The 57,671-nt window shown below is 42.5% G+C and carries 54 protein-coding genes (1 of these 54 running past the window's edge); 9 read left to right on the forward strand and 45 right to left on the reverse strand.

Annotated elements, in window-relative coordinates; all coding sequences use genetic code 11:
* The first annotated feature begins 528 nt into the window (after positions 1-528).
* The gene (locus tag ACFSJY_RS13635; RefSeq protein ID WP_386035228.1) at positions 529-1,272 is read left to right on the forward strand and encodes a hypothetical protein; all 744 of its coding nucleotides are present in this window, start codon (positions 529-531) and stop codon (positions 1,270-1,272) included.
* A gap of 81 nt (positions 1,273-1,353) precedes the next feature.
* Complete coding sequence (trmA, locus tag ACFSJY_RS13640; RefSeq protein ID WP_386035230.1) at positions 1,354-2,451, forward strand: tRNA (uridine(54)-C5)-methyltransferase TrmA; 1,098 nt, start codon at positions 1,354-1,356, stop codon at positions 2,449-2,451.
* On the opposite strand, the gene fabR is transcribed toward trmA, so the two are convergent.
* Complete coding sequence (fabR, locus tag ACFSJY_RS13645) at positions 2,429-3,070, reverse strand: HTH-type transcriptional repressor FabR (protein WP_386035232.1); 642 nt, start codon at positions 3,068-3,070, stop codon at positions 2,429-2,431. The genes trmA and fabR overlap by 23 nt on opposite strands.
* A 178-nt stretch (positions 3,071-3,248) precedes the next feature.
* Here fabR and ACFSJY_RS13650 point away from each other — a divergent pair, with 178 nt between their 5' ends.
* From ACFSJY_RS13650 to ACFSJY_RS13660, 3 genes are all read left to right on the forward strand, one after another.
* Positions 3,249-4,367, forward strand: a complete 1,119-nt coding sequence (locus ACFSJY_RS13650; RefSeq protein ID WP_386035234.1) for an acyl-CoA desaturase — start codon at positions 3,249-3,251, stop codon at positions 4,365-4,367.
* A gap of 75 nt (positions 4,368-4,442) precedes the next feature.
* Entirely contained in the window at positions 4,443-5,864 is a 1,422-nt protein-coding gene (gene sthA, locus ACFSJY_RS13655) for a Si-specific NAD(P)(+) transhydrogenase (RefSeq protein ID WP_386035236.1), read from the forward strand.
* Positions 5,864-6,361 carry a SixA phosphatase family protein gene (locus ACFSJY_RS13660; protein ID WP_386035238.1) on the forward strand — a complete coding sequence of 166 codons (498 nt, stop codon included), beginning with the start codon at positions 5,864-5,866 and terminating at the stop codon, positions 6,359-6,361. Before sthA ends, ACFSJY_RS13660 begins: the two co-directional genes overlap by 1 nt.
* A 7-nt stretch (positions 6,362-6,368) precedes the next feature.
* Here the strand turns inward: ACFSJY_RS13660 and ACFSJY_RS13665 are convergent, their stop codons facing one another.
* From ACFSJY_RS13665 to bioH, 4 genes are all read right to left on the reverse strand, one after another.
* The gene (locus tag ACFSJY_RS13665; RefSeq protein ID WP_386035240.1) at positions 6,369-6,722 is read right to left on the reverse strand and encodes a hypothetical protein; all 354 of its coding nucleotides are present in this window, start codon (positions 6,720-6,722) and stop codon (positions 6,369-6,371) included.
* A 21-nt stretch (positions 6,723-6,743) separates the two neighbouring features.
* The gene (locus tag ACFSJY_RS13670; RefSeq protein WP_386035242.1) at positions 6,744-7,709 is read right to left on the reverse strand and encodes a putative metalloprotease CJM1_0395 family protein; all 966 of its coding nucleotides are present in this window, start codon (positions 7,707-7,709) and stop codon (positions 6,744-6,746) included.
* A 7-nt stretch (positions 7,710-7,716) separates the two neighbouring features.
* Positions 7,717-8,013, reverse strand: a complete 297-nt coding sequence (locus ACFSJY_RS13675; protein WP_386035244.1) for a hypothetical protein — start codon at positions 8,011-8,013, stop codon at positions 7,717-7,719.
* A 180-nt stretch (positions 8,014-8,193) separates the two neighbouring features.
* A complete protein-coding gene (gene bioH / locus ACFSJY_RS13680; protein ID WP_386035246.1) occupies positions 8,194-8,976 on the reverse strand; it encodes a pimeloyl-ACP methyl ester esterase BioH in 783 nt (260 codons plus the stop codon).
* A 50-nt stretch (positions 8,977-9,026) separates the two neighbouring features.
* Between bioH and ACFSJY_RS13685 the strand changes: the two genes are divergently transcribed.
* Entirely contained in the window at positions 9,027-9,779 is a 753-nt protein-coding gene (locus ACFSJY_RS13685; protein ID WP_386035248.1) for a ComF family protein, read from the forward strand.
* On the opposite strand, the gene ACFSJY_RS13690 is transcribed toward ACFSJY_RS13685, so the two are convergent.
* Positions 9,776-12,319 carry a M14 family zinc carboxypeptidase gene (locus ACFSJY_RS13690; RefSeq protein ID WP_386035250.1) on the reverse strand — a complete coding sequence of 848 codons (2,544 nt, stop codon included), beginning with the start codon at positions 12,317-12,319 and terminating at the stop codon, positions 9,776-9,778. The two genes, ACFSJY_RS13685 and ACFSJY_RS13690, sit on opposite strands and share 4 nt — an antisense overlap.
* A gap of 192 nt (positions 12,320-12,511) precedes the next feature.
* Here ACFSJY_RS13690 and nfuA point away from each other — a divergent pair, with 192 nt between their 5' ends.
* Positions 12,512-13,090: a Fe-S biogenesis protein NfuA gene (gene nfuA / locus ACFSJY_RS13695; protein ID WP_386035252.1), complete on the forward strand. Its 579-nt coding sequence runs from the start codon at positions 12,512-12,514 to the stop codon at positions 13,088-13,090.
* A 36-nt stretch (positions 13,091-13,126) separates the two neighbouring features.
* On the opposite strand, the gene ACFSJY_RS13700 is transcribed toward nfuA, so the two are convergent.
* Positions 13,127-14,467, reverse strand: a complete 1,341-nt coding sequence (locus ACFSJY_RS13700) for an MATE family efflux transporter (protein WP_386035254.1) — start codon at positions 14,465-14,467, stop codon at positions 13,127-13,129.
* A gap of 90 nt (positions 14,468-14,557) precedes the next feature.
* Here ACFSJY_RS13700 and ACFSJY_RS13705 point away from each other — a divergent pair, with 90 nt between their 5' ends.
* Positions 14,558-15,607, forward strand: coding sequence for a polysaccharide deacetylase family protein (locus ACFSJY_RS13705; RefSeq protein WP_386035256.1), 1,050 nt, complete (start codon positions 14,558-14,560; stop codon positions 15,605-15,607).
* Here the strand turns inward: ACFSJY_RS13705 and ACFSJY_RS13710 are convergent.
* The 5 genes from ACFSJY_RS13710 to ACFSJY_RS13730 are packed head-to-tail and all read right to left on the reverse strand — an operon-like array spanning position 15,602 to position 19,486.
* Complete coding sequence (locus ACFSJY_RS13710; protein WP_386035258.1) at positions 15,602-16,234, reverse strand: SCO family protein; 633 nt, start codon at positions 16,232-16,234, stop codon at positions 15,602-15,604. The two genes, ACFSJY_RS13705 and ACFSJY_RS13710, sit on opposite strands and share 6 nt — an antisense overlap.
* Positions 16,234-17,148, reverse strand: a complete 915-nt coding sequence (gene cyoE / locus ACFSJY_RS13715; RefSeq protein ID WP_386035260.1) for a heme o synthase — start codon at positions 17,146-17,148, stop codon at positions 16,234-16,236. The genes ACFSJY_RS13710 and cyoE overlap by 1 nt, the downstream gene beginning before the upstream one ends.
* A 12-nt stretch (positions 17,149-17,160) precedes the next feature.
* Positions 17,161-18,144, reverse strand: a complete 984-nt coding sequence (locus ACFSJY_RS13720) for a COX15/CtaA family protein (RefSeq protein ID WP_386035262.1) — start codon at positions 18,142-18,144, stop codon at positions 17,161-17,163.
* Positions 18,145-18,156: 12 nt separating this feature from the next.
* Positions 18,157-18,753, reverse strand: coding sequence for a hypothetical protein (locus ACFSJY_RS13725; RefSeq protein WP_386035264.1), 597 nt, complete (start codon positions 18,751-18,753; stop codon positions 18,157-18,159).
* A gap of 1 nt (position 18,754) precedes the next feature.
* Complete coding sequence (locus ACFSJY_RS13730) at positions 18,755-19,486, reverse strand: SURF1 family protein (RefSeq protein WP_386035266.1); 732 nt, start codon at positions 19,484-19,486, stop codon at positions 18,755-18,757.
* A gap of 33 nt (positions 19,487-19,519) precedes the next feature.
* Here ACFSJY_RS13730 and ACFSJY_RS13735 point away from each other — a divergent pair, with 33 nt between their 5' ends.
* A complete protein-coding gene (locus ACFSJY_RS13735; RefSeq protein WP_386035268.1) occupies positions 19,520-19,726 on the forward strand; it encodes a DUF2909 domain-containing protein in 207 nt (68 codons plus the stop codon).
* A 54-nt stretch (positions 19,727-19,780) separates the two neighbouring features.
* Here the strand turns inward: ACFSJY_RS13735 and ACFSJY_RS13740 are convergent, their stop codons facing one another.
* The 33 genes from ACFSJY_RS13740 to ACFSJY_RS13900 all read right to left on the reverse strand — a co-directional run.
* The gene (locus tag ACFSJY_RS13740; RefSeq protein WP_386035270.1) at positions 19,781-20,665 is read right to left on the reverse strand and encodes a cytochrome c oxidase subunit 3; all 885 of its coding nucleotides are present in this window, start codon (positions 20,663-20,665) and stop codon (positions 19,781-19,783) included.
* Between the two features lie 28 nt (positions 20,666-20,693).
* A complete protein-coding gene (locus ACFSJY_RS13745) occupies positions 20,694-21,236 on the reverse strand; it encodes a cytochrome c oxidase assembly protein (protein WP_386035272.1) in 543 nt (180 codons plus the stop codon).
* 15 nt (positions 21,237-21,251) lie between these two features.
* Entirely contained in the window at positions 21,252-22,847 is a 1,596-nt protein-coding gene (gene ctaD / locus ACFSJY_RS13750; protein ID WP_386035274.1) for a cytochrome c oxidase subunit I, read from the reverse strand.
* Between the two features lie 13 nt (positions 22,848-22,860).
* Positions 22,861-24,369 carry a cytochrome c oxidase subunit II gene (gene coxB, locus ACFSJY_RS13755; protein ID WP_386035640.1) on the reverse strand — a complete coding sequence of 503 codons (1,509 nt, stop codon included), beginning with the start codon at positions 24,367-24,369 and terminating at the stop codon, positions 22,861-22,863.
* A 454-nt stretch (positions 24,370-24,823) separates the two neighbouring features.
* On the reverse strand, positions 24,824-25,438 hold the full coding sequence (lexA, locus tag ACFSJY_RS13760; RefSeq protein WP_386035276.1) for a transcriptional repressor LexA: 615 nt from the start codon (positions 25,436-25,438) through the stop codon (positions 24,824-24,826).
* A 77-nt stretch (positions 25,439-25,515) separates the two neighbouring features.
* The gene (locus ACFSJY_RS13765; protein ID WP_386035278.1) at positions 25,516-26,538 is read right to left on the reverse strand and encodes an NAD-dependent epimerase/dehydratase family protein; all 1,023 of its coding nucleotides are present in this window, start codon (positions 26,536-26,538) and stop codon (positions 25,516-25,518) included.
* A 14-nt stretch (positions 26,539-26,552) separates the two neighbouring features.
* Positions 26,553-27,830: a Vi polysaccharide biosynthesis UDP-N-acetylglucosamine C-6 dehydrogenase TviB gene (gene tviB, locus ACFSJY_RS13770; RefSeq protein WP_386035279.1), complete on the reverse strand. Its 1,278-nt coding sequence runs from the start codon at positions 27,828-27,830 to the stop codon at positions 26,553-26,555.
* A 90-nt stretch (positions 27,831-27,920) separates the two neighbouring features.
* Complete coding sequence (locus tag ACFSJY_RS13775; RefSeq protein WP_386035281.1) at positions 27,921-31,178, reverse strand: VanZ family protein; 3,258 nt, start codon at positions 31,176-31,178, stop codon at positions 27,921-27,923.
* Positions 31,179-31,222: 44 nt separating this feature from the next.
* A complete protein-coding gene (locus ACFSJY_RS13780) occupies positions 31,223-32,053 on the reverse strand; it encodes a hydrolase 1, exosortase A system-associated (RefSeq protein ID WP_386035283.1) in 831 nt (276 codons plus the stop codon).
* 7 nt (positions 32,054-32,060) lie between these two features.
* Positions 32,061-32,864: an alpha/beta hydrolase family protein gene (locus tag ACFSJY_RS13785; protein WP_386035285.1), complete on the reverse strand. Its 804-nt coding sequence runs from the start codon at positions 32,862-32,864 to the stop codon at positions 32,061-32,063.
* Between the two features lie 2 nt (positions 32,865-32,866).
* The gene (locus tag ACFSJY_RS13790; RefSeq protein ID WP_386035287.1) at positions 32,867-33,112 is read right to left on the reverse strand and encodes an acyl carrier protein; all 246 of its coding nucleotides are present in this window, start codon (positions 33,110-33,112) and stop codon (positions 32,867-32,869) included.
* Positions 33,113-33,185: 73 nt separating this feature from the next.
* On the reverse strand, positions 33,186-34,196 hold the full coding sequence (locus ACFSJY_RS13795; RefSeq protein WP_386035289.1) for a GNAT family N-acetyltransferase: 1,011 nt from the start codon (positions 34,194-34,196) through the stop codon (positions 33,186-33,188).
* A gap of 1 nt (position 34,197) precedes the next feature.
* A complete protein-coding gene (locus ACFSJY_RS13800) occupies positions 34,198-35,232 on the reverse strand; it encodes a GNAT family N-acetyltransferase (RefSeq protein ID WP_386035291.1) in 1,035 nt (344 codons plus the stop codon).
* Positions 35,229-36,272 (reverse strand): PLP-dependent aminotransferase family protein, encoded by a 1,044-nt coding sequence (locus tag ACFSJY_RS13805; RefSeq protein WP_386035293.1) that lies wholly within the window; start codon positions 36,270-36,272, stop codon positions 35,229-35,231. The genes ACFSJY_RS13800 and ACFSJY_RS13805 overlap by 4 nt, the downstream gene beginning before the upstream one ends.
* A 2-nt stretch (positions 36,273-36,274) precedes the next feature.
* Positions 36,275-37,225 (reverse strand): polysaccharide deacetylase family protein, encoded by a 951-nt coding sequence (locus tag ACFSJY_RS13810; RefSeq protein WP_386035295.1) that lies wholly within the window; start codon positions 37,223-37,225, stop codon positions 36,275-36,277.
* Between the two features lie 7 nt (positions 37,226-37,232).
* A complete protein-coding gene (locus ACFSJY_RS13815) occupies positions 37,233-38,924 on the reverse strand; it encodes an asparagine synthetase B family protein (RefSeq protein WP_386035297.1) in 1,692 nt (563 codons plus the stop codon).
* 14 nt (positions 38,925-38,938) lie between these two features.
* Positions 38,939-39,748 (reverse strand): Stf0 family sulfotransferase, encoded by an 810-nt coding sequence (locus tag ACFSJY_RS13820; protein ID WP_386035299.1) that lies wholly within the window; start codon positions 39,746-39,748, stop codon positions 38,939-38,941.
* Positions 39,749-39,780: 32 nt separating this feature from the next.
* Positions 39,781-40,710 (reverse strand): glycosyltransferase family 2 protein, encoded by a 930-nt coding sequence (locus ACFSJY_RS13825; protein ID WP_386035301.1) that lies wholly within the window; start codon positions 40,708-40,710, stop codon positions 39,781-39,783.
* Between the two features lie 4 nt (positions 40,711-40,714).
* Complete coding sequence (locus ACFSJY_RS13830) at positions 40,715-41,542, reverse strand: polysaccharide pyruvyl transferase family protein (RefSeq protein ID WP_386035303.1); 828 nt, start codon at positions 41,540-41,542, stop codon at positions 40,715-40,717.
* A gap of 24 nt (positions 41,543-41,566) precedes the next feature.
* On the reverse strand, positions 41,567-42,997 hold the full coding sequence (locus ACFSJY_RS13835; RefSeq protein WP_386035305.1) for a lipopolysaccharide biosynthesis protein: 1,431 nt from the start codon (positions 42,995-42,997) through the stop codon (positions 41,567-41,569).
* 3 nt (positions 42,998-43,000) lie between these two features.
* Positions 43,001-43,924, reverse strand: a complete 924-nt coding sequence (locus ACFSJY_RS13840; RefSeq protein ID WP_386035307.1) for a glycosyltransferase family 2 protein — start codon at positions 43,922-43,924, stop codon at positions 43,001-43,003.
* Between the two features lies 1 nt (position 43,925).
* Positions 43,926-44,807, reverse strand: coding sequence for a hypothetical protein (locus tag ACFSJY_RS13845; RefSeq protein ID WP_386035309.1), 882 nt, complete (start codon positions 44,805-44,807; stop codon positions 43,926-43,928).
* 2 nt (positions 44,808-44,809) lie between these two features.
* Positions 44,810-45,784, reverse strand: coding sequence for a glycosyltransferase family 2 protein (locus tag ACFSJY_RS13850; protein ID WP_386035311.1), 975 nt, complete (start codon positions 45,782-45,784; stop codon positions 44,810-44,812).
* 2 nt (positions 45,785-45,786) lie between these two features.
* On the reverse strand, positions 45,787-46,932 hold the full coding sequence (locus ACFSJY_RS13855; RefSeq protein ID WP_386035313.1) for a glycosyltransferase family 2 protein: 1,146 nt from the start codon (positions 46,930-46,932) through the stop codon (positions 45,787-45,789).
* Positions 46,932-47,594 carry a hypothetical protein gene (locus ACFSJY_RS13860; protein WP_386035315.1) on the reverse strand — a complete coding sequence of 221 codons (663 nt, stop codon included), beginning with the start codon at positions 47,592-47,594 and terminating at the stop codon, positions 46,932-46,934. The genes ACFSJY_RS13855 and ACFSJY_RS13860 overlap by 1 nt, the downstream gene beginning before the upstream one ends.
* Entirely contained in the window at positions 47,581-48,888 is a 1,308-nt protein-coding gene (locus ACFSJY_RS13865) for a putative O-glycosylation ligase, exosortase A system-associated (protein WP_386035317.1), read from the reverse strand. Before ACFSJY_RS13865 ends, ACFSJY_RS13860 begins: the two co-directional genes overlap by 14 nt.
* An 85-nt stretch (positions 48,889-48,973) precedes the next feature.
* Positions 48,974-50,329: a phenylacetate--CoA ligase family protein gene (locus tag ACFSJY_RS13870; protein ID WP_386035319.1), complete on the reverse strand. Its 1,356-nt coding sequence runs from the start codon at positions 50,327-50,329 to the stop codon at positions 48,974-48,976.
* Positions 50,322-51,407 carry a glycosyltransferase family 4 protein gene (locus ACFSJY_RS13875; protein ID WP_386035321.1) on the reverse strand — a complete coding sequence of 362 codons (1,086 nt, stop codon included), beginning with the start codon at positions 51,405-51,407 and terminating at the stop codon, positions 50,322-50,324. The genes ACFSJY_RS13870 and ACFSJY_RS13875 overlap by 8 nt, the downstream gene beginning before the upstream one ends.
* Positions 51,400-52,620: a TIGR04063 family PEP-CTERM/XrtA system glycosyltransferase gene (locus ACFSJY_RS13880; protein WP_386035323.1), complete on the reverse strand. Its 1,221-nt coding sequence runs from the start codon at positions 52,618-52,620 to the stop codon at positions 51,400-51,402. Before ACFSJY_RS13880 ends, ACFSJY_RS13875 begins: the two co-directional genes overlap by 8 nt.
* Before the next feature lie 3 nt (positions 52,621-52,623).
* Positions 52,624-54,555, reverse strand: a complete 1,932-nt coding sequence (locus ACFSJY_RS13885) for an XrtA/PEP-CTERM system amidotransferase (RefSeq protein ID WP_386035325.1) — start codon at positions 54,553-54,555, stop codon at positions 52,624-52,626.
* Positions 54,556-54,559: 4 nt separating this feature from the next.
* Positions 54,560-55,738 carry a TIGR03088 family PEP-CTERM/XrtA system glycosyltransferase gene (locus ACFSJY_RS13890; RefSeq protein WP_386035327.1) on the reverse strand — a complete coding sequence of 393 codons (1,179 nt, stop codon included), beginning with the start codon at positions 55,736-55,738 and terminating at the stop codon, positions 54,560-54,562.
* Between the two features lie 17 nt (positions 55,739-55,755).
* On the reverse strand, positions 55,756-57,192 hold the full coding sequence (gene xrtA, locus ACFSJY_RS13895) for an exosortase A (RefSeq protein ID WP_386035329.1): 1,437 nt from the start codon (positions 57,190-57,192) through the stop codon (positions 55,756-55,758).
* Positions 57,176-57,671, reverse strand: partial view of a TIGR03087 family PEP-CTERM/XrtA system glycosyltransferase gene (locus tag ACFSJY_RS13900; protein WP_386035333.1) — the 3' portion only. Its footprint extends 758 nt past the window's final position; only the last 496 of its 1,254 coding nucleotides appear in the window; its start codon lies beyond the right edge, outside the window — the gene reads right to left on this strand; its stop codon occupies positions 57,176-57,178. Before ACFSJY_RS13900 ends, xrtA begins: the two co-directional genes overlap by 17 nt.

Here is a 57,671-nt window from a genome sequence, read left to right on the forward strand (position 1 = left end):
AATTTTTTTGACCCGAAGGTCTGTGTAAAATCAACTGCATGTGAATGTCCACACAAATTGCATGATAACTAATTGTTAAAGAACTGAATCTTGCGATTCCAGTCAACATCGCACTCGTGTTAACTGATTGCTCTCTCGTTGAGAGCGGATGCGCATTTTACGCTTCCCTGTTTTAATGTCAACAACTTTTTGAAAAAAACTTTAATTTATTTTTCTAAGTTATCTGACCCGTTTAGTGGCTTTATAAAGTAACTAAACTTATCAAAACAGCTTCTTGGCTTGTCCCCGAGAAGTGGATGCGCATTTTAGGGATTTTTCTGAAACGATCAAGCATTAATTTCAACTTTTTTACCGTTCGCTTAAATATTGAACTATACCGCTGATTATATGGTCTATTAAGTATGATCCTAACAGGATCCTATGGATAAATTTACAGGAGCGTTTTCATTTTGTTTATTTTATAGTCTAAGCGGTATGAGCAGTAAATATATTGTAGTAAAAGCAAATAAAACACAGAGAATAATAATAATGCGCGGTTTTACTTTATTAGTTGGCGTTTTGCTAACTGTAGGTTCGGTACATGCAACTAACTTTCAGTCTGAACAACAAACTAAACACATCAGTAACTTTATTAAGCAACAAACAAAAGCCAACATTAGTATAAGTAGAAGTATTAGTACGATACTCAGTCGTTATCCTGAAAAAGTTGATGTTGTTATCCCGGCAGCGCTAGAACTTTACCCTGACGCATACGAACAAATCATCAAAGGGGCTATTCATGCTGAGTCTGCCCTTGCATGTGACGTTGTTGTGGCGGCTATCAATACCAATATTATTAATAGTAGTGAAATTGTTCGTATCGCGATTGAGGCTGATCCCGCTTACGCTACAGAAATAGTCAATAGCGCAGGCCATGCAGATAAAGCAGCACTTCAAAACATAGTAAGGGTTGCCGTCCGAACCAGTGAGATTGATAACAATAAGCTTATCAATGAAACCATGACCTCTTTTCCACAACAATTAGTAGATGTATTGAGTGGTGCAATTAGTGCGCTACCAGAGCAAGTAGTTGATATCGTGAATTCGGCATTATCATTATTTCCGGGTGAAGCTGAATCGGTCGTACAAACGGCGGTTAGTGAAAGCCCGGCAATTAATAATAGAGCTATAGTTGACGCCGCAGTTAAACGAGGCATGAAAGAATCTAACGCAATAGAAGCGGCCCTTGCCGGTGGTGCAGCGCCGGAACAATTAGCAAACAACGACCTTTAACGCTCTTCAAAATCTCCATTTATACTAGACATATGCGCAGGTATGTATAAAATCTGCGCTCCTTCAATTTGAGGTAGCATTATGTTTAGTCATATCCATCCAGATAATTATCAAAGCCAACTAGAAGAAAAGCTCACTACTATAAAAGCTGATTTTGCTGCTTTTGATCTTGGTGACATCCAAGTCTTCGAATCAGAGCCTTTGCATTACCGTTTACGTGCAGAGTTTCGTGTTTGGCATGATGGTGATGATCTCAACTACATTATGTTTAACCAAGAAACGAAGGCGAAATTTAACGTTACTCAGTTTCCAGCAGCGAGCGAGATCATTAATCGCGCAATGCCAGCTATCACAGACTATATAAAAGATAAGCCCTTACTTCGCCAAAAACTGTTTCAAGTAGACTTCTTATCAACTTTAAGTGGACAACTATTGGTGAGCTTTCTTTATCACAAGCAGCTTAGCGAAGAATGGAAGGAAGCTGCACTTGCATTAAAGCAACATTTATCAAGCATAGCGCCAACCGACATTATTGGCCGCGCACGCAAACAAAAAGAAGTGCTAGATAAAGATTATGTGATTGAGCAATTAAACGTAGATGGTAAGACATACATCTACCAACAAATTGAAAATAGCTTTACGCAACCAAATGGTGTTGTTAATCAACACATGCTTTCTTGGGCTAAAGCAGCAACAAAAAACCGTGGTGGTGACCTAATTGAACTTTATTGTGGCAATGGTAACTTTAGCTTAGCGTTGGCAGATAACTTTGAACGTGTACTCGGTACCGAAATATCTAAGACATCTGTTCATTCTGCACAGTTTAACATTGAACAGAATGGTATCGATAATGTGTCTATTATTCGTATGTCCAGTGAAGAGTTTACCCAGGCAATGAATGGCGAGAGAACCTTTCGTCGTTTAGAAGGTTTCGACTTAACCAGCTATAAGTTTGATACCGTGCTCGTTGATCCGCCTCGTGCCGGACTTGACCCAGATAGTGTGGAGCTTGCCAGACGTTTTGACTTAATTATCTATATATCATGTAACCCGGAGACACTAAAAGATAATTTAGCGTCGTTAACCACGACTCACGATATAGAACAATTCGCATTGTTTGACCAATTCCCTTATACACACCACGTTGAATCGGGCGTTATTCTTCGCCGGAAGGCTTAACCCCTTCTACTTTGCGACGGGCGCTAAATTCCATTGCGCCCCGTGCAATGAGCCGTAATTGCTGTATAGTGCGGTTCGCCAATTCTTCTCGCTCTTTCTTGTTTCCGTCTAACGCTTCTGCGCCTGCACTAAACACCAAAGTTACTGCAGCGTGAGCTTGTAGATAAGCGATATCGTTTTCCAGTTTATTGGCCTTTTCAATGTAATCGCATAGCTCCATGGTGAAATAACGAATCTCTCGATTAACCGCGGCTCGGAATTCGGCAGAAATTCCTGAACGTTCACGAAGTAACAGTCTAAAAATATTGCCGTTGCTTTCGATGAACTCCATAAAGGTATGGACCGAGATTTGGATAACTGAACCGCCCTTTTCAATGCGTTGACGTGCTTGACGCATCAGTTGACGCAAGGTTAAACCGGCCTCATCGACAAGAGTAAGCCCCAGTTCGTCCATATCAGAAAAATGACGATAGAAAGAGGTTGGTGCTAAACCGGCTTCTTTTGCTACTTCTCGTAAGCTCAAGCTAGAGAAGCTTTTATCTGCACTTAGTTGACCTAGAGCCGCTTCAATAAGCTGTCGTCTCGTTTTTTCTTTCTGTTGCGCGCGAATACCAGTCATTTGTCATAAAACTCCAATACAGTCTCGGCAATAATACTCAATCTTCACTACAATGTCAGTGAGTGAGCTTTTATCTGCAGTCATTCGTCGTATTTCGTCAGTTCTTTCTTGACTCGATTTACGTGTTAGCTAAAATAGCGAACAGTTGTACGCTGAAATTTTTTATGTTGGAATTTTCATGAACAAACCACCAATTATTTGGTTGAATGTAGCGGTATTTGCCATCACGTTTTTATTCGCCGCAATCGCCGTCCCTTACCGTGCTATTACTCACGGATTTGATGGTGCCGAAATCACAATGGCAGTGATATGTTTTATATACTGCGGTATGTCAATTACTGCTGGTTATCACCGATTATGGTCTCATAAAACATATGAAGCGCATTGGAGTTTACGTTTCATTTTTGCTTTAGGAGGTGCTTTTGCGCTGCAAAACAGTATTCTTCACTGGTCTTCAGATCACCGTATTCATCACAAACATGTTGATAACAACGATGTAGATCCATACTCAGCAAAGCGCGGATTTTGGTATTCACATATTGGTTGGATGCTTCGCGAATATCAGTCGCATCGTTATAGCGACTATGACAATGTGCGTGACTTGCAAAAAGACAAAATTGTCATGTGGCAGCACAAGCATTACCTCGCGCTAACATTACTAATGAACTTTGGCGTGCCACTGGCGTTTGGTTTATGGCACGGCGACGTGATCAGTGCTTTACTTTTAATTGGTTTCCTTCGCTTAGTGCTAAGTCACCACACGACGTTCTTCATTAACTCTTTAGCGCACATCTGGGGTAAGCAAACATACACCGATAAGAATACCGCTCGTGATAACGGTGTATTGGCATTTTTCACCTTTGGTGAAGGCTATCACAACTATCATCACATCTTTGAAAATGACTACCGCAACGGTATTCGTTGGTACCAGTTTGATCCAACAAAATGGTTAATAAAAGGTTGCAACTACCTCGGTTTAACATATAAGTTACGCACTAGCCCCGAAGATAAGGTAGAGAAAGCAAAACTGGCCATGGCATTAAAACGTAGCCAACAACGTTTAGTTTCTCATCCGCAAGCAGAAGAAATGAAGTTAAAATTACAAGCGGAATACGACGAGCTTGTAGCAAAAATTAACGAATTCTATGAGCTGAAAAAGCAATTGCTGGTCAACAAAAAAGATAAGATTTTATCTGATGTTGAAAACTCAGAACTCATGAAGCAGTTTGCTGAGCTAAAAGAGACACTTGCAGAGCAGCGCAAGAGCTGGAACTTACTCACCGCAAAACTAGCTTAAAAACAATAAACTAGTTACCTACCCTCTAAATCCTGCTACTATTTTTGGCAAATCAGGATTTAGAGGACGGTTCCCTTGGCCAAAGCAAAAGCAACTCCCCAACAACACTTCGATTTTGACGCAATCATCATAGGTACAGGCCCTGGTGGTGAAGGTGCTGCAATGAATCTTGCTAAGCAGGATAAAAAAGTTGCGGTAATAGAGCGTTATAAAGATGTTGGAGGTGGCTGCACGCATTGGGGCACTATCCCTTCAAAAGCACTACGACAATCTGTTAGTCGTCTAATAGAATACAACTCTAACCCATTATTTAGTGGCACTGAAAAGGCAAAACACCTGACGTTCCCTGATATATTAAGCCACGCTTCATCGGTTATCGGTAAACAAGTAAAACTGCGCAGTGGCTTTTATGAACGTAACCGTGTTGAGCACTTTGTAGGCGAAGCATCATTCGTAGACGCTAACACTATCTGTGTATTAAGAGCGGATGGGTCTATTGAAACCATCACCGCAAATCAGATTGTTATCGCTACTGGCTCGCGTCCATATCACCCGGATGATATCGACTTTTCTCATCCACGCGTCTACGACTCAGACAGTATACTTTCGCTGCAACATGACCCACGTCACATCATTATTTATGGCGCAGGTGTTATTGGCTCGGAGTACGCCTCTATTTTCCGAGGCTTAGGTGTAAAAGTAGACCTTATCAATACACGAGATCGCTTACTCTCATTCCTTGACGACGAGATGTCTGATTCACTTAGCTATCATCTGTGGAACAACGGTGTTGTTATTCGTCATGGCGAACAAATTTCTCGTGTAGAAGCGACAGACGATGCCGTTGTCGTCCATTTGGAATCAGGTAAAAAAATGAAAGCCGATTGTTTGCTATGGGCAAACGGACGCACAGGTAACACTGCTGATCTTAAATTAGAAAATGCTGGTTTAGAAGCAGATGGCCGTGGCCAGCTGCGTGTTAACAACCATTACCAAACGGATGTTGATAATATATACGCAGTTGGCGATGTTATCGGCTATCCAAGCCTAGCAAGCGCAGCATTTGACCAAGGTCGACTAGCAGCGAGCGCTATGCTCAACAATGAAAGCACTGCCAAACTTATCGTTGATATCCCAACCGGTATTTATACTATCCCCGAAATCAGCTCTGTCGGTAAAACGGAACAGGAGCTCACCGAGGCAAAAATCCCATATGAAGTAGGTCGAGCACAGTTTAAACATCTTGCTCGCGCTCAAATTGCTAATAGCCTAGTGGGTTCATTAAAGATTCTTTTTCACCGAGAAACCAAAGAAATTTTGGGAATCCACTGTTTTGGAGAAAATGCTGCCGAAATTATCCATATCGGCCAAGCCATCATGCAACAAACCAATGGTGGCAACACCATTGAATACTTTGTTCACACAACCTTTAATTACCCTACTATGGCTGAAGCATTCCGCGTTGCAGCATTAAACGGGTTGAACCGGCTGTTCTAATGAAAATACTGCTTGTTGCTCTCGTTGCTCTCAGTCTTTTGCTATCAAACACCGTGATAGCAAAAGACTATACACTTTATTTAGTGAGGCATGCAGAGAAGCAAGCATCAGAAGATGGTGATCCTAATTTAACCGCTTGTGGTCAACAACGCGCCAGCGAACTAGCCCGAATACTCGCACAAACTAACCTAAAAAACGTGTACAGTACGAGTTATAAACGAACTCTACAAACGGCTAACTATACCGCCCAAAAGCATAGTGTAGCGTTAACACAATACGCTCCAAACGGCTTAACTCAACTCGCTAGGGTATTGAAACAGAAAAAAGAGACGGCACTTATAGTCGGTCACAGCAACACCACGCCAGAGTTACTCAGGTTGCTAACAGGTGAGAGAGTTACGATGAGTGAAGACGAATTTAATCTACTCATTCAGGTGACATTTTTCGAGCAAAATACAGTGGTTACCTATTTACAGCAACCACTTATATGCAGGTAAAAACGATTTAAAACGTATTACCGCCTGCGCCATCGCCTTTTTCAATCAGTTTAATTTCTTTTATTTGATATAGCGTACCCCACTGGCGTGTCGTCATCATATCTTTAACAGGCTTACCTTTGAATTTTACCTTGGCGTTTACAGAGCGCATTTCTTTGGGCCAGTTCATAGGTAGCACTTTTTCACCGTTTTCAGCAATAACACCATAAAAGCCACCTTCAAAGTCATTGTAAACAACTTTACCCACTCTCCATCCTTCTAACTTTTGCGTCTTATCATCCATATTTTTGGGCTCTTCAGGTTGCGCTGTGCATGCAGCAGCAGAAAATACGGCTAATGCCATAAACATTGGTTTTAACATGGGTGTAACCCTTTGGGTAATTTATGCTTGTAATTCGAATTGATAACGAGGCGGACGCTCGTATGCTTGTGTAATTTCTGAATAAGCGCTCTCGATAACTTCTGCTCGTCGGTCAATTTCTAAATCTCGTGACGGCGCTATTTGCTCTTGAGCCGCAATGGTTGCTTCGATCGCTTGGTCAAATTCGGCAGAGCTTAGCGTTTCACCACTAGAGACTTGCCCGAATGCAGAGCGTTGTACATTACTTAAATTATTTGATGCCTGTACTGGTGGCTCTTCGCCTTCTACAGGTTCAACTTGTCTCGCTAATTGCGCTTGTGCATCTGCGATCGCATTTTTTGCACTCGCAGCGACCTTCCTATCCTGCGGAGAAGGCTCTGCTGGTGCCAGCGCAGCGCGATACACCTGGCGCATTTTAGAAATAGTTTCTTCTGGCGAGCCTTCAAGCGATAAATCTACAGAAACAGAACCACCTACCGCATAACGGTTTCCGTCAGGTCCTGTTTCATATTCGTAGACAGGCGAGCCAGTGTAAGGGCCTCCCACTGATGCATGGGCTAGTTCGTGCGCACGAACTTCTATATCACGCGCTCTGAGCTCTTTAACTTCAGCACGATCGTTGGCCGCAATCTGCTCTTCTCGTGCTTTTTGTGCTTCATCAGAGCCATCATCTTCGCTCTGCGCTTGCTGATCCTCTGATGAGTTTGCTTCGTCACCTTGACCTCGAGACTGACGCTCATTGACCGTGTTGTTTTCTTGCTCTGCCTGCTCTTGCAGAGCCGCAAAATCGATGCCTTCTTCGACGTTCTGATTCGGCGTACGCGCTCGCTCACGCTCGCCCGCAACACCTTTCTCTGCAGCTGAAGGATTAGTTGCTGCAGGTTGTGTGATGACCTCTCGCTGAACATTGTCACGACGCAAGTTATCAGTGGACGGGTTGACCACTGTTGCTAACGGCAAATTATTAACTTGGGTGACTATGTTCATCTTTGTGCTACGCGGTTACATCCAAAAGAGTGCCCAAACTTTCATCTGCCGTTTGAATAACTTCTGCAGATGCTTTCGCTTGATACTCGGCAACTCGTAAATTTACAATTTCTTGGTTCAGGTCTGATAGATCTCCAGAGGACGAATTCTCTGAGACAATATCTTGATTAACTTGTTGCCCTTGACTTGGGTTATCTGCGCTGTAAACGGTTTGGCTAGCAATACTAGCCGCAGCTTCATTAGCTGTTTGTTGCGCATTTTGGAAACCTTGTAATCCAGAGGCAAACGCTGATTGTACTTCCATCAATATCTCCTTCATCGCGACTAAGCAGTGATGATGTGACTAACGCTTCAATACGTATTTAAGTCATCTGCTTAAATAGTATGACCGTTTTCATATCGAAAAGTTACATATACTCTGTTTAATTATCGAACAAAAAACACACAGAGTCAATAAAACCAAGGGTTGTGGCGAAAGCTAGTGTTACAACACGCTACTTTTTAGCCACCGTCCAAGATCTTGGATAAACATATGAAAATTCGAGATAAAAGGTGCGTGGGAAGCTTTTTCAAAAACGATAACGTCGCTACGTGGCGCTATGTTATTAATCATAGGAATAACTTTTTTAGGTACCAATCCATCCATTTTTCCGTAAATACGTAAAAATGGCCCTCCAATATCGGCTAACTCTCGCCTTAAATCTGCACAGGCTAAAATATCTAAACCTGCATCGAGAGCCCTTTTGTTCGGTAGGGGCTGAGACATGACAAGCTCTTGAATAAGCCTTATATCATCCTTTACGTGAGGGCTTCCCATTGCCTGAAGCTTCAAAAAGCCTTGCAGTGTCTGCTCAATGTTATCCGCAATTTGGCGGTGAAATCGATTTAAAAACATAGGTTTAATACCAGGCCAATCTTGTGTTTCAGCGAAAAGTGGTGAGCTGGCAATGGTCACTAACGCTTTCACTTTTGTTGGGTGATTCAAGGCAATTTTCGTGGCAACTAAACCACCAAGTGACCATCCAATAACTATCGAATCGCTCGGCAATGTATCTGCCACGAGTTCAGCAACACTGTTTAGGTCATATGGTTCCGGCACTACATGCTGGTTTTGTCCATAGCCAGGTAGGTCAATCAATTGAACTTGATAAGACGCAGATAAGGCGTCAGCTAATGGCTTGAATACATGGCTATTAAGTCCCCAGCCATGTAACAAAGCAACGGTTTGTCCTTGCCCTAAAGTCGAAAATTTTAAGTTTTGTGCCATGCTAAACGTGGTAGATAAAAAACGCAGAGTGTAACGAGAAACAATATAAGATGGAATTTATTAAAGCGCAGGATGCGCTAAAACACTGGCAAGAAAGGATTCTACTAGCAGGCAAAGCGATAAAATCAATAGCTTTCCAACAATCATGCTGTCCCTTGTGCGATTTGCCTACCGAATCAACCCAAGTCATCTGTCGGTATTGTCTGACCACTGTGCCTATGTTCGATATGAAGAAGTTAGGCGGAGATTTGCTCAATCGACCTGAAATACACAAGCTATACCAGGGTGCACACTTTTCACACTTAATCAGCGTTATGCCCTACCAATATCCGGTGAAACAGTGGTTGGGAAAATATAAATATCACCGACAGCTTTATTATCAGTACGCACTGAGTGAGTTACTACTTACTCAGCTCAAAAATATTAAACAGCTTAACTTTATGGTTAAACCAGACGTTGTTATTCCAGTCCCCTCCCATATTCGAAAGTGGCGCAAACGGGGGTTCAATCAGACAATAGCGTTTGGCGAATCAGTTGCTCGCTTTTTCAATGCTCCTATGCGAGTTGATGTCGTTAAACGCGTAAAACTAAGCAAGGACCAAGTCAATCAATCCGGTCGAGAACGCAGAAAGCAGCTAAAAAATGCTTTTCAAGTTTGCCAAGGCATCGACTTATCCAGTCAAACTATTTGGCTGATAGATGACGTTATTACCACAGGTACCACAGCCAATGAGATCAGCCGCCAACTCAGGGCGGCTGGTGCACAAAGTATTATCCTGTGTACGCTGGCTATCAGTGTTTAGGGAGATGTAGGCGTGCTAAACGCTTTTGCGAAGAAAATACTGTTAGCTAGTAATTTTGCTGTGCCATGCCAATAACCTCTGAAGGCTAAATTATCCGCACTGGCAATAACGCGGCCTTTACCAACATTATGAGCAACCAGCGACGCACTATGCGACAATCGGTTTACCAAGTTTTTATCGGTATAGCCGCTAAGTAAGCTGTCTTCTTGGTATTGAACGACCGTAGCAAAAGGTACCTTAGGTTTATCCATGATCACAGTACTGTTTTTAAAAATTGGTAGATCAGAACTTTGATAGCCAAATGCCAGCGGATGACTAGTATCAATATTCGTAGCGAATATGGCTCCTGCAATGCGCTTACGCCCAGCAAGCTTTTCTTTATCGCGATAATTTAACGCATCTGCATCGAATAATTGGTTCAACTGCGATTTGCTCGCAAAAGATGCTTTGAGAATTTCTCTATCAGCCAGCCATTTCGCCGCTCTTTTCTGACCGAAAATAACGCCTCCTTTCCTCAACCAATTCAGTAATTTGCTCACTAACGATTTAGGAAGGTCTTTATAACTACCATCAACCATAACGATATGGGTGTAATCGGCAAAGTCTATTTTGGATAGTCTCGCCTGTTCTATAATCGTGACAGGCACATGTAAATGTTCATCGAGGTAGTAACGTACTTCTCCCGCTTCATACTGAGACACGCCTTTGCCACCAATCATCAATATTTTGGGGGCTTCGATGACTTTAAAGGAGTTACTGCCAACATCAATGCCTGACGGGGTTAAACCCGTAGACACTGGATATACGACGATACCGGTTTGTTGGCTTGCTTGTTTCAGCACTTCAAGCCAATTTGTATTGTCTTGTATGCCACTGGCGATCATCAATGTACCTGGTGCTAAACGTTTTTCTTTACCATTGATGAGTGTACTAAATGGTTTAGTCGCGACTTTCACTCTTAAGTTGTTTTGCAGTAACTGCTGCAAAAATTTAGGAGCTAGATAACTATTCCATTCGACCGCATAAGCATAACTATTGCCAATTTTGGGTAACTCTACTTGCTCAGGCTGCCACGCTTGGTTTGCCAGTTTAAGGCCCCAACGACGCTCGACTTTCGTGGTTTCAATGTTCATCGCCAAAGGTAATGTCCAACCAGACACATCATAGAAAGTATTGTCTTGGAAATTTGTTTGCTGATTAAACAAAGCTTTAATTAAGCGATATTGACGCTGTTTAAGCGGGATGAAGTAGCTGTGCTTGGCTTTATAAATCGTATCATTGACTCTTAGGTCACTATCTAAAGCATAAGCATTTATTTGATGACGACGCAGTTTATCGAGAAACATTGACATGCGTTGATGATCTTCCGTTTCTTGCACTAAATAGCCGGTAAATTTCTCTTTCTTCGCTTCTTTCTCTGCACTGATAAAAAATTCGTTGCGATAGCTATTGAGCCCTTTTTTATTGGCAAGGGAGCCCGACAGCGTGGATAGTGAAGTTAAAAACTGGTTTCGAATACCTTGCTCAAAGGTTAACAAGCCATTCACTGTCTCTTGCTGCATCCCTCGACTGCTGGCTTGTTCAAATAGGATACCGATGGCGCCATTTACATCTGGATAGGTACTCCCCTTGCCGTAATAAAAATCATCAAAATTTTCTTCGGTGTAGTAAATTTCGGCAATACTATCGAGTGCTTTGGCATGATGTTCAGCAATTTTACTCGTCATCGTAACATTGAGTTGTGGCGTAATAGGGTGCTTACGCGATGGAATACCTGGCTGGAAAAAATAGCTGCTATTTGCACCCATTTCATGGAAATCACCCAACACATTGGGTGAGAATCGATGGTAATGCGTCAATCGATTAACACTCTCCTTTTGCGATAACAGTAGCCAGTCACGATTCAAGTCAAACCAATAGTGATTTGTGCGACCTGTTGGCCAGCCTTGGTGATGCTCAATGTGGTTTGGATCGCTGTTATCAGCATTGGATCGGAATGTACTCACCCAGTTGGTAAAACGGTCCATACCATCAGGGTTTATGCTCGGCTCCATAACGATAATAATATCATTAAGTAGTTGTTTAACGCTTTCTTCTTCACTTGCAGCTAGATGATATGCAACCAACATAGCGGCATTAGCGCCACTTATTTCATCGCCATGGACGCTGTAACCAAGCCACACGATAAGGGGATCTGACTCATCAGTTTCGAGACGTTGTCGCTTCGCTAGAATTTGGTCGAGGTTTTGAAGGTTTTCAGGCGAGGAAATAGTCATCAACAGCTGCTTACGTTGCTGATAGGTCCGGCCAATGTCTTCCAGTTTTATGCGTAGAGACTGCTCTGATACTACCGTCATGTAATCAACAAGCTGATCATGACGGATATGACGTTCCCCAACATTAAAACCTAATACTGTTGAGGGCTTAGTAATTTTATCACTGTATTGGTGTTCGGCCGGTAAATAATAAGACAGTTCAGCAGCTTGCACACTCAGTGCAAAAGAGACCGCACAAATTAACAGAATACGTTGAAAAAACATGTAACTACCCTCACATAGATTAAACAGTAAAGTATCAAACTCATGCGATTGGCTCTAGTATTATCCGTAGCATTGTCGTCAGATGACATAAAAAATACGGCAAACACTGGTCTAAAGCTCAGCGCAAGAGTAAAATGCGCATACTTGACTAAATCAGTCGGGTATATCCCATGTTATTTAAGTGAGTTAATCATGATCAGTATTTCAGAATCAGCACAGTCACATTTCGCTAAACTTTTGTCTCAACAAGCAGAAGGCACGAGCATTCGTGTATTTGTTGTGAATCCAGGTACAGCAAAAGCAGAGTGCGGCGTATCTTACTGTCCGCCAGAAGCAGTGGAAGACACTGATTTAGAAATACCATTTGAAGGCTTTTCAGCATACATTGATGCCGAGAGCAAACCGTTCTTAGAAGAAGCTGAGATTGATTTTGTTACCGATCAAATGGGCTCTCAACTGACCCTTAAGGCACCTAACGCAAAGCTGAGAAAAGTAGCCGATGATGCGCCATTATTCGACCGTGTAGATTACTTCATCAAAGCTGAAGTAAACCCACAACTGGCAGGGCACGGCGGCGAGTGTAACCTAATGGAGATTACCGATGAGGGTATCGCTGTATTGCAATTTGGAGGAGGCTGTAACGGCTGTAGCCAAATTGATGTTACCGTTAAAGATGGTATTGAAAGACAGCTACTGGAAATTATGGGTGATGAAATTAAAGGTGTTCGTGACATGACAGAACACGAGCGTGGCGAACATTCTTATTACTAATTCGCCAATATACTTAGTCAATTTACAAGGCGGTAGTTAAACAGCTATCGCCTTACCCGCACCTCGGCAGTAATAATACCAACCTAATGTCAGCCCTCTCGATAACATAAAACCTGAAAACGCCAACCAAAGGCCGTGGTTGCCAAACGTGCTGAATATCCACCACAAAGGGAAGAAAATACCAAACGTTGATAACACCATGCTATTGCGCATAATATCTGCCCGAGTAAGACCAATATAAATGCCATCATACAGATAACACCAGCAGCTGATTAGTGGTAGCAGGTATATCCAAGGCAAAAACTGCTGTGCAACGTTAACGACCTCGTCAATAGATGACATCAAGCCAACAAAGCTATTGCCCAATAAGGTGAACAATAAGCTATAGCCTGCTGCAAAGACTACAGTCCACAGCAAAGAGCGACGCACAATCTGTTGCACATGAAGAGTGTCTTTCTTGCCATGCGCTTTGCCAACTAAAGCCTCTGCCGCATTTGCAATACCGTCCAACCCGAAAGAGATAAGCAGTAAAAAATTCAACAAAATAGCGTTCGCCGCTACCACGTTGTCACCTAATCTCGCACCCTGAAAGGTAATAAAGACAAAGCAAATTTCAAGGCACAGTGTGCGAATTAGAATGTCGCGATTAAGTTTAAAATATTGACCTAATCCGGCTAAGTCTTTAGCTAACGACATTAGTGAGCTCACGGTAAGTGAATGACTCGCGCGGCGAATGATATGACTGACCACAACTAAACCCACGATTAAGCTACTGTATTCTGCAATCAACGTTGCCCAAGCAACACCTGCAACTTTCCAGTCAAAAACTAATACGAAAACGAGATCAAGAATAAGGTTCACGCTGTTAGTGAAAATAAGTAACCACATAACAGCCTTGGCCTTGTGTTGGCCGAGTAACCAACCAAGCAAGACTATATTCGCGAGTGCTGCCGGTAAGCCCCACACTCGAATTTCTGCGTATTGGCGCGCATAGTGCTGAACTTGATCGCTGCCACCCGCCAAATATAGTGCTATATCAAGGTAAGGCGCTTGCAACAAAATAAGCGTTACACCAATAGCGAATGCTACCAGCAACCCTCGAACTAACACTTGTAATGCTTTATCTGTGTCTTCACTACCCAATGCCTGAGCAGAGAGGCCTGTCGTCGACATCCTTAGAAAGCCGCATAACCATGTGATAAAAGTGATAATCATGGCACCTACGCTACTGCCGCCAAGATAGTATGCATGCGATAAGTGCCCGATAACCGCGGTATCCACCAATCCTAATAACGGTACGGTAATATTCGACAAGATCATGGGGATAGCGAGCGCAAAAATTAACTTGTCGGTTGATTTCAAAGGAAGATTGATCATTTTTATAAAATTGCCGTCAGTTTACTTGTAGTTTTGACAAAAAACACGCTAATTTATAACTACCTGATTTATTAAACTTAACCTTCAAAAATGCGTTTAATAGTTTGTTTTGTCTTGTTTATTGTATCTATTCCCCATGCGCTTTCTGCGGTGATTTTGCAATACCATCACGTGAGTACGTCGACACCTGCAAGTACCAGTATTTCGCCTGCGCAGTTTGAAGTACATATGCAATACCTCAAAGACAATGGCTTTACCGTTGTCCCTCTATCGGACATTGTTGATGCGATTAAGAATAAACAAACGATTAGCGACAAAACCGTTGCAATTACCTTCGACGATGCGTATCTCAATATTCTAGAAAATGGTACGCCGATTCTGGACAAGTTTAACTACCCATACACTATTTTTGTCAACCCATCCGTTGTAGAACGTAAGCAAGCTCAATTTATGACATGGGAGCAGCTCAAAACACTTGCAGACAAAAATGTAATCATCGCCAATCATGGATGGGAGCACGATTCTTTGACACGCATCCCGGATGGGTTAACGCAAGATAAATGGCTAGCGCAATACGAGAGTGACCTTAAACGCTCAGAGACGTTGATAGAAGTTAATGTAGGGCAAAGCTATCGCTATTTCGCTTATCCATATGGCGAGTACTCACCTGAAATACAACAATGGCTAACTGACAACAAGTATGTAGGGTTTTCGCAACAGTCTGGTGCTGTTGGTATTCACACCGACTTAAGTGCCATCCCAAGGTTTCCGGCGTCACAACCTTACGACAAAATCCCAGGACTTAGAGATAAACTTAATAGCTTGCCATTTAACATTACCCTTGAAGGCGACAATGCCAAGACGATGTTTAAGCAAGGGGAAGTCTCGAGCGTTACATTCAATGTCGAAGTGGAAGATTTCCACGCCAGTCAAATTAACTGCTATATATCTGGCTTAGGCAGACAAAAAATAAAGTGGCTTGATGATGATACCTTTACCATTACCTTCAACAAGCCTTTGCCGGTTGGACGAGTAAGGTGTAACTGCACCGCACCAAGTATAGAAAAACCAGGCAGATACTACTGGTTTTCTAAGCCTTGGTTCATTTTAAACAGCGATGGCGCTTGGTATCCGTTATAGACCCGAAAGCGTCACAACTCTGCCAAAGTCTGCGACCAATTCGTCCTCATCTATGGTGGGGACTTCGCCTAAAACTTCTTTCGGCTTAAATATCGCTGCGATTTCACCATTAGGATTTGTTAATACAATCGATGCACTGTGATCAACCAAGTAGTATTCCTGCTCTACATCATCTGCTATCGCGTACATTAGTCCTAAATTACGTGCAAATGGGTATAACACATCATGTCCCGCACTCAGTGCAAAGAACTCAGTATTAAAGTAGTTAATGTACTGGTTAAGTTTTTCTGTTGTATCCCTATTCGGGTCAACACTCACCAAGAGCACTTGTGTGTTTGGCGAAACCGCCTTTAATTCATCGTAGACAAAATTCAGTTTCTGCAATGTCGTCGGACACACATCCGGACAAGACGTATAGCCAAAGAAAATCCAAGACCATTTCCCTTGAAGTTCGGCATTCGAAAATGCATTTCCGGTATGCGCAATTAATTCAAAAGGCTTTACCGCTCTGGGCGTTTCGTAGTACAGCGCAGTTTTAGGCAGCTCCGGCTGCGAGAGTTGATGAAATACTAAAGCGCCGCAACCAAGCGCTACAGCAGCAACAATGACATAAAGCAGTTTGTTCATTAGGCAACCGGAATTAAGTAATGATCAAGTAATAATACAATGAATAATACCATCAAATGCACGATGGAATATTTAAAGGTTGCCATCGCTGTGCCTTGCTCCGGATTAAACTTAAGTTTCCAAGCGTAGACAAAAAAGCCTAAATTCAACGCGACTGCACCAATGAGATATAACCAGCCACTCATACCGACGAGATAAGGCAAAAGGCCAACGACGAACAACAGTACGGTATAAAGCAATATTTGAGTTTTAGTGAATTCAATACCGTGGGTCACTGGGAGCATGGGAATATTGACCTTGGCATAGTCGTTACGACGATGAATCGCCAGAGCCCAAAAGTGTGGCGGTGTCCAAGTAAAGATCAACAACACGAGCAGTAAGGCATATGGGTGGACTTCATTTGTCATTGCCGTCCACCCCAATAATGGTGGAATAGCGCCAGCTAAGCCACCAATGGTGATGTTTTGAGGCGTGGCTCGCTTTAAATACATAGTATAAACAAATCCGTAGCCAACTAATCCAGCTAGCGTTAACCACGCAGTTAACGGATTAACTAAACCGTATAACATAGCAAAGCCAATAAGCGCCAATCCAGCAGCGAATACTACAGCACCAGTTTGCGAAATACGGCCGTTTGGCAATGGACGGTTATGTGTTCGTCCCATTTCACTATCAATCCGTTGATCAACAATGTGATTGATAGCTGCTGCTGCAGAAGACAACATGCCGATGCCTAACATCGCAGGAATTAATAGCTGCCATGGCACTATGCTAGGCGTCGCCAAACACATGCCAACGAGTGCAGTAAGTACCAACAGTGCCACTACGCGAGGCTTGGTAATCTCGTAATAATCTCTCCATGTTGCAGACTGTATGTTAGACACAGAAGGGGAAATTGTCGCTGATTTAGCCATGTCTGCTCTCCTTTATATTTTTCGTTTTAAACTGTAGGTCAGTGTGATCAATACAAGCATCAAAAATGCCGCTACGATGTTGTGACTAACCGCTACTGCCAGTGGCAGTGAGAACACAATATTACTGACTCCTAACCCAACTTGAGCAAAGAGTACCGCTAACAGAATAATTGGGACTTTTTGGAAAAATCCAGTCTGCGCTCGCCTCATTACGGCGAAAGCTAACCAAACAAGATAAGCGAAAGTGACAATCGCACCAATTCGATGCATCGCATGGATAGTTACCCGCTCGTGATGGTCTAGGTGACCAAACTCATAGGTATCTCGTTCTGGCGGAATTAAATCGAATGAATCTTCAAAGGTAAGGTTTTCTAGCCAACCGTCTTGGCATATTGGTAACTCAGTGCAATGCAGAGCTGCATAATTAGATGATGTCCAGCCACCAAGTCCAATTTGGGCGGTCAGTATAAAAATGCCAACAACACCATATTTAGCATATTTTTTAATAGACCAGTCGCCGCCTGGAATGCGATACGGGGTTAACCGTAAATAGAGTAAAAAGAGTAAACAAAGGGTGGTAAACCCGCCTAACAAATGAGCCATCACGACCATCGGCATCAACTTCATTGTTACGGTCCACATACCAAGCGCGGCTTGAAAGGTGACAATGGCTAATATCAACAACGGCAGGAACATTGGCGTTCCTTGATGTCTGTTCCTGACAGCCATGACCGCAATGGCTAAAATTAACAAGCCAAGTGCACCTGCAAAATAGCGATGGATCATCTCGTTCCACGCCTTTTGAATTTCAACGGGTCTCTCTGGAAACGCAGCTTCTGCTTTGGCGATTTGCTCTGAGGTTTCTGGCACATCAATAAGGCCATAACAGCCAGGCCAATCTGGACAACCCAGCCCAGCGTGGGTTAATCGTGTATACGCACCCAACGTCACTACAACAATGGCTAACAAAATACTGACTAATACTAAACGTCGCATACTATTCATCGCCTAACCTATCCTTGAATACTTCAATAACTTTTTCATATCTGCCACGATGGCTTTGCCAAACTGAGGTAGATCATCCACTGAATTTGGTGCCTGATGGGTGAGAACGACATTGCCATGAGGATCAACAACAAACAAAACACGTTCTTCAAGCACAGGGTGCGCCGCATCAGATTTAGCGCTAAGTTGCCAACGAATAGCTGGCTTTTCCTGCGAGAAAACATCTTGTTGATTAGAAAGTGCTACAGACTGCACACGAGGCATTTCTTTACCCAAGGCAGTATACGTATTAGAGAGTAAATTAATGGTTTGGCGACAGAATTTCTGACAATCTGCTGGCAAGTTGTACACTAATAGCCATTTTTCAGGTACTTGAATACGCTCTAGTGATAATTCTGATAGGTTAACGGGCTTATCAAGCAACTGTCCTTGATTGGTGACACCATAGTTAAACCATTGCTGGGTCAAAGCAAGCTTAGCTAAGACAACAGGGAGAACAAAAGCTACGCACAATAAAACAAAGCTTTTACGCCCGCTTATGATTTTTCCTGTAGACATTGAGTCAGTGCGCACAGCATTGTGATCTGTTTGGTTCGACATACTACTCGGCCTTTTTCTTGTTATGTTTATAAGCTGCCCACACCATTAAGCACATCCATGCCGTTGCTAGGCTAAACCATTGGAAAGCATAACCTCGGTGTTTTTCTGGCGGCATGACTATCGGTTGCCAGTATTTTTTATAACCAATAGCTTCATTTTTATCCAAGTAAATCGCAAAGGGCAAGAGCGGTTTACCAATTAACGTCGATAATTTTTCCGGTTCCACTTGCTGTATGCGATAGGGCATTGTTAAGGTTGAATATTCTTGTTGCGCCAAAACAATGCCTTTTTCAATAACGCGAATATTCCCCTTTAATTGATGAAACCCTTGAATCGGCTCAACATCAGGTAACGTTTTTCGATCTCTACTTGCCGGCACCCAGCCTAAATTAACTAATACTCTGTACTCATTGCTCTCTAATATCTGAAAGACACGGTTACCGTATTGGCCATTGTCCATTTGGTTATCAAGTAGAAACAGCACGTCAGGTACAAAGCTTCCACTTATTGACACAGGCCAATCATTTTGTTCGACGCTCATCAGTTTCTTAGACAATAGATTCTCAAGTCGAACATGCTGCTGCCCTGAGAACTCTGACATTTTCTCGAGTCGGACTTCTTTTTCTTCAGCGCGTCCGAGTTGCCATAAGCCCAACTTGATTAATACCGCAAAAACCAGCAAGGTAAATAAAAGCCATGGCCAAGATACCGCACCAATTGTTTGTCTAAGCATTGGCGTTAACACACAGGCCTCCAAGGAGATAACATGCTGGTAAAAATAATCATTGTTGGGCTATTGGGCTTTATGATTTACAACCTTTTTAAAGCACTGATGATCATGAACAAGAATGATCCTGACCAACCTAAAATGTCGACATTTATAGGTCGTCGCGTGATGACGTCAGTCGTCATCGTGTTGATTTTACTGGTAGGTATTTTGACTGGTGTAATAACACCAAATCCTCACCCGTAACTACAAAATTTCAATAATGTTCAAGCAGGCCCTATTGAGCCTGCTTGTATGTGCCTAAAGAATATAAACAAAGACAAATAGAATTACCCAAACCACATCAACGAAATGCCAATACCAACTTGCCGCTTGGAAAGCAAAGTGGTTTTTCGGTGTAAAGTGTCCTTTCATAATTCGAACAAACACCGCTATTAGCATTATTGTGCCCAGGGTTACATGCATGCCATGGAACCCAGTTAGCATGTAGAAGGTGTTACCATAGATACCACTATCTAGATAAAGCCTCATTTCATCTGAATAAGCATGGGCATACTCTAGAACCTGCAGGGACAAGAATACGAGGCCTAACAAAATCGTTAATCCTAACCACATTTTTAATTGTGGTCGCTTGTCTTGCTCGAGAGATACATGAGCAAAGTGAGCAGTAACCGAAGAGGTCAGTAATAAAATGGTATTGATTAGCGGCAAACCATACCAACCCATTGCCGTCGTTTCAGTGCCATCTGGTGCCTTAATTAATGGCCAAGTGGCTGTAAACTCTGGCCATAACACTTCTCCTGTCATGAAGTTGTTACCAGCACCGTCTAACCAAGGTACAGAGAATACACGTGCGTATAAAAGTGCACCGAAGAATGCGGCGAAAAACATGACTTCAGAGAAAATGAACCAGCTCATCCCTTGCTTGAAGGAATTGTCCATTTGGGTACTGTATTTACCGGCCATAGATTCATGCACAACGTTGCTGAACCAACCCCAAACCATGTAAATCACCATACATATGCCAGCAATCAGGACATAACCGCCCCAACTGCCTTCTTCATTGTTCATCGTGGAAACGTATTGGCCTGCACCTATAGCAACCAAAAATAACGCCACAGCACCCACAATAGGCCAATGGCTTTGTGCGGGTACGTAATAAGTTTCATATTCTTTTGTTGTCATCGCTTTTCCCCTTTAACGTGCAAGCACGCTATGAATCGGCGTTTGCTGTGATGTCGTACAAGGTATAAGACAAAGTCAGTGTACTAATATCGGCTGGCAGCTCAGGGTCTACGTAGAACTGCAATGCCATCTCAATATCTTCATTCGCTTTGAGTGGCTGATGATTGAAGCAGAAGCATTCAATTTTATTGAAATATAATGCTGCTTGACCCGGCGATACAGAAGGTACCGCTTGACCGATAATGCCTTGGTTAGATTCGTTCTTAGCGTAGAACTTCACCACTTTGGTTTCACCAGGGTGCACCTGTATTTCTCGAACCATAGGTTCGAATTGCCAAGGAATCCCTTTAGCAAGGTGACTTATAAACTGCACTGTCACCATACGACTCTCATCAATTCCTTGGTCGTTTACTTCAGCGGCAGTATCGGCAGTTTTACCGTTTAACCCTGTGATATCACAAAACACGTCATACAAAGGCACCATCGCAAAACCAAAACCGAACATGGCAAAGACTACCAAGACCAATTTTTTCACGGTTTTTTGCACGTTTTGTTCTGATGCCTGACTCATAATTATTCTCTTCGATTAGTCGACTTTCGGTGGTTTTTCAAACGTGTGGTAAGGCGCTGGGCTTGCCACTGTCCATTCCAAACCTTCGGCACCTTCCCATGTCCGCGCCTCAGACTTCTCACCACCGCGGATACACTTAATCACGACCGCTAAGAAAATGAGCTGTGAGAGACCAAAGGCGAAGCCACCAATACTGACAATCTTGTTAAAGTCAGCAAACTGCAATGCGTAATCTGGAATACGGCGTGGCATACCTGCCAACCCTAAGAAATGCATTGGGAAGAAAAGTACATTCACTGAGATTAATGAACACCAAAAGTGCCATTTACTCAAGGCATCGTCGTACATGTAGCCCGTCCATTTCGGTAACCAGTAATAGGCACCTGCGTAGATAGAGAACAATGCGCCTGTTACAAGTACATAGTGGAAATGAGCAACGACGAAGTAAGTATCATGATATTGGAAGTCTACAGGCGTCATCGCTAGCATCAATCCAGAGAAGCCACCGATTGTAAATAAGATAACGAATGCGATGGAGAACAGCATTGGCGTTTCAAAACTAATGGCACCACGCCACATTGTTGCCACCCAGTTAAACACTTTAACCCCAGTTGGCACCGCAATTAGCATCGTACAATACATGAAGAAAAGTTCACCAAAGAGCGGCATACCCGTCGTAAACATGTGATGCGCCCATACGATAAACGACAAGAATGCTATTGACGCAGTCGCATAGACCATTGAGCTGTAACCGAATAAAGGCTTCCTTGAAAATGCCGGAATAGTTGTCGAAACAATACCAAATGCTGGCAGTATCATGATGTACACTTCCGGGTGTCCAAAGAACCAGAATATGTGCTGGAACATAACAGGGTCACCGCCACCGGCAGCATCAAAGAAGCTAGTACCAAAGTAGGTATCTGTTAATACCATTGTTACGACACCTGCAAGAACAGGCATTACAGCAATAAGTAAGTACGCGGTAATAAAGAACGTCCAAACAAATAGTGGCATTTTCATGTAGGTCATGCCTGGCGCGCGCATGTTCATGATAGTTACAACGATGTTAATTGCGCCCATGATGGAAGAAATACCCATAATGTGGACAGCAAACACAAAGAATGCGGTACTACCATTACTGTATGTCGTTGACAGTGGTGCGTAGAAAGTCCAACCGAAGTTAGGCGCACCGCCACCAATAAAAAATGACATCAGTAAAATACTGAATGCGAATGGTAATATCCAAAAGCTCCAGTTATTCAAGCGCGGTAATGCCATATCTGGCGCACCAATCATCATTGGAATCATCCAGTTAGCCAGGCCTGTGAAGGCTGGCATGATGGCACCAAACACCATAATAAGACCATGAACGGTGGTCATTTGGTTAAAGAAATCAGGCTCTATTAATTGTAGACCTGGCTGGAATAGTTCGGCACGAATGACCATCGCCATTGCACCGCCCACCAAAAACATAATGAATGAGAACCACAAGTACATTGAACCAATATCTTTGTGGTTTGTTGTCAATAACCAACGCTTAATGCCCGTCATCTTGTGGTCGTGATGGTCATCATGGTGATGGTCTTGATCGTGAATTGCATCTGTCGTCATGATAATCCCTCCCTTACTTCATCGCTGCAGCAACGTCAGCTGGTTGCACAATATCGCCCGAGCTATTGCCCCAGGCATTTCTCTCGTAAGTCACCACCGCAGCAATATCAGTTGCTGACAATTGGCCTTTGAATGCAGCCATTGCTGGGTTTTTCTTACTTCCATTAACAACCATGTCGATATGGGCTGCCACGTCGCCTTTGATGATTGGGCTACCTATCAAAGAAGGAAATGCTGGAGGCATCCCTGCGCCTGATGCTTGATGACACGCCACACAGGCAGTCATATAAACTTGCTCACCTTTGGCCATCAATTCGTCCATGGTATAAACCTTGGAAACATCTTCTGTCGCCGCAGGTACGGCTTGCTCAGGTTGCTCTGCGGCTTGCGGTGCGGCTTCATCAGCTTGAGAACCTGCCCCTGCACCACCTTTAACATCTGACGCTTGCACTACATCACCGGTGTTATTACCCCAAGCGTTACGCTCGTAGGTTACAACTGCGGCAACTTCTTTTAGCGAAAGTTGCTTTCCAAACGCTGGCATTGCAGCCTTACCATTAAGAACGATATCAATATGCTCGCCAATCTTAGAAGCGTCGGTAGCGATTACGCTGCCCTTAAGCGCTGGGAATGCTGGCGGTAATCCTAAACCTGAAGGTTGATGACACGCAGCACAGTATGCAGTGTAAGTGGTTTCACCAAGCTGCATAAGCTCATCCATTGATGCAGTTGCGTTAAGCGATGCAGCTTCCGCGGCTTTCGCCTCTGCAATTAAGCGCTTTTGGTCTTCAATCCAAAGTGCGTAATCCGCTTCACTTTTCACTTCGACAACAATCGGCATGTAACCATGGTCTTTACCACATAACTCAGCACACTGACCGCGGTAAGTACCTGGCTCATCAACAATAGTCCAAGCCTCATTGATAAATCCTGGGTTAGCATCTTGTTTGACTGCAAACGCTGGAACCCACCAAGAATGGATAACATCATCTGATGTCACTAAGAAGCGTACTTTTTTATTGGTAGGAATAACGAGCGGTTTATCAACTTCTAGTAAGTAGTTTTCACCTTTCGTTTGATTTTTGCCATCGCGGTTATCAAACTGTTCGCGCGGCGTAGAGAGCACGGAATAGAATTCGATGTCTTGATCGAAATATTTATAGTGCCACTTCCATTGTGAACCTGTGACTAAGATGGTGATATCTGAATTAGAGTTATCTTCCATTTCAATCAGGGTACTAGTCGCCGGTACCGCCATCCCAATCAGTATCAATATTGGAATAGCTGTCCACAAAATTTCCACTTTCGTGCTTTCGTGGAAGGTGGCCGGTTTTACACCTTTTGATTTTCGATGAAAGATCATTGACCAAAACATCGCACCAAACACGACAACGCCAATGACTGTACAGATATAAAGAATCAGCATATGAAGGTCATACACCTCATTACTGATCTTTGTGACCCCTTTGGTCAAGTTCAGTTCCATTTCGGCCCAAGCTGAACTGGAAAGCAATGTCCCCATTAACAGCCAACCTAGGTTACGTCTTTTCACTCGACATCTCCTCTACCCTGCTGAATAACAAAGACAGAAATAGCGTCACAGCGTACCGCATCCATCACTGAGGTTTATTTCTGGTTTGTTGTAAATTTGACGTCTCGAAGTGTTAGCGCACGAGCGTCTTATTATTGTATTATTATTATTTTTGTATGTTTACTACTCTAGAATTACTTAATTTTTAGACAATATCTAGTAGTTTTTTGATGAGTGTTTTAGGTTTTTTCTTTTATTTTCAGTAGAGTATAGGCTCTAAACCACAAGCCAATGAATTGTTTATATTTTGTTCAAGGCCTTAAAGTGAAAGGCGTAGATAAAATTAGGATGGTTGAAATTTATTCACTTATGCACAAAAAAAACCGGCAATAATTACCGGCTTTTTCTTTCATTAAGAGATACTGTTTGATTGTTTTTTGTACAACTACATCCAGTCAGCGTTTCGAATAACACCCACTGCAATACCTTCAACATTGAAGTGCTGCGATGTTAGGTCTACCTTGATCGGCTCAAATGCTTCATTCTCAGCATGTAGATAGACAATATTGCCTTCACGCTTGAAACGCTTAACAGTCACATCTTCCTCAACACGCGCCACAATAACTTGGCCATTGTGTACATCTGTAGTTTGATGAACAGCAAGTAAGTCGCCATCCATGATGCCGATGTCTTTCATACTCTCGCCATTTACTCGCAATAAGTAATCCGCTGCAGGGTTAAACAAATTTCCATCAAGCTTATAGCGATCTTCAACATGCTCTTGCGCAAGAATAGGCTCACCAGCAGCAACACGCCCAATCAGCGGTAATCCATCTTCTTCAATAAACTCTTCAGCAAGGCGAATACCACGTGAGGTACCTGGCAGCATTTCAATGTAGCCTTTTTTTGCTAGTGCTTTTAAATGCTCTTCCGCGGCATTTGCTGATTTAAAACCAAAAAACTCGGCTATTTCAGCACGCGTAGGTGGCATGCCTGTTTCAGCGATTTTTTCTTTGATTAGGTCGAAGATTTGAGATTGACGCGCGGTTAACGGCTTCATAATGCCCCTGATATCCATACAGTATTACTGTGAGTATATACAGACTGTATGGATATGCAAGGTTATTTTAGACAGTGCTATTTAACGTTTTTGAGATACCAAGGCATGGCTTCTAAGATACCTTGCCCTACATGATACTTGGGCGCGTACTGAAGCTTTGATTTAGCTTTTGAAATATCTGCCTGTGAGTGACGTACATCGCCGGCACGAAATTCACGATAAACCGGCTCTTTTTCGATGTTTACACCATTATCGATTAAGGCCGTTTTAATCGCTGCATATAAGTCGTTAAGTGTTGTACGATCACCTACAGCAACGTTGTATACCTCATTCTTAGCTTCTTCAGTTCCAGTAGCTGCTAGAATATTCATTTGTACGGTGTTTTCGATGTAGCAGAAATCTCGACTAGTCTCACCATCGCCATTTACAAATACATCATCGCCTTTGATCATCGCCGCCGTCCACTTAGGGATAACAGCAGCATAAGCACCATCAGGATCTTGTCTACGACCAAACACATTAAAGTAACGAAGACCAATACAGTTAAAATCATACGCACGTGCATAGACGTTGGCATATAGCTCATTCACATACTTAGTGACAGCATATGGCGAAAGTGGGTTGCCAATATTCTCTTCTACTTTTGGTAATGCTGGATGATCACCATAAGTTGAGCTGCTGGCAGCGTAAACAAAGCTCGTCACTTTCGCTTGCTTTGAAGCTTCAAGCATATTCAAAAAGCCTGTTACATTTGCTGCGTTAGAGGTAATTGGGTCTGCTAAAGAACGAGGAACGGAGCCAAGAGCAGCCTGGTGTAACACGTAATCAACGCCATCAGTCACTTGTTGGCATGTATCAAAATCACGAATATCACCTTCAACAAAGGTAAAGTTTTGCCATTGCTCGTCAGATACTAAACCTTTAACTTCATCTAAGTTCTTTTGGTAACCCGTTGCGAAGTTATCAAGACCAACGACAGTTTGGTTTAGTTTCAATAGCGCTTCTAATAAGTTAGAGCCAATAAAGCCAGCAACACCTGTTACCAACCACTTTTTTGGCGACTCATTAAGTTCTGCATTTACTTGTTCAAATGTACGCATTTTTATTTTCTCAATTACAAACGCATATCGACAGCGTCTTTAGGTAATACACATTTTAGGTCGTAAAGTACGTGTGTATCTTTGCCTAATGCCTTAATTGCATCGACGCCCATTGCTTTATATTCTTCGTGCGCTACAGCAAGAATAATTGCGTCGTATTGACCTTGTTTTGGCGCTTCGGCTAACGAAATCCCATATTCAGCTTCCGCCTCTTCTGAAGCACACAGCGGATCTACAACATCTACATTGACATTGTATTCTTTAAGTTCTTCAACAATATCAATGATTTTCGTATTACGTAAATCTGGGCAGTTTTCTTTAAACGTAAGTCCCATAACAAGTACATTTGCCTGCTCTACTTGAATACGCTTTTTCAACATTCCTTTGACAAGCTGTGAAACAACATAATGACCCATACCATCATTTAAGCGACGGCCCGCCAAAATCATCTCGGGATGATAGCCTACAGATTGCGCTTTATGCGTTAAGTAGTATGGATCTACACCGATACAGTGGCCACCGACAAGTCCTGGACGGAACGGTAAGAAGTTCCACTTAGTGCCAGCTGCTTCCAGTACTTCTAACGTATCTATGTTGAGCTTATTAAAGATGATAGAAAGTTCATTGATAAGTGCGATATTGACATCTCGCTGGGTGTTTTCAATAACTTTTGCAGCTTCAGCAACCTTGATAGAGGACGCTTTGTAGGTACCAGCGGTAATAATTGATGCATATAAGGCATCTACCTTGTCAGCAATTTCAGGCGTTGAACCAGATGTTACTTTTAGAATAGTTGGGAGACGGTGAGTCTTGTCGCCTGGATTGATACGCTCTGGAGAATAACCAACGAAGAAATCTTTGTTTACCGTCATTCCCGATACTTGTTCTAAGATAGGCACACAGTCTTCTTCTGTAGCGCCCGGGTATACCGTAGATTCGTATATAACGATAGAGTCTTTACCAATCACATCACCAAGCATTTCGGAGGCTTTACGCAGAGGCGTTAAATCAGGTTGGCGATGCTTATCAATAGGTGTAGGTACGGTGACAATATAAAAATCACACCCTTTGATCACTTCTTTGTCTGTCGTACAAGTGAGGTGAGTAGCCTCTTTCAGCTCTTCACCTTCCACTTCTTGCGTGCGGTCGACCCCCTGATTAAGCTCTTCAACTCGGCCCTGGTTGATATCAAAGCCTATTGTCTTAAACTTTTTCCCGAACTCTACCGCTAATGGTAAACCAACGTAACCTAGCCCGATTACTGCAATTTTATTGACGGACAACTGCGTCATATCGTCTTCCCTAAACTGTTATAAGGTTTATTGAAAAATAATCGCCGTATTTTGACACAGATATATGACAAACTGAATCTGATAATTCTATTAACGCGGCATTTCTGGAATATGAGGCGCGGGTTTTATACCCAGCTCTTCCCTACTTTTGAAAAAGGTATTGAACTCTTCTGGTACCCCTTTTAAGTCACCAACCACCAAATTGTCAGTAACGTCAATGCTATCAGGGTTTCCTTTGACGGCCATCAGACGAGCATACGGCTTATCAACTATGAGTACGTTATTCTTAATCGCAACATGACCACTTTCATGCGCCACACCTTCGACGCCCCAGCTAAATAAGTCATGGTTCTCACTGTAAGCACCCTCTATCAACATATTCTGTTCGATCAGTACATCACCACCATTCGGAATATCAATCAGACGGCTGTCTCGTGTAGCGTTACTACCGACAATAGATTGCGTGATTTCAGTGTAATAAGAGCGCGATTTAATTTCGTGGCCGCCATTCTGGGTATTTAGAAACGTCGAATTTCGAACAATCAACCTTGTTGGCTGCATTGTATAAATTCCGTGGAAAAAACTCCCCTGCCCCATAAACTCAAAGCGACTGTTTTGAATAACGATATCTCCGCCCTTGGGAGAGCCCAATAAGCCACCTTGGGCATGATGAAAATAAACGTTGTTTAAGGTGACACCGCTCCCTTCAAGACGGACACAAACGCCGTTGTTCGAAGGCACTGAAATTGAATGGCACTCTAGTCCATCAATAATCAAATTATTTCCCTTCGCGACAATCGCGCCCTTGCCTTGCGCTGCAGAACCAAAAATAACAGCACCAGGCTCTGCGATTATTTTAACGTTATTCGCGGTTATAACGCCTGATGCTCTATAAAGACCTTTGGTCATTTTTATTTCGCTAAAGTGCTTAGCTACACGAAGTGCCGTTTGGAAATTTTTAACAACTTTACCGTCCACAGTAATCACGCCAGGATCATGCGTTAATCTACTCAAATCAACACTTTTAGCCACTGTTGTCGCAACCTGAGGAGGAGAAAACATGGTGTTAATTGTTTGAATATGGAAAGGTTCACCGAATAACCGATAAAGCAAATACACGCAAACGCCACTTGCTGCACCACCATAAACCAACGACTTTTTGGGCAAAACAACAAGGTTAAATTGCCATTTAGCAGACAATAAAGCGCGACCCGCCGCACAACTAAAGCAAGTAACAGCGACAAAACCTAGCACTAATCCTGCCCACCGCATCAAGAGCGCCGATTGAGTTAGCTGATGTTCTCTGTCGGGGCCTAGCAGAAAATCGAGTGCCGAGAATGTTTGACCATACTTTACAATTACAGGCTCTAGACCATATCCAAGTATGTACCATGATCCAGCAACGGCAATGATTAAAATTAACGGTATCCAGGCTAAGTGAATTCGCTTGCTACTTGAAGAAATCATATAGATTAAGCTGGCAAACACCGAGAGGAAAACAAACAAGGTTGCAATAGCTAAGGGGCTTGCAATCAGTTCCGTTAGATTATCGGTTGACGCATTGATAAACACAGTAACGTAGCTAAACACCATTGCGAAAATGGTAATAGCGGTCACCTTAAGCTTGTGAGCAAGACTTTGCTGCGAGTTCCAAGTGAACACTAACAACAGTGAAAAATAAGCGAAGCCAACCAAAGCAGCAAAACGAATGAAATATTCGATATACCTGGCTATGGTCGCCATCGTCGATAAACTCAGTATTTTAAAAATAGAAGCAACCCAGTTTGATTCACCGCGCATTGCCATAATCTCTCTCGCGTAAACCGAGGCACCGAGAATATCTTGTAAGCTCTCATCTGACACCGACAATGCGAGAGCCATAAACGCTAACACGAGAAGTGTGCCCTGTGTTTTTAGCAACTCTGGGAGTGTCGATTCTCTATTAACCGACGAACGGTATGCTGCCCAGTAGGCTCCACCAAAGAGCAGTAACAAAAACAGATAGAAAAATAGAACATCTAACAGTGAGCCGTTATTCTCAAATAGCTCTCTGACGTTATAGGGGATCCCAGGCAACGATAGAACAATACTGATAACGACATATAACAGTATAAAGCCACTCGACAGAATGGAAATGACAGGCTTCACATTGCGATTTTCACGCACTGCAGGGTCTGTTAACTTTGCTGCAGTTACCGGTTGCTTCACTGCCTTATCTTCGCTTGGGTTGCCGATAATATCCGCAAGTAGGTCACCGACATGTCGAACAAGCAAAAACGCTAGACCAACTAACACAACATCACCAACGTCAAATGTTCTGCTCGGGTTCAATAGCTGGCTTAACTCCGACAACATAACTAGGCCAGCAAGCATCAGTGCTTGGTACTTCAATCTGTATCCAAGCTCTAGTGATAGCCACAAGACACCACTAAAGAGAGAAAGTTTCAGTAATACCGTGGATACGCCAGCGTATATTTGACCACTAAGATAACTATGAAATGGAAGTAAACTAAATGCACTATTTACCGCTTCGCCTGTACTAATAAAACCCGAACACAAAATTGCGATCAGAAACATCATATACAGGCGTTTTAAATTGCCTTCATGATGCCAATCTCTTATCCGATAGGCGACGTAACCGACAATCGGCGCAATAATAATCGCCCACGATAGTGTATTTTGGTAGACGACTACTTTTGCCACCAATAACGACACGTAACCCACAACAAATAAACCAATCGGTAATTGTCGCCAAAAGCCAAGTAGTCTGAACATCACAAGCCAGGTAACGATATCAATGGCGATAAAAGCCATTTCATTCAGTTCAGGCAGAATCAACAGCGGTTTTATACTGTTCTTGAATGCTTGGAAGTCAATACTCGGCACAAAAGGGACAAGTTGCGCCAACAGAAACCCTATGACGATGGCAACAGGCAATGCTGCCAGTGGGTTAGACAAAGTGAACTTCACCCGATCGAACATACTTATCGCTATATAGCCCAGTAGTAAACCGACTCCATTGAATACAACGTCAACAATGTTCTGATCTCGTTCAGCTATGCCCACTTGCAGTACTTGCAAAATGAACGCGAACAATAGCGCAGAAGCCATCGGTTTAATTGATGTACGAACTTGAGTGAGTGGCAGCCCTTGTTTGAGCGCATTAAGTCGAAAAACGAAGCCAAGCGGCATGAATAGCAAAATATTACCAAGAACATCACCGATACTTGGCATATCAGCACGAAGCCACGTAGAGGCACTCTCTGAAAATTCCTGAATAGAGAATGACAAAGGATAAAGCGAGCCGTAGGCAATAATGATATATAAGGCCGCTATTAATTTATTCATTTTCAGTCAACCACGTTTATTCGCGACCAAGTATCTGTAGGTAGTTAGAAAGATTGCAGAAATTTCAGAGTATACTGCTCGACTTCTCGTTTCCACTTTTTTGTTGAAAATGTATGATCAGACTCAGGTAAGCGTTGAAGTGCACAAGACGATGACTTTATCTTTTTCCATGCTTTTTCTGCAAACGCTTGCTGCTCAAACTCCTTAGCCGTTAAGTCATTACCGCTAAGAATGAGAAGCAATTTACCATCAAAGTTTTGCAAGCCTTCAGCCATTCTCTGTTGATAGCTTTTGCCAGAACTGTCACGCTGACCGCCAGTATTAACACTATCTGCTGCAAAACCTTTAACGTCTTGCACGCTTGCTTTTACGTTGACCTTACCAGCAAAAAACTTTGCCCAAAAATCTTTCGATAACAGACGCTGAACGTAATAAAACTTCAGCATCGCTTTTCCCATGGCTTGGTCACTTCTGAGCCAAGGATTTAGAATAACCATACCACTGACGCGGCGGTCCTGATGCGCGTACATAAGTGCAGCAGAAGCAGCGTCACACAATCCCCAAATCACTATGTTCTTAAGTTGCGGTTGCTGTTCCATAAAACCATCAATCGCTGACTTAATATCGCCATCAATAGCATCAAACTCTGCCTTGTCTCCTGATGAGTCTCCCATGCCTGTATAATCAAAGCGCATGGTGGTATGGCCAGCATCGGCTAAACTTCTTGCTAATTGGACGAATTGGCGGTGACTGCCTACCCGATACTGAGGCCCTCCAACAACAATCAATACACCCGTTTCATTATTGTTGTCTCCTGGGTGAACAATTGAGAGCAATTGCTGATTATTGGATGAGAAAGTAAAAGCGTATTCCATAATCTACCTAACAGTGTTCACCTAACAAGTTTTCAGTGATAGTTAAACCCAGTGCAGACAGTTCTGGTAGATCAAATACTTCAGGCACTTGCCAAAAAGTAGGTGTCTGTAATGTTTGCACCGTAATGGCGTCACTGGCTTCAACAAATTTTCGTGTTGCTGGTGTCACTTTCTCCGTTGCTAGCTCTAACCATTTGACCGGACTTTGCCAATGAAGATCGGCCTGAACAACTAACGCCTCCATGGCATCGACAAACTGCTTAGTTAACGTATAGCCTGCAACTTCGGTGTCGTTGCCAGCGAGTATTTCATTGCGCCAATTCACCTTTTCAGCGCTATTATTCATCATCTGATTTGCTTGTTTAATACGAATCAACTGACTGACGAAAACCTTGCCGTTAGTGACTGGTTTCCAATAGATCTGACCAATAATTGGAAGTTGCTTGTGCAATTTATCTTGGTTGGCAGCGAGTAACAAAGCACCCACTCTGACACCAAGCACAATAAGTTTTTTGTAACCTAGACTTTGCAGCCATTTTCCAGCAGCGATAATGTCTTCAAACCAATTATCTGGTGAGCTCTCTTCAAACTCACCTTCGCTATCACCCGTGCCAAAGTAATCCAGAATAAAGCTATCTATGCCTTGTTGCGCAAAAGCTTGGCATTGTTTTGCTAATACAGCTCGCGACAGATTGAGCTCTTCTGCTATTGATGGAGCACACAAGACCGCTACATCACCGCTAGTGTTGCCAAACTGCGAAACAAAAATGCGCCCAATAGAGGACGCAATAAAATGCCCTTTAATTGACATAGTTAGCCGATTTTTTCTGATAAGAATGTCGTTAAGCTGCCTAGTGTCTCGAATACGTCAGCACTGACTTCATCATCTTCAATAACAATACCGTAGTTTTCTTCAGCAAGCGTAAGCACTGTCACAATAGCCATAGAATCAAATTCAGGAATCGCCCCCAAAATCTCAGTATCAGCATCCCAGTCTGCAACCTCATCTAATTGCAAACTTTCCTGGATTAATTCTTTTATCTCTACTTCTAGTGACATGGTCATTCCTTAATAAAAATTTGGCGATTATTTTACCCGCCATTATTGCCTTCGTACATAAAAAACAATGTGCTTATGTTTGATCTCTATCGAGACGACTTCTGCATGCGCCAAGCAGGCCAACGAGGTGCGAGGTATTAAAAGCACTAAGTGTATATAACGGCCTAGACTTCGACATCCAGTCTTTTTTATAGGGATCATCGCCTGTTAGAAAGTCAACCGTATGTACATTGTCATGTTCAATAACATGATTAAACATTTCTGCTGTCAGGACAGAACCAACACTTTGTTTTTCTACGCTTGGGCGATGCGCAAGTTTGAAAATAGACGCTACCCCCTGCTCAACGAACCAAAGTTGCGCAGCAACTGGCACACCCTTTAAATAAGCAGTGCCGATTCGCAATTTGTCATTTTTTGCGGCCAAACTTGCAAACTCGTCAATAAATGCGGGATAGGGTTCATTAACCTTCCAACTGTGAAAATAAACACGATGGAAGTCAGCAAGGTGTTTGGCAACTTCCTCACCCTTTGTAATCTTCAGTGTAAAATCACCAGCCTTTCGGAGCTTATCTTTTTTACGCCTGACAGTATTTTTTAATTTGCTTGGCCTTTTTGACCAATAATCATCAACCGAGCGGATATTATCTTCATACCAATTAACAGAACTTTTGTGTGACGCCACATAAAAGCCAATCGTTGTTAATGCATTTCTCAATGCATCAGCATCTTCTTCGAGCATCGGTTTAAACGATAATTTAGAGAAAACACGGAGGTAGCCACTAAACTCTTCAGCAAGCTGCGTACAAGTGCCATTTTTGCAACTATTGAGCAGACTGTAGTAAGGCGTGTAAAAGTTGCTCAGTGATTCTAGTTCATTTATTTTCAGCAAACCGTGTAATTTAGACGACTTAGTGACAGAGACTGGAAGAGTTTGCCCTGTTGACGACGTTAAAAATCGGGTTGTTCCGTTATTGAAAGAAATAAAACGAATATATGCGCCGAACCAATCGGTAGAAAGCCACCATGGCGAATCATTGGTTGTTCCGTCTTTCAAGCGCTGTGTCAATATCCTTCTGCGCGACATATTAACGTACCTTTTGACGGATTTTTTTCATCATAGCGACGAGGGATTCCATCCACTGATATCGATAAGCTGTCGCATTCAGCATTTGTCGTTGTGACGTACTCCAGTCTATTTGATCACGGTTGGCATTGGTGTAGAAGTCAATCGTTCGACTTAACTGGCTGTCAAAAACATGTTTAACCACATGGTAAAGAAGTACTTTTCCAACAGCAAAACGTTTGTAGCTCTCTTCATAAGTGGTTTTGAGGATGATAAACATGTCATCATTAAAAACACAGAGTCGGCTCGCTACTAAAGTGTCACCTAAGCGAAGTTCAACGACTATCGCCTGCTGAAGGTCACCATAATCCTTCAATAAACGACGGTAAAAAGTTCCCTGCGTATTACCAGGGTGCAACGCCGTACCTAACTGGCCTTTCCAGCCTCGGCTTTCCATCATGCCGTATCGATCTACTGCCGCGAGCAGCTCATCAGGTTCAGTAACAAGCGCTATTGTCATGGGTGCTTGCTCTTTATCGATGCGATTATGATAACGGCGCATATTTTTCTTCAACACTTTAATACGCTGCAACCAATAGTTATCAAAGTCTTCATCAACCTCTATTTTAATATTGGTTGCTGCATCTGAAAGTGCATTGTCTGGCAACGGCGAAATCAATGACTGGTGTTCCTGAGGGTCAAGCGCTAAACAGTCTATTTTAAGGGCCATCCCTGGAATGTGGGTTAAGAGTGTACGAAGGTCAACTGACACCGTTTTGTTGACCACAGCCAGCGCAGCTTGTGCTTGGCTAGGTTTATAAACTTGCCAACACCCTTTTTGGCACTTCTGTATAAGTACAATCGCCACAGTAGCTTGCAAAACAGTATCAATTGCTCGTGCTACATAGATATCTGACGGGAAGAATTCCACCAAGCGTTTCACAAAATAGTGATGTAGCATGGGATTATTCGCGTGGTGCTTTTCGACTATGTCTGCCCACGCCTGCCAAAGCGTTTCATCGTTCAAGCAAAGCTTGTTAACTTGCCACTCAATCATCGTTCTCTTTTCTGCAATGCTTGCTTAATACACAATAAATCTTTATCGGTTAAATCTTGATGGCAAGGTAATTGAATAAGTAGACCACGATACTGTATGGACACGTCACACTGTATCTCTTTACTCAGTTCCTCCCAACGAAACACTTGGATACCTAGTTTTCTTAAGTGACTGAAGTATCGCTCTGACGTTATGACGACGGGTATGACATATGGTGCGACACCCTCTTTCAATGCGAAAAGCGGTTTGGCCCACGTGCAGGTTGCTAAATACTGAGTGATTTCTGCATAATTTTCTCTTCGCTTGTCGATTATCTCTTGCTGTGATCGCCCAGAGATAGCCTTCAACGTCTCTGCCTTACTTTTTTTCGACATGAAACCTGGAACAATATATCGGAAATAAGAAGGTTGAGTCACAAACTTACGTTTTATCTTTGTCCAAAAGATTTTGCATTTTGTTAACCAAGGCATTGGTAACATTTCATAATGCTTTTTTAATGCAGGTAGTTCAGAGAAGGCGCCTTTGCTCCACACCTCTCCTGCTTCAAGGTGAGGATAAAACTTTGTCAGACTGGTTGCGGCTACATCGCCCACAAATTGCTTTACGAAAGCAGCATGTGCAAGGTCTTCGATATGTGTAAGCTGATGATGGTCACAAAATTCAGCAGATTGTTGAACACCGCAATCAAAACCAAAAAATCGTACCGACATAAAAGCATCACCTGGGCAAACATGTAACGCCAACCAATCAAAGTCTGGCAGCAGCTCTTTGGTCACAGGATAAAATTTAATATCCTTTTGGGCATACAAAAACGGCTCAACTAATGCTGGACAATGGTAACTTGGGAGCCAGACGGTATGGCTAGGCAACGATTTTGCAATGACCACTAAGGCTGTGCGCCCTTTATCAACCAAACCACAAAATGTAACAGCTTCCGGCAAGCTTCTTTCAAAGTTCCCCGCATTAAGCACCTGAGGGTTTACCCTAACCGTTGGAGAAGGGAAATCCCGTGCATCTGCCAGAGGTGTCAGAAATTCCATTTCTATCCTTTTAATGCAGTCAACAGTAGCCTGAGATGGAATTTTAGTGGCGACTTATCCCATGGCGTGAATCGCTTTAGCTGGAATATATCTGTCTCTTTGTTGGAGACACCATTGTGCGTTGAAACAGCTGTTTCAAAACCTTGTTCTTCAACAATATTACGAGTTTCAGATGAGTAATCATCACCCAGTTTTCCGTTAGGATATGCGAAATGACAGACGACCTTACCGACTAAGTTTTCGAGCATTGTTTTACTGTCACTTATCTGCTTTCGCTGTTCTGCCTCAGTCAATGTGCGCAATATCGGATGATCCACCGTGTGCGCACCAATAGTGACTCCCGTGTCTGATAACGCTTTAATTTGCGATGGGGTCATCATTCTTGAAGGGTATTCTGCACAATCGTTGGCTTTGTATAGCTTGTCGATAGTAGCCTTGCGCTCAGGGTAAGTAAGATATTTTATTTGTTTAATAACATTGCTATACAACGTTATGCGCTGCTCTATGGACTCTAATGTTACAATTCCCATATCGAGCGACTCCAAATTAACAGAGCTACGCTTATCATCGCCAATTAAATCAATAATACGATCGTTGAACATATTGTCGCCATCACAAAAACCAGTGGCTACATATACGGTCGCAGGCACGTCGTATTTTTCAAGAATAGGTTGCGCTACCGTGAGGTTATTCACATAGCCATCGTCAAATGTGACACATATGGCGTCTTTTGGCAGAGAATCGTTAGCTAACGCCTTTTTGGCATCTGAAAGCGACATCGGGGTAAAATATTGGCTGACCAATGCCATTTGCCATTCGAATTCGGCGGCTGTTGGCTCATCAGGCCTCATCGCATCGCGGCTTTCAACAACCTGATGATAAATAAGCATGCTCAGTTGCGGTTTCGCGACTAATTTAAATAGTCCATGCAGCACTCTATGGAAAATACGCATTAATCTGTTACTCGTTACCTTGCAGCCATAGCTCTAAAACAACCATTATCCAAATTAGCTCACCGTAGTATCCAGCATGCACGCTGTTGTGTGCTGCCAATGCCTTTTCTATCAGTGAATTAGAAACTATGCCACGCGCTTTAAACTTTTCGAGTGCGTCTAGTGCAATATTTTTCAGCGTTTCGTTTTCTTTTAGCCAAACGCCGAACGGTAAGCCAAAACCATGTTTACTCTTATCAAGCGTTTCGTCTGCCAAAAATCCGCGGCATGCTTTTTTATAAAAGTCACGCAGTTGATAACCGGGCAATTTAGTATCAGCTGATACGCTACAGCTAAAATCAACAACACGCCTATCAAGCAGAGGATATTTAACGTTAACGCCTGCTAGTTCACACATGCGGTTCACTTTGACTAAGTCGTTATCTGCAAGTGTGAATTTCCAATCTAGGTACAACATATTGTCAACAGGATGGACACCTTCAGACTCACTGTATCGTTGTTCTAATTGCTTAATCGGCAGATCAGTATCCACTTGTGCCAGGAACTCTGGCGTAAACATCTCTTCTAACCCCACAATATTGATAAAATTGTAGCTTTGCAGACGAGCTGGCAGTGTCACTTCCGCTTGACGAACATAACTAGACGCTTTGCTGATTACTGGAACAGACGCCATCAACTTATTGTTTAGTGTCGTGTTCAAAAGTCCTCGCAGAGGAGCAGGCAGCTTGTAGTAAAGTTCAAATTGCTTTTGCTTTGCATAGCGCTCATTACCGGCAAAAAGCTCATCACCACCATCGCCTGCAAGCAACGTATCAACGCCATGTTCTTTGGCAAACTTTGCACAAAAGTAGGCAGCCATTGACGACGAGTTACCGAATGGTTCATCAAAATATTGGGCAACTTCAACAAAAGCATCAACAGCTTGTTCAGGTTGCAAATAAAGTACTTCATGCTGAGTCCCGAAATGCTTTGCTGTGATTTTAGCGTAAGGTGTTTCATCGTAACCTTCCGCATTAAAGCCAATTGAGAAGGTTTTCGCCGGAGATTTGTGCTTTGCCAACATACCAGACACTGTAGAGCTGTCTAGGCCACCACTTAAGAATGCACCACAGTTTTCAGTCACACTATCAGCAACTGCATCATCGATAGTATCCAAACAAGTCTTCAATTGATTGCTGTCTGCTGCGCCCTTTGAAGCAAACTTAGGTGAATAGAGCACCTGTTCCGTTTTGTTGAATTCAACATCAAATATAACGGCTTTGCCCGGCTCCAACTTGAACACGTTTTCATAGATCGTGGTTGGAGAGGGGATACAATGGAAATACATGTAATTGAATATTGCTTGCTTATTGAGCGTAAAACTCAGCGCTGATTCTTTCTTTAGCTCTTTAAGCGAGTTAGAAACATACAATTTGCCATTTTGCACTGTGTAGTAACAAGGCTGAACACCCAGGGCATCATTGAACAGGGATAGTGATTGGTTTTCTTTACAACAACTTATCGCAAAATATGTGCCTTGCAATACTGCAAAGGCCTTTTCTAAGTCATAATGGGAAAGGCCTTTTAAAGCATTCACATTATTTTGATACAAGTCTTGGTCTGCTTGATACACAAAAACAGAGTGTCCTGATACATCTAAGCCATCCAGCGATGCTGCTGTTTTGCTTGCAACAACAATGTTTTCCATCCAATAAATCATTCGCGTAACTCTGTCTATTTCTTTATGTATCGCTTGAGAGCTGCCTTGATAAGGCTATCTTTTTGCAAGTGATCTGAATCACAATACAATATTTGTTCTAAATCACATTCACGAAGAAAGCGGCTTTCCCATTCTTTATTTAAATTATTTCCTTGCTTCCTAGTCACCTGCTCTACCGGTATGTCAGACTCCTTGAGCTCAACCTCCATAAATTGCGCTATTTGATGTATTGCATGTTTAAGGTCCATTCGAACTTTGTCGAAGTCTAACTCCATATACTTGGCACCGCTAATTGATAACTTGTACTTCCATGATGCGTTATGACGAATAGTCTCTTTTAAACAACCATCAATTTGATGAAAATCATATTTTGGTTCGACGCCATTTGATTCTTGACCTGATATCCATACGCCAGTTTGTCTCGCTATTGACAATGATACAGCCTGTTTCAACAAATCTTTCCGCGAAAGAAAAACAAAATACGGCTCAGGGAAAGTATCTAATAAGTTTGCAAACCCGTTAAATTGTTCAATATGCGGATAGTGAACTTTTATTCCAAACACGCCGTTACTGGAAGTCCTGCGCCTTTTTAATTGTGTCATTACATCAGCTACGTCCGACACACCGAGCAAACTCCGCCATTTTTCAAGATTTGCGGGATTTGCATACTCGAGTGGGAAACCAAATTTACCGGTCTGGTGAAGTGCATGCCCAAGCATATGACTGCCACTGCGACCTGTAGACGCAATAACAAGTGTTTTACTGGGTTCCACGGTTCCTACAAAGTCATGTTCTTCAGAGAACTGGTTTTCGTATAATGCCATCTATTCTTCCATTAAAAATCGTTCTTACCCAGCTATTGTTTTTCACAATCATATTCAGCTTCTTTCAAATAATTTAGCTTGCCCCAAAGCATTGATAGTTCTATCAAAATTTCTGCGGACTCATACCTTTTATTTTTGAACCATAGCATCAAGCACGTTGCACTCTTTTTCAATGTTTCAACATATGCCCAAAGCGGATAACCAAAAGCCGTTTTCGAGCTTCCAAAGTTAAGCTCTGTAGTTGCAGCGATTGAGCGACCTATTCTAAAATATCTGTTAACAACGGGGATGATTCCCACTTCATTCGCTCTGACAATGTGTTCAACCTCCGCTTCAGAGTCGAAAAAAATTCGAAAACCATTGGCTTGAGCTCGCTTGACGAAATCGGTATCTTCGCCACCCACTTTTGCTTTGTTTGCTATCCACAAATCATCTCTGAAACTCACTTGTTCCAAAACGCATTTTCTAACACCAAAATTGGCCCCTTTCGCCTCAAAGTACTCAGCTGGGCCGCTTTTTCTAAAAACCGGTGTACAACCAAAAGATTTGCCATTATCTGTCAGCTGTTTAAGCCATTGTGGTGCAGATATCAAAAAGTGTGGCCGTATTGCACCTAAAAAAATCGAAAACTCTGGGTTATGACTGGCTGCTCGTTCATAGGCAATTAGCCAATTGGTGTTAGGGATTACATCATTGTCAGCAAAAATTACAAACTCGCCTCGAGCCTCTTTTATTCCCTTGGCTAAAGCATATCCTTTGCCAACTTTCGGCTCACTGAAAATCTTAAGCGGTAATTTATCTTGATAGCGCAAAGCGATCTCAATCGATTGATCTGTACTACCATTATCGACAAACAAGATCTCTGTTTGTTGCCTTACGTCGAAGTTAATGTTGCAAAATCCATCTAAGGTTTGCTGTAAGACTTTTTCACCATTAAAGTTGGCTATTACAATAGAAAGCAACGTGCTAATCCCGAGATAAATAACCAGTCAGGATGTTATCTAACTCATCTTGCTTTTCACGAATTACATCAAAAGACTTCGTTGACAATGCAGCTTCTAAATCGTCCAGAGTCGTCTCATTGCTGACGTTGACACACTGCTGCTCTGAGTCGATCGCGCTATTGTAATCGTGAAATTTGAAGCCATTACCGATAACTTTATCTGACATCTGCAGCCATGTGTTAGGGATACCAAATGAATCAGCAACAATGAGACCGTGTAAAGATGATGAAAAAATGAATTCACACTCAGCAATTTGTTGAGTTACCGATGTGGCGGTATCTTCTACATCAATGATGACGCAATCTTGCCCTAAGTAGTTATGTATTTTTGGTATCCATGGGTTTGTTTTGTCGACATAGTGAGGAATTAAACCATATTTATACTTCTTAGCTGGCTGCTTACCAATAAGTTTGTGAGAAAGCAGTCCAAAATCACCAAGCGGAACTGATTCTTTTAAACCCAAGCATTGGCGAGTATATTTACCGCGTACGGCTAAAAAATTTGCTTGAGGTAGAGAGGCTTTTTTTTCGCTAATCAGTCCTGTACCCATGATCGTTCCAGAATAATCTTCTGGTAAGTGTTCAATCAAGCTACCAACCATCACTAATTGTGCATTTGAAGGCTCTTTAAGTATCGGGGTTTTACCATTCACTTTTAGTAACTCTTCACTAATCAAGTCCCCAAAGTTGACCCTGCCAGACCACCAATAAGTATCTACACCATTGCCCAACAATTTAGCCTTTAGCTTCCGTTGTTTCGATAAAATTTTTCTAGGTAAACTTGAAAACATATAAGTCCTATTAAATGTAATTTGCTATTTACGCGAGCGAGATAATTTTTGAGTCAGAAACTCCAGCAACGGGTGTTTGACTAGGTACATTGCCAGTAACCAGGTAACCCCAAACAGCAACGAATTCAAGAAAAGTGCAATAAACTCACTCTGCAACGGCAGGCTTTGATTAAATATCAACAAAACACTTGCCACGACCACCGCAATAAACAAGCTTTTCATCATCGCAGCTATATTGTCTATCCAATGGATACACAGTTTTCGCTGAAGCAACGCTATGTAAATGATAAACCTAATTAACACAACACCAATACCCAACAAGAGTATCGCTTCGATACTAATTTGCGCACCTATTATGACGGAAAGAACTCTCAAAGCTAGAAATAGTGGTTCCAACTTGGCTATAACACTAATCTGCCCAGTCGCTTTAAATAAATCATCGGCATACAAAATAGAGGCCCACACCCCTATACTCACTACAGCAATTTGCATCAAAGGAGCCACTGCCAACCAGTTTTCCCCAAACAAGAAGCTTATAATGTCATACGACATGACTCCCAGAAATACGATAACCGGCCATACAATGGCTAAAGAGAAACTAACGATGGTTAAATATCTCTCTTTAATCAACTCTGGAGAATGAGATAATTTAGCTACGGAAGGTAATACAGTTGATTTCAAACCATTAGTTAAAGCCTGATTTATCAAGCCAGGAAATGATTTCGCCTTGTTAAATATAGCAACTTCCGACATTCCCAATAACTTCCCCACCAATATCTCGGCCATAGAGTTACTGGTATATCTTGTCATTGTAAAGAAAACACTATGTGAAGAATAAGCCCAAATCGCTTTCACACTGCTTAATGTCAATCGAAAAGGAATATCTCGGCGCCTATAAAGTTGACAAACAAGCGCGGTGGTTGCTGAACCTGCAACCGCCCCGTAGGCCATACTAAGATAACTGGCACCATAATAAGCAGTTGCGATGCTAACTATGGCTGTAACAGTAACAGATAGCAGTTGAATATTGGCCAATGATTTGAACTGCATATCCTTCCGAAGCAATGCAAATGTTATGGCTCCTAGCGGGACAAGTAGAAAGTTGACCGACAAGACATAGAAAACTTCTTCGATTCCCGGTTGACCATAAAATTTCGCTATCGGTTCGGCAGAGAAATAGACAACGAAAGCAAGCAGCCAAGCAAGTATATTATTGAAGGTAAAAGCCGTCTGCACTTTAGCATTTGTGAGTGACTTTTCTTGGACAATGTAGTCGCTTACCCCGAAATCTCTCAACAGAGAAGCAAAGCCAATCAGAGCAAAACTCACAGAGTAAATACCTACTTCAGCGGGCGTCAGAAGCCTAGCCAATGCTATAGATGAACCGAAGTTAATTATCATTTGACCATACTGTGTAAAGTATGACCACAACACTGAATTTACAAAAGAGGCCATAGGTTAATGTTTGGCCTCTTTTTTTTGCGCCTCAGTGCAATAACCTTTGTACTTTTGAATTTCCCAAGCAGATTTGAATTTTCTTTCAAAGTCACCATTAACAGAAGCCAATAGATACCCCAATAAATTCTGTACATACATTTTATGCATCCATACGGGCACCTGAAATATTTGGCGATGATCTTTGTATTCTTCCGACTGCTGACAGTATTCGCCGCGTCCAAACCGTCTTGCGCGCCCTAAAATCCAATTCCAAGTCACTTGATTGTCGCGAATAATATGTTGCACGCTTGATTTAGGGTTGAACCAACAACGATGGCCTCCTGTGTCATGAGCTCGAATATTGAATTCTGTCTCACTGCCCATGGCATAATTTGTTCCATTAGGACCAATATCGGTGTTAAAGATTATGCCACCATCAAAAACTTTTCTTCTTACAACCATGTTTGGCCCCCACACCATAGTGGGGGAAATTTTACCCTCTGGCCAGTCATCGCCAGTCACCGCGTAAGTAATTCCTTTTGGAACTAAATTTTTCACCCAATCTGGCGTATTCTCTGGCCAGCAAGGTGCTATTTTACCGCCAAAAATATCGAATTCGGGGTTCTCATTTGCCGCTCGCTCTGTTTCAACAAGCCAATTGGGATGGGGAATAACATCGTCATCTGTTAATAGTACGATATCGCCTTTAACGTGAGCTAACCCTGTATTCAGTGCCTGATTTTTTCCTTGTCTTGGTTCATGAATATATTCCAGAGGAAGTTTATCTTTAAAGGAGTCTACGACACTTTTGGTATTATCCGTACTCGCGTTATCTACAATTATTACTTGCCAACCTGTCGCTGGCACTTTTAAATTTTGAAACGCTGACAACATAGTGTTTAGTGTCAACGAGCCATTATGTGTAGCAAACAACACTGAAATCATATTAATGCCCCTTTGACCATTTTTTTAATTTAGAAAAAATTCTGTCAATAAACTTTTGCATCGGTGTTTTTTTCGTGTCCCACATGACAAGCTTTTCATCTTTTACGGGGTGCCAAAGCATATTCGGTATGTCACCAACATCACGATACTTGGGTCTAAATTTAAAGGTACCGGGACCTAAGTCTTCATCGAAACGATTATTGGTGTAAAACCTGTTTTTATTGTCTGGTTGTACAAACTGTCCATCACCACCAATATCTTCTATCGTTAAACCATGGTGCAACATAACCGTCGCCACTAAGGCCTCTGGATGGCCCGACCACCCCTCTGACAAGGTTGTTTTTAATAACGATAACGCCCGATTAGAGAATCTAGCGAACGGGAAAAAGCCTCGCACTTTATGCTCGTTTACAACAGTAACATTACTTGGAGGGGTTAATGACTTCCAAATACCCCACTCTGGAAATTCGTCATATGCGACCAACGTGGTGGACAGCAAATCAGCATCACTATCTTGAAACGCGTCGAAAAAAAGGCGCCAATTGCCAGAAAAATGCACATCATATTCGATAAACCAATAATGTTTGTACAAAGAATATTCATCAAAAAACATGAGAAACATCGTTTCTTCATTACCCGGTATAAAGGTCTGATGGTATTTATCTGGCGTTTTATATTCGACCCAGCGTTGCTGATTGAAAGGTACTGCAGTTATGCCTTCAGGTAATTTTCTTTTTTTTACTTTTCTCGGTGTCTCATCGTACAAGAAAAAAAAGTCATAACCTTCAGGTATTTCTGACTTAATTTTATGTAAATTTTCAATAACCTGTTGATCAAGGTAGAAGCCGCGAACAACGACACAATGCTCATTTTGTGAAGACATTTTTACTCCCGCCCCTTTCCTGACATATGACGAATGACAGAATACACACCAGGCATCGAAAGCAACGCGTAGACAAAAGCTTTAATATTTTTTTCATAAGCTAACGACCGATTAAAGGCTGAACGAGCTAGGTCTCTTCTATTCGCCCAAAAGCACTGATAGCCGTACGTAAACCATTGCTGATATAGTATTTCGTTAAACGAATCTTCTGGTAAGCTGTCACCAAACGCATCAGTGAGGCCGAATTTTTCCTTCGTATACTCCAATACCAAAGCCTGAAAATTTTGCTCGTGCACTTTCCGCGTAATACTGTTTGGGTTGGTGCGATACAAGGCAAAAGGAAAGGCTAGTTTCACGGCACGATAACGAAACGCAATACGTAGCCATAAATCATAGTCTTCGCCTATGACTAAGTCTTCATTAAAGCAACCAACATCATCCAGTACTGACTTATCCATTAAAATAGTGCCTGTCCATATATATACATCTTCAAACATTTTCGGATAGAGGGCAGTGGAAAAGTCGCTATCTACTTCTGCCAACGTGTTGGGATTCTGGATCTGATATAGTTGTTCTGCCGACGGATACATTCCTGCATTATCTGGCTCCCAACGCTTAAAAGCAGAGAAGCATACTTTAACGTTTTGCTTCCCTAATGCATCAAGTTGTTGCGCAAGCTTATCTGGATGCCAAAAATCGTCCGAATCGAGGAAGGCAATATATTCACCTTGGGCTTTGGCAATACCCAAATTTCGCGCCTTCGATACTCCACCATTTTCCTTGAAAATAGACACTACACGCGAGTCATTTGAAGCTAATAGTTCAATAATTTCAGCAGAATTATCGCTAGAGCCGTCATCGACTACGATAACTTCAAGGTTTTCATAGCTTTGATTAAGAATGCTGCTTACCGCCTCATGAATAAACGCGGCACCATTGTAATTAGGCACTATAACTGAGATCAGAGGCATCCCCATGACTACCCCAACATCACAAGCTTAAGATGACTATACGCGAGAACGTAATTAGACTTTTTAACGTGTTGGTAAGCATTTTTCGCTAACGCTTTTTTAAGTTGTTTAACAACTGGCTTGCCGGAGGTGCCTGCAGATTTCAAGCTAAAAATGACGGTTTTGATAATTGTCGACGCGTCCCTCATGACCGTAGCGTCTTGGTAACCTAACATTAGGTCAAGTTTCTTCAGTTCGTCTATCGATAAGTGCTTATATTCCAAAAGGTTACTGGCGATCAGCTGTTTCCAAGTATCTGACCATGTTAACCACGCGCCGACATTAGCAGCAATCAAGAGTTTGTTTAAATACGCCATGCGCATTTTTAAGGGTTCGGAAGCATCACTTGCAACATCATAAATGAAGGTCTCAAGCGGTAAGTTTTCCAAGTAGTACTCGATAAAGCGCCTATCTTGAGAGAGAAATTTTTCACGACGCTGCGCTGCTTGGTAATTGAAGTTTGCACTACCTCTTTCTCCGTCATGAATTCGACGAGAAAAAGATGGAATGTCAATAAAAGACCCACGAAATTTTTGAGCAAGCCTCAGTTCAAATTCATAGTCTTCTGAACAAGGGTAAGTAGTATCAATTCCCCCCAAGGTGTCATAGCACGTTTTTCTGGCGATAATGGCATTATGAGCAATTGAGCAACCTTCAAGTAAGCGCACAAAAATTTGCTGGTCATTGCTAAAATGTGGACGACGTTGACCCGTAATTTTTAAGCTGCCATCTACAAGCGAATCTGCTTGGTAATGCCAGCCAAATATATAGTCCACCTGATCTTTTGCCAGTGCTTTCACACAATGCTCAAGGTAATCAAGTTCAGCAACATCATCATCATCAAACACCCAGATGTATTCGCCTTGAGCACACTCTAAGCCTAGATTCACCGCGGCTGGCTTGCCACCATTATCTTTACGAATCACCCTCACTAATGGCTGATATGACGCCAACAAAGCCTCTACGTTATAATGGCTACCATCGTCGACAACGATAATTTCTAAAGGTGATGATGTTTGGTTTACCAAGCTTTCAATAGCTGGTACCAGGAAATCTTGTCGGTTATACGTCGGTACAATAATTGATACCGTTGGCATGTCCATGTCTGCACCCATTATTGCCAAACACCTGCCGAGATCAGTTTGTTTTTTAAGCCATCCAATGGAAAGCCCTCAGCGTATACTTGCTTAGCAATAGGTAATGCAGCTTCGTAATTCTGCATAGCAACATAGGATAGCGCCAAGTTATAGCTCAACTGGATATTATCAAGCCCCAAACGCTCAGCCTTTTTATATGCAACCACCGCCTGGTCATACTGCTTGAAACGGTGCTTATGAATACCATATATCATCGCTGTCTCGCCTTCTTCTGGTTGAAAGCGCATTGCTCGTTCAAAATAGCAATCGGCACTCAAAAATAGTTTCTTGTGCCGTTTAGCAAAAGTTGCCGAGTTTTTTCGTTCTAATTCAAATCGAGAGGCTAAATCCAAACCTTTTGGATGATTTGGAATCGCTCTTAGTGTGTAATCAAGATCGTCAGCTATAGAACCTGTACTTCCTCGTTTAAGGCGTAACATCGATTTCGTTAAATGGCGTTTAGTCACTATGCGAATTTTCCCTTGCGATTGAGCACCAGTCGATTGATGATTAGCAGGGTCATAATAATCAAAAGGACCAAAATGGTTGTCCAACGAGCCACATTTACGCTCGTTAGCATTCACCGAAAAGGACAAACTGAATATCGCTATTAGCAATAATGATACGCTAAGTTTTTTCATAGTTGAGTTCTTCTTTTTTATACATTTCTCGAATATTCAAAACGCATACTATAGCTATCAATGCGTAGAGCAATTCAAAATAGGCAAGACTAACATTCATACCGGTAATGCCATATCCGACAAGCGATAGAGTGATATACCCTGAGAGCTTTTGGCACCACTCAACACCATTCTTTTTGGCTTTTTTCGCTATGGTTCGACAATTAAAATAACAAGTTGCTAGCATTGTTAGGAACAAAAACAGTCCAACAAAACCCTGATCACCTAGTACTTGGAAGTAAATATTGTGAGCGGCTTTGGGTTTAATATAATTCGGCACTTCTGGTGTATATATTGGTCCAAAATTAGATGTTTCATCTTTGTAAGCAAACCAAACGACTCGGTCAGTAACGGCTTTATAACCACCACCAGTGAGCGGATTATCTATCGCAATTAATGTTGATATTTTCCAAGCCCAAAGACGCCCGATAAAAGAGCTATCTTCTGCTGCCGCGGTCTTAATAGTAGACTGCCGCTCTTTCCACTCATCTGGCGCGTATTGAAAACCTATCGGGATAATTAACGCTGCTAAGAGCGCTAGGACAAGTTTGTGATTTGATTTGAACCATAAAAACAGGCCGAGAATGGAGATACCGATAAATCCACCACGAGAGAAGGTACCAATAATAGCCACAACATTAAGCAAACAAAGTCCCATGAGGCCTTGTTTCAATAGCTTATGTTTGGTCGTAGACCATAAATAAAGTATCAGTGGTATACACATATTTACTGCGACGGCAAAATCGTTACGGTCTGCGATGATAGGTGAGCGGCCAACAATTCTATGCCCACCGGCAGATAATATAAACTTGACGCCTTCCATCGCCGCGTAGGCCGATATTGCCAGAACAATAGCCCATATTATCGCGTCAATATGTAATCGTTTCGTACAAGCAAGTGTGATAAATAAAAACAATAATAAAATTTTGACGACTTGGATAAAGTAATTCCAAACAGCGCCACCATCTATCTGGATATGGAATGCGGACGACCAAAAATTCCAGAACCCAAACAGCAAAACGAGCACGAGTAAGGCATTTGCTTTAAATCCTTTTTCTTTGGGCAACACTAGATAAGAAGCCATTGCGATAAGAGCAACGGTAAAGTTCATCCTAAAGCTAGTAGAGAACCCATAGGCCCAAACTGTTGGTGCCATTAAGGCAATCCACAACCAAGCAACTATGCCTAAAAATGGACGTTTAAACGAATAATAAATCGTTATAAAAAGAAATATAACGAGTATGAGGTCGCGCACTATTTCTCATCCTCATCGTTTGCCCACTTCAGCAAGAAAATCATTGCGCCAACGCTCATTAATAAAAATAAACTATCTATCAAAATTAATACTCTACTTTACTGATTACATATCGGAATTTGCCCGATTTTTCCGCAGCAATACTATCAACGACTTGCAACTCAACTTCCACAGTTTCGCCCAATCGTTGTTTAAATCCGTTAACGATTGTACCGCGCATTTCTTCTGTTAGAGAGTGTGTCGGCACAATTTCAACACGTGTATGCGTTAAGCTTTCCTGCACTATTTTGAATGCATCAATACCTGACATTTCGCGAAGTATGTAGATTAACGCCAAACCATGCATGATAGTGCCGTCTTGTGCGACGACAAAATCTGTTGTTCTGCCTTCAATATTCTTCAACACAGGTAAGCCGCGGCCACATGAGCAAGAGTCAGTGTCTATGGCGCCTATATCACCCGTTCGATAGCGAATAAATGGAAAATCAGACGTTGCCATATGGGTGACGACAATTTCTCCACTCTCCCCGTCGGGCAATACGTTGCCTTGGCTATCGACAATCTCAACAATAATATCTTCTGCACTGATGTGCATTTTACCGTTAGCGCATGCGTGAGCAATAAAGCCAGCATCTCGACCGCCATATCCATTGGCAACAGGCGCATTGAAGACCTTTTCAATCACTTCTTGCTGGTACGGATATAATCGCTCGCTGGTAACGAAAACCACTTTGATACCCAAGTTATCCAACGCAATATTATGCTTCTGTGCCGTCTGTGCAATCAGCGCATATACCGAGGGATAGCCAAATAGCATTTTAGGCGCAATCGATTTAATTTGTTCGATAAAACCCAGTAATTTGACTTCATCCATATCGAAAGCTGGCACCAGGGTTGAACGAAATAATTTATCGCGCGCAATACGCACTTTGTCTTGCGCGCCAAGTTCAATGGGCGATCCCCAGGCAACGATTTCTTTGTCACCAATATCTACATCCCACCAACGTGTTGCTCGCCACTTTTCAGCGACGTCGTGGCTAACTCGCTCATTGCTCAACAAAAAGGTCAGTGGCGTACCACTAGAGCCACCCGTGGTAAATGGCTGTGTTGGTCCTGCCTTTTCCGATTTAAGCTGCTCAAAGTTCTCTCGAATAACTGTTTTATCAAGGAAAGGCAATGCAGATAACTCTGCTTTTAAGGCAATATCGCCTGCTTCAATTCCGAGCTTTTTGAAAACATCGCGGTAATAGGGTACATCTTGGCTCGCCTTATCCAAAAACTTGGCTAATCGTTTATTCGCATTTTCATTGATCGCTTCTGTACTTTGCCACTGGCTTTGCTCTAACTGCTTTTTGATGCGCACCGTATCATGCTTTTTCAACAGTTCATGAAGTGGAAAAAGTATATTCGCAACGAGTTTAGTGTATAGCGCGCTAAACATTTTTTGCTCCACATGCTGATTGGTAGCAACTAGCCAGTTCTTGCCATACGTTCGACCACCAAAATTTTTCGATGGTGAGTAAACCGTTTTTCGTTAGACGTTCTCGTTCAGTAGCATCTTTGAGTAATGTCAAAGACAAGTTCGTCAATTTATCAACATCTTTGGGATCGGCAAGCAACGCATCATGGTTATCAGTGACTAGCTTTGGAATTCCACCTACATTGGTGCTGACCACAGGCGTGCCACACGCCAACGATTCAATAAGTGAGTTTGGTGAGTTATCAACAATGCTAGTGTTTAGCATCAGATCAGCTGATTTATATAATCCAGATATCTCATCAGGTGACAGCCTACCCACAAATGTGACATGGTCAGCGATGCCCAAAGACTCTGTTAGTTTTTTTAGATGAGATAGCTCAGGGCCCGTTCCCGCCACTTTCAAGTCAGCCTCGGGAAACGACTGACGAATACCAGCAAATACTCGAATAGCGGTATCGACGTCATATATCTCTTCAAGGTTACGGGTCACGATAATACATGGCTGCATCGATGCTTGACGATCCACGGTATTGAATCGTTGTTGATTGAGCACATTAGGAATAACACGAGCGCGTTTTCCATATTGCTGAAACACATCTTGCAAGAAACTCGAAGGTACAACGATATCATCGACTAAATCCATAGTTTTGCGCACCGATGACCATGACTTGGCAAAAAAGTCCGCGGCATAACCGCCACGGTAATTCAGTACTACCGGAATGTTTAGCTGTTTTGCAATTTTAATAGCAGGAGCAGCAAATAAATGCCAAGACCACCCAGAATTTGCCATGATATGAACCACATCAACATCAGCTAATTGTTGTTTCAATGCCTTCTGGTATTGCACTAACCTGACTAAAGCTCGGAATACAGGGATCTTGCCTGCCCACGAGGGTTTATAAGGAGGGTTCACTTGAACAACTGTGACTAGTAAACCTTCTGACGCTAGGAAACTTGCAAGTTGTTTTGTTTGATTAGCCATACCGCCTGCAGGTGGCGGTAAAGGCCCAACAATAGCGACATGCTTAACACTAGTCATTTTGCACAGTTTTCTTTGCTAATCGTTGATAAACAGGTAAGTAATTACTTACACTATTTTTCCAATTACGTACATTCTCAACGTAATTACGCCCATTTTCTCTTAACACTGGCCAAGCGGCTTCACGGTTAAAAATATCAAAGACTTTTCTTACCAACGCATCGACATCACCCGCTTTAAATAAAAAGCCTGTTTCGTTATCTGTGATGAGCTCATGATGACCACCAACATCCGACGCTAAAAACAAACGTGTTTGGGCCATCGCTTCTAGCGGCTTAAGTGGTGTCACTAACTCAGTTAATCGCATCGATTTACGCGGATATACTAATAAATCGACGAGTGAGTAATATTTCCCTACCTCACTATGAGGGACGCGCCCCGTAAACCTTACGCGGTCCTGAAGACCAAGTTGATTAACTTGTGCCTTAAGATTTGCCTCTTGAGGACCACCGCCAACAAGCAGTAAAAAGGCATTAGGCATTTGCTTTATTATTTGTGGCATCGCTTTTACCAACAAATCTAACCCTTCATAAGCATAGAAAGAGCCAATAAAACCAAGGACTTGTTTTCCTTCCAGGTTCAACTGTTCAACCATTTCAATGTCTTTTTCAGAAATTTTCTCGAACTGCTCTACATTGACCGCATTTGGAATCACTGTAAGCTTGCTGTCCGCAACTCCTCGGCCAATTAAATCGTTTTTCAAACCCTGACATATTGTCGTTACAGCGTCAGCATGCTTAACCACGTGCGACTCAAGCGAACGCGTCATTTTATAACGAAGGTCACCTTCCTTGCAGGTGCCATGATCTACCGCTGCATCTTCCCAAAATGCACGAATTTCATAGACAACAGGAATCCCTTTTTTCTTGGCCGCTTTTAAAGCCGCCAAACCATTCAACGCAGGCGAGTGCGCATGAATAATGTCAGGATTTTCTTTCTCGATAACGTCTAAAATGCGTTTCTCCATAGGAGAGACAAACGAAAGTTGGTTTAGCACGGGGAGTTTACTTAACACGCCAGCTGGCTTTGCGCTGCGATAAAACGTTAAGCCATCAACTTCTTCAATTTCTTCTTCAACATTGCCATGTTTAGGACTGGTGACATGGCACGTTTCGATACCCAGTGCATGTTGTTGTTTCAGAATAGAGCGCGTGCGAAACGTGTAGCCACTATGCAGTGGAATAGAATGATCAAGAACATGCAACACTTTCATCGCTTACACACCTGCCTGGCCTGATTGCGCTGCTCGCTTCGTTTCGGAGCTTTGACGCAAAAACGATTCAAACATCATCAATGTCCACAAAGAAGCACTGTTATCACGCACACCTTTTACGTGCTGATCAACAAGCGTTTTGAGTTGTTGCGCAGAAAAATAGCCAGATTCAGTCATGTGTTTACCAAGTAAACCATCATACAAACGCTCTTTTAATGGCCCTTTGAACCAGGTTGCAAGCGGTACAGAGAATCCCATTTTTTTGCGGTAGAGCACGTCATGCGGTAAATGCGGTTCCATTGCTTTCTTAAGCGTATGCTTGCCAACACCGCTAACAAGGTTCAGAGAAGTTGGCGCTTTAAAGCCCCACTCAACAAACTTATGATCGAGAAATGGAACGCGTACTTCAAGTGAGTGCGCCATACTGGCACGGTCAACCTTAGTTAAGATATCGCCGACTAAATACGTCTTCATATCAAGGTATTGCGCTTTCTTGATCGGGTCTAAATTACTGAGTTTAGATCGATACTGGTTAAAAACTTCAATCGACGAATAGCCATTGAGCTTTTGTTTGTAATCATCAGAATATAGCTTTAATCGCTCGTCACGGCGCAGAATGGACATAGAGTTGTGATAGCCTTCTACCGTATCCAAAGCCATTGACTGAAACGTGGTTTTCGCTCGGAAAATACGAGGTGCCCAATCCATCTTCGGATACAGTGCGCCAAGCGGGCCAAAAACCGGCTTACGCAGACCTAGTGGTAGCATGCCGCGCACTTTTTCTTCATGGCCATGTAGTCGGTATCGACCATAGCCAGCAAAAAGTTCATCAGCCCCATCACCAGACAAGGCAACCGTGACATGTTTACGCGCCAATTCACATACTCGATAAGTTGGCATAGCTGAACTATCTGCGTATGGTTCGTCATACAAAAACGCGAGCTTATCGATCAGGTCAAAATCATTCTGCCCCACCATTTCAATGTGGTGATTCGATTTGTAGCGCTCTGCGACCATTTTCGCAAAATCTGTTTCGTTAAAGGTTTCAACGTCGAAGCCAATGGAGCAGGCGTTAACCGGATCATCTTGCAATTGCGACATCAGCGCAACCACAGCACTAGAGTCTACACCACCTGACAAGAAAGACCCCAGCGGCACATCTGCTACCATTCGGATATCTACAGCTTCTTTAAGGCGTTCAACCAGTTGCGCTTCTATTTCTTGCGACGATAGTTCGTTGTCAAAATCAACAGGGATATCCCAGTACTCTTCTTGCTCTGGTAAACTTTTTTGACCACGATGAATGGTAAATCGATGGCCTGGGCGCAATTTGTAGGTATGTTGATATATTGTGTGTGGCTCTGGTACATAACCAAACGTAAAGTAGTCTTCGATGGTTGTATCGCGTAGCGTGTGATCAAATCGAGGGTGCTGCGTAAGTACCTTTAATTCTGAGCCAAAAGCAAAGTGCCCATTATCGAGTAGCGTAAAGAAAAATGGTTTGATACCAACGCGGTCACGCGCGACAAAAAGTGCTTCCTTTTCTTTATCCCACACGGCAAAAGCAAACATGCCTCGCAAATGGTGTACACAATCTTCACCCCATTCGAGATAGGCGTTTAGAATCGTTTCAGTGTCGCCGTCTGTGTTAAACACATACCCTTTGCTTTTCAACTCTGTATGTAACGCTTTGAAATTATAAATTTCGCCATTAAAGACGATAACTGCTCGGCCACAAGCACTTTGCATCGGCTGAGGACTACCCTCTAAATCAATAATGGATAGGCGTCTGTGCGCAAGTGCCAAACCTGGTTCAAAATAGTAATCACCAGCATCTGGACCTCGATGGATTTGACGATCATTCATGGCAGCTATTAAATCTGCTGGTATCGCCTGTTTTTCACCTACATGGAAAATTCCCGCTATTCCACACATTTACTTATTTCCTATCGACTTGCTTATAAAGCGTTTCATAAAGGTCGTGATACTTCCCGACCATTGATTGAATACTAAAATGTTTTACACAGTGCTCTCGCGCTTTAACGCTATCTTGAGACAGGTTTTCGCGATTTTTTGTGTATTGTTCCATAGCTGTTTGCAATGCTTCAACATTGTTAACGGCAACTAAGTGGCTATCCTGATGCTTAGGCATTATGAGATCAGGGTTTCCACCTACTTTAGTAGCGACAACCGGTAAGCCAGACGCCATAGCTTCTAAAATCGTGTTCGAAATACCTTCTGCAAGCGAAGGCAATACAAATACATCCATATTGGCCATAAGCTCAGGAATGTCTGTTCGCAGCCCAGTAAAGCAAATATCTTGCTCAAAACCAGACGCTGCTGCGCGTTGCTTCATGTCAGCCATGAGTACACCATCACCGACGATAAGTAACTTTGCCTGCGCATCATCTGCCTTGGCTTCTTGCTTCAGTGCTATAAATGCTTCTAACAAAAAAGTTTGATTTTTTACTTCCGCAAGGCGTCCAACCGTGCCAAAAACAACATTACCGTCACCTTTTAATTGATTTGGAAGTTCAGAGGCCTTGTTGTCTGGTGAAAACCTTTCAATATTAACGCCATTGCAGATGTGATTAACCTTCGACGGACTAACGTGTATTTTATCGATTAAGTAATCACGCGCTTCAGAAGAAAGCGCTACATATTGATGAATAAAGGGTTTAAATATCTTTCTAAGGGTTTGATATTTTGTATTTGTGCCACCAATATCACTTGTATCCCAGCCATGTTCACCATGCACTCTTGCTTTTATACCAGCAGCAAACGCAGCTACCTGCGCTTCTAGAGGATTTAAATTGCGAGAGTGGCAAATATCAGGTTTAAGTTTGCTTAGCAATTTCCAGCAGCGATATAGCCAACTTAATCCGCGGCCCGGTGATTTGTGTAAATCAAATATTTGATAATTGTCAGTATTAATGCGCGCGACAAACGATGCATCATGATCTGTGATACACACAATAGAGTGATGATATCTGTCTTGTGGCAAATTATTGATTAAATTCACCACGCCATTTTCTAGTCCGCCCGTCGCAAACGAGTATACGATATGCGCGACATGTATCTTGCTCTTATCGATATGACTGGCGTTCGAAATATTCATGCTTAACGTTCTGCCACTCATTCTACTGTTGCTAGAGAAAGGGCCTGTTCGGCACGAGTTAATAGCAATTCACGAATATTTTCTTGCTCTGTTACCATTGTCGAAACAGCCACTAACTGCGCCTGCTCATCTAAGCCTGCAAGCAATGACATTGCTTGGTATAGCTTAGTAATGCTCGGATTAACAAAGCTTTTGTCACCCACTTGATACCAATATAAAACAGCTCGTTCAACGCCTTGAATGTTGCGCAGCAATAAATAACGATACTTGCCGTTGTCGTTTTCTGCCGTAACGCGATCAACGATAGTCCAGCTGTCTTGATCATAAATCGCGTTTAAATTGCTGATTAGCTCACCCTCTGTTTGCTTGTTGGCGTAGCCAACATAAAAAGCCTCTGTAGTATCATCTAACCAAACATGTCCGAATCTAATTGGCTGAGCAAACTTAACTCCCCAACTACTCTCATTAACTGAAGGCTTGTCGGCGAAAACCTGTTCAGGCTGGACAGGCGTCTTCACGGCTGTCATCGAGTATTGAATGAATAAGGTAAACACAAAGCTAAGCGCACAAACAGTAAGCAAGGGACGCGAAGATAAATTGAGCTTATTCGACGCTATTGTGACTTGTCGTCTCTCTGCATTCTCTGGATCTGCAAATTTACCACCCACCCAAAACATCAACATGATAACAAAGCCAAAAAATATCCAACCATATACCAAATGGTCGGCACCGGTTGCATATTGCATATCAGAATAATGAGCAATAACCACAATAAGATAAGCGCGAATACCATTGGCGATAATCGGCAAGACAAATGAAAAAACAGTGAAAATTATTTGTTTTTTAAATGAAGAATACGTTAAGTACGCATACAGCGTCCCTACCGCCATAGACGCGATAAGGTAGCGAATACCTGAACACGCCACAGCCACTTCAAATAGCCCCGTTGGGGTCTGGATATATAGACCATCCCTAAAAACTGGAATGCCGTGTAGCTTGAGTAAAAATACGGTTATCCATGCGGTGATATCTTGTAAAACTGGAATAAGGTTTTCACCCATGGGTACCGCAAACAGTAGGTAAGCCAAAGGAAACTTATAACGCCACGATAGTTGATTACCCATCAACGCCCAGAGAATCGCGATAAGCGAGACTGCACTTGAAAGTTGACTCAATACACTGATATCCGCGGCGTAGCCAAATAACCAAACAAAGCAAGAGCCCGCTAAAATAGGTAACGGTAACCAAGTAAATTCTACCTTTGCGTCAAGTAAATAATCCCTGTCGCGGTAAAGTAGCCAAGCACAAATGGGTAATATGAAATATCCATGTGCAAATGTATCAGAGCGACGCCAAATTGATTCCATAGCAATCAAGCCCTGCCCAAATACAATCGCCCAACCGACAAGAATGATGGAAAAAAGGATGAAAAACGACTTACTGCGAATTGGCATGATTAACCTCTCGCTTAGTTGATGAACAAGCAAACAATTCGGTTAGTGGTCGCAGCGTAGCTCCCCAAGTGAAGTGCTCTTGGATCCATGTTCTATTCGCACATAGCGTATCTTGCGCTTCGATTACGGATATACATTGTTGTAAAAATGCGTCAGGTTCATCACATATTTTCACATGTTCAGATTGTGATGCATTAATGCCTTCCATTGCCATAGTGGTGCAAACAACAGGCTTGTTAAGTGACATCGCTTCAAGCACTTTGTTTTGAATACCACGCGCGATTTGAAGCGGTGCGACAATACAAGCTGCTTCGGCTATAAATGGACGCATGTCATTCACCCTGCCGGTAACAATAATATCCTCGTCTTTGCTCAGCGCACGGATTTCGGGTGCTGGGTTACCACCAGCCACAACAAATTTAACTCCTGGAATACGTGCTTTTAATGCTGCCCAAACGTTATCGACAAACCACAACACA

The organism is Thalassotalea euphylliae, assembly GCF_042682785.1.
Classification (GTDB): Bacteria; Pseudomonadota; Gammaproteobacteria; order Enterobacterales; family Alteromonadaceae; genus Thalassotalea_F; species Thalassotalea_F euphylliae.

Coding starts and splice junctions, on each gene's coding strand:
- ACFSJY_RS13635 (WP_386035228.1), top strand. CDS start 529: ATGCGCGGTTTTACTTTATTAGTTGGCGTTTTGCTAACTGTAGGTTCG.
- trmA (WP_386035230.1), top strand. CDS start 1,354: ATGTTTAGTCATATCCATCCAGATAATTATCAAAGCCAACTAGAAGAA.
- fabR (WP_386035232.1), bottom strand. CDS start 3,070: ATGACTGGTATTCGCGCGCAACAGAAAGAAAAAACGAGACGACAGCTT.
- ACFSJY_RS13650 (WP_386035234.1), top strand. CDS start 3,249: ATGAACAAACCACCAATTATTTGGTTGAATGTAGCGGTATTTGCCATC.
- ACFSJY_RS13660 (WP_386035238.1), top strand. CDS start 5,864: ATGAAAATACTGCTTGTTGCTCTCGTTGCTCTCAGTCTTTTGCTATCA.
- ACFSJY_RS13665 (WP_386035240.1), bottom strand. CDS start 6,722: ATGTTAAAACCAATGTTTATGGCATTAGCCGTATTTTCTGCTGCTGCA.
- ACFSJY_RS13670 (WP_386035242.1), bottom strand. CDS start 7,709: ATGAACATAGTCACCCAAGTTAATAATTTGCCGTTAGCAACAGTGGTC.
- ACFSJY_RS13675 (WP_386035244.1), bottom strand. CDS start 8,013: ATGGAAGTACAATCAGCGTTTGCCTCTGGATTACAAGGTTTCCAAAAT.
- bioH (WP_386035246.1), bottom strand. CDS start 8,976: ATGGCACAAAACTTAAAATTTTCGACTTTAGGGCAAGGACAAACCGTT.
- ACFSJY_RS13685 (WP_386035248.1), top strand. CDS start 9,027: ATGGAATTTATTAAAGCGCAGGATGCGCTAAAACACTGGCAAGAAAGG.
- ACFSJY_RS13690 (WP_386035250.1), bottom strand. CDS start 12,319: ATGTTTTTTCAACGTATTCTGTTAATTTGTGCGGTCTCTTTTGCACTG.
- nfuA (WP_386035252.1), top strand. CDS start 12,512: ATGATCAGTATTTCAGAATCAGCACAGTCACATTTCGCTAAACTTTTG.
- ACFSJY_RS13700 (WP_386035254.1), bottom strand. CDS start 14,467: ATGATCAATCTTCCTTTGAAATCAACCGACAAGTTAATTTTTGCGCTC.
- ACFSJY_RS13705 (WP_386035256.1), top strand. CDS start 14,558: ATGCGTTTAATAGTTTGTTTTGTCTTGTTTATTGTATCTATTCCCCAT.
- ACFSJY_RS13710 (WP_386035258.1), bottom strand. CDS start 16,234: ATGAACAAACTGCTTTATGTCATTGTTGCTGCTGTAGCGCTTGGTTGC.
- cyoE (WP_386035260.1), bottom strand. CDS start 17,148: ATGGCTAAATCAGCGACAATTTCCCCTTCTGTGTCTAACATACAGTCT.
- ACFSJY_RS13720 (WP_386035262.1), bottom strand. CDS start 18,144: ATGCGACGTTTAGTATTAGTCAGTATTTTGTTAGCCATTGTTGTAGTG.
- ACFSJY_RS13725 (WP_386035264.1), bottom strand. CDS start 18,753: ATGTCGAACCAAACAGATCACAATGCTGTGCGCACTGACTCAATGTCT.
- ACFSJY_RS13730 (WP_386035266.1), bottom strand. CDS start 19,486: ATGCTTAGACAAACAATTGGTGCGGTATCTTGGCCATGGCTTTTATTT.
- ACFSJY_RS13735 (WP_386035268.1), top strand. CDS start 19,520: ATGCTGGTAAAAATAATCATTGTTGGGCTATTGGGCTTTATGATTTAC.
- ACFSJY_RS13740 (WP_386035270.1), bottom strand. CDS start 20,665: ATGACAACAAAAGAATATGAAACTTATTACGTACCCGCACAAAGCCAT.
- ACFSJY_RS13745 (WP_386035272.1), bottom strand. CDS start 21,236: ATGAGTCAGGCATCAGAACAAAACGTGCAAAAAACCGTGAAAAAATTG.
- ctaD (WP_386035274.1), bottom strand. CDS start 22,847: ATGACGACAGATGCAATTCACGATCAAGACCATCACCATGATGACCAT.
- coxB (WP_386035640.1), bottom strand. CDS start 24,369: ATGGGGACATTGCTTTCCAGTTCAGCTTGGGCCGAAATGGAACTGAAC.
- lexA (WP_386035276.1), bottom strand. CDS start 25,438: ATGAAGCCGTTAACCGCGCGTCAATCTCAAATCTTCGACCTAATCAAA.
- ACFSJY_RS13765 (WP_386035278.1), bottom strand. CDS start 26,538: ATGCGTACATTTGAACAAGTAAATGCAGAACTTAATGAGTCGCCAAAA.
- tviB (WP_386035279.1), bottom strand. CDS start 27,830: ATGACGCAGTTGTCCGTCAATAAAATTGCAGTAATCGGGCTAGGTTAC.
- ACFSJY_RS13775 (WP_386035281.1), bottom strand. CDS start 31,178: ATGAATAAATTAATAGCGGCCTTATATATCATTATTGCCTACGGCTCG.
- ACFSJY_RS13780 (WP_386035283.1), bottom strand. CDS start 32,053: ATGGAATACGCTTTTACTTTCTCATCCAATAATCAGCAATTGCTCTCA.
- ACFSJY_RS13785 (WP_386035285.1), bottom strand. CDS start 32,864: ATGTCAATTAAAGGGCATTTTATTGCGTCCTCTATTGGGCGCATTTTT.
- ACFSJY_RS13790 (WP_386035287.1), bottom strand. CDS start 33,112: ATGTCACTAGAAGTAGAGATAAAAGAATTAATCCAGGAAAGTTTGCAA.
- ACFSJY_RS13795 (WP_386035289.1), bottom strand. CDS start 34,196: ATGTCGCGCAGAAGGATATTGACACAGCGCTTGAAAGACGGAACAACC.
- ACFSJY_RS13800 (WP_386035291.1), bottom strand. CDS start 35,232: ATGATTGAGTGGCAAGTTAACAAGCTTTGCTTGAACGATGAAACGCTT.
- ACFSJY_RS13805 (WP_386035293.1), bottom strand. CDS start 36,272: ATGGAATTTCTGACACCTCTGGCAGATGCACGGGATTTCCCTTCTCCA.
- ACFSJY_RS13810 (WP_386035295.1), bottom strand. CDS start 37,225: ATGCGTATTTTCCATAGAGTGCTGCATGGACTATTTAAATTAGTCGCG.
- ACFSJY_RS13815 (WP_386035297.1), bottom strand. CDS start 38,924: ATGATTTATTGGATGGAAAACATTGTTGTTGCAAGCAAAACAGCAGCA.
- ACFSJY_RS13820 (WP_386035299.1), bottom strand. CDS start 39,748: ATGGCATTATACGAAAACCAGTTCTCTGAAGAACATGACTTTGTAGGA.
- ACFSJY_RS13830 (WP_386035303.1), bottom strand. CDS start 41,542: ATGTTTTCAAGTTTACCTAGAAAAATTTTATCGAAACAACGGAAGCTA.
- ACFSJY_RS13835 (WP_386035305.1), bottom strand. CDS start 42,997: ATGGCCTCTTTTGTAAATTCAGTGTTGTGGTCATACTTTACACAGTAT.
- ACFSJY_RS13840 (WP_386035307.1), bottom strand. CDS start 43,924: ATGATTTCAGTGTTGTTTGCTACACATAATGGCTCGTTGACACTAAAC.
- ACFSJY_RS13845 (WP_386035309.1), bottom strand. CDS start 44,807: ATGTCTTCACAAAATGAGCATTGTGTCGTTGTTCGCGGCTTCTACCTT.
- ACFSJY_RS13850 (WP_386035311.1), bottom strand. CDS start 45,784: ATGGGGATGCCTCTGATCTCAGTTATAGTGCCTAATTACAATGGTGCC.
- ACFSJY_RS13855 (WP_386035313.1), bottom strand. CDS start 46,932: ATGGGTGCAGACATGGACATGCCAACGGTATCAATTATTGTACCGACG.
- ACFSJY_RS13860 (WP_386035315.1), bottom strand. CDS start 47,594: ATGAAAAAACTTAGCGTATCATTATTGCTAATAGCGATATTCAGTTTG.
- ACFSJY_RS13870 (WP_386035319.1), bottom strand. CDS start 50,329: ATGTTTAGCGCGCTATACACTAAACTCGTTGCGAATATACTTTTTCCA.
- ACFSJY_RS13875 (WP_386035321.1), bottom strand. CDS start 51,407: ATGACTAGTGTTAAGCATGTCGCTATTGTTGGGCCTTTACCGCCACCT.
- ACFSJY_RS13880 (WP_386035323.1), bottom strand. CDS start 52,620: ATGAAAGTGTTGCATGTTCTTGATCATTCTATTCCACTGCATAGTGGC.
- ACFSJY_RS13885 (WP_386035325.1), bottom strand. CDS start 54,555: ATGTGTGGAATAGCGGGAATTTTCCATGTAGGTGAAAAACAGGCGATA.
- ACFSJY_RS13890 (WP_386035327.1), bottom strand. CDS start 55,738: ATGAATATTTCGAACGCCAGTCATATCGATAAGAGCAAGATACATGTC.
- xrtA (WP_386035329.1), bottom strand. CDS start 57,192: ATGCCAATTCGCAGTAAGTCGTTTTTCATCCTTTTTTCCATCATTCTT.